A 57,671-nucleotide genomic window follows, 5' to 3' on the forward strand; every position below is an offset into this window, starting at 1 on the left:
CTTTGTTATCGCAGGGATTGCTGAAAGGAAATAACCTTACCAGTTTCATTAACCGCAGTGTTGAGCTGATGGGAGGGAAGAAGAGCAGCATTATTGTGGAAGCGTAACTCTCAATAATATCGAATATCGAATGTTAAATGTCGAATGTAGAAGTGAAAACCACTTCAGCATTCGACATTCTTCTTTATTATTCTAAAATTCATAATATCAAATGTTGAATGAAAAATGTCGAATATCGAAGTAAAAGCCACTTCGACATTCGACATTCAACATTTATTATTCAATATTTATTTCTTACTTCCAGCCTCCTCCGAGCGTACGGTACAGTTCTACCATAGCGTTTAACTGATCGCGTTCAATGCTGCTGAGGTTTAATTCGGCCTGCAATAAATTGCTTTGGGCAGTGATCACTTCGAGGTAAGTAGCCAGGCCGCTTTTAAATAACAATTCGGCATTGCGAATGGCCCCTTGTAACGTAGTTACCTGGTTATTGCTGATTTCGTTTTGCGATTTCAACTTATCTAATTTTACCAGGGCATTGCTTACTTCGCCAATGGCAGTGATAGCCGACTGACGGAAGGTGATCGCTGCTTCGTCGCGTTGCACTTTGGCCACTTCGAGCTGGGTTTTTAAAGCCCGACGCTGAAAGATGGGCTGAGCAAGGCCTGCAGCGCCTGTTGCAAACAGCGATGCCGGCATACTGAACCATTCGCTTGCCTTAAAGGCATTTAACCCGCCACTGGCTGTAATGCTTAAAGTGGGATACATGCTGGCCTCCGCCACACCAATTCTTGCATTGGCTGCTACCAGTGCCATTTCATTGGCGCGTACATCGGGCCGGCGGCTTACCATAGCAGCAGGTATGCCGGTAGGCAAATTATCCCATACTTTATAATTGTTCAACTGCATATTTCGGGTAATAGTGCCCGGTAAATCGCCGCTCAAAATATGAATGGTATTTTCCTGAATGGATATCTGCTGTTCAAGAGTCGGAATCAGTAAAGCAGCAGTTTGCCGCTGTGCTTCGGCCTGTTGAATGGCCAGCTCGGTAACCAAACCTGCCTGTTTTTGTAATGTAGTGATCTGAACAATGGTATCGCCCAGGCTTACATTACGGCGCGCGATGGCCATTTGTGCATCGAGCATCAGTAAATTATAAAAGCTGGTGGCTATGTCAGATACGAGGGCTGTTTGTACTACTCTCGACGACTCGTACGATTGTTGCAACTGAGCGCCTGCAACCTCTCTTTGCCTGCGCAGTTTGCCCCAGATGTCGATTTCCCAATTAAGGCCGGCATTCAATGAATAGTCTTCAATATGATCTTTGCCCAGAAAGTTTTTTAAACTTAATCCGTTCAAACTGTTCTTTGAAGGGAAGGTGCTTGATGCTGTTGCATTAGCAGTAATCGAAGGCGCCCAGTTTATTTTTGCCTGTTTGGCATAGGCCCGGGCTTCTTCAACCCGCTTCATGGCCAGTTGTATATCGAAACTGTTTTGCAATGCATGCGCTATTAATGACTGAAGGGTAGGATCGGAAAAAAACTTTTTCCATTCCATATCTGCCACACTGCTATCTGAGGGTGCTGTGTTGGCAAACTGTGCAGGAACTGAAACGTCGGGCCGCTGGTAATCTTTACCCATGCGGCACGCTGCCATCAGCGTTATCAGTACCAGGGATGAATAAATAGTGATATTTCTTCTTAGCATTTATCCTTTATTTAGGTTATCTAAACTTTTTGATACCGCAGGTCATTCGCCAGTCGGCGGATGACCCGCGGTACTTATTTTTATTCGCTTAGTTTGATCTCTCTTAAACCGGGTCGTCCTGTTACTTTTTCCTGCAGGTATTGGAATATTACAAACAGAACAGGTATGATGAATATACCGAGTAACACACCGGTAAGCATACCGCCAATTGCGCTCACACCAATGGAGTGATTGCCGAGCGCAGAAGCACCGGTTGTAAATACCAATGGCAACAAACCCACGATGAATGCAAATGAAGTCATCAAAATGGGGCGAAGCCTGAGCCTTGATGCTTCCAGTGCCGCATCGATCAGGGCCATCCCGTTTCTTCGGCGCTGAACGGCATATTCAACAATCAGGATCGCATTCTTGGCCAGCAAACCTACCAGCATGATCAAACCGATCTGCACATAAATGTTATTATCGATGCCGGCAAAGCCAATGAATGCAAACACCCCTAATATTCCGGTAGGAACTGTTAATATAACTGCGAGTGGCAGAATATAACTTTCATATTGTGCAGCCAGCAGGAAGTAAACGAACAATACGCTCAGCAAAAAGATAAAGGCCTGCTGGTTTCCTGTTTTAATTTCTTCCCTGGTTACGCCTGTCCATTCATACGAATATCCCCTCGGCAATACCTGTTTGGCAGTTTCTTCAATTGCCTTAATGGCATCACCGGTACTGTAACCTGGTTTAGGCGTACCGTTGATGGTAACCGCATTGAACAGGTTGTTGCGGGTAACGGTTTCGGGTCCGTATACCCGTTTGAGCGTTACCAGCGTTTTGGCCGGCACCATTTCGCCCCGGTTGTTTTTAACATAAATGCCTTCCAGAGAGTTGATATCCGCACGATAGGATACATCGGCCTGAGCCATTACGCGGTAGTATTTTCCAAACCGGTTGAAGTCGGTCACAAAACTACTTCCGTAATAGATCTGCATTGTTTGCATCAGCTCACTGAGCGAAACACCTAATTGTTTTGCTTTTGTATAATCTACTTCAATCGTATACTGTGGATTGCCTGCGGCAAAAGTGGTAAAGGCAAATGCGATCTCTTTCCGTTGCATCAGGGCGCCGATGAATTGCCAGGCGGTACCACCCAGTTTATCGAGCGGACCGTTGGTGCGGTCCTGCAGCATGAATTCAAAACCACTCACGTTACCAAAGCCCTGTACGGTAGGGAAGTTGAAGAAGAAGGCGTTGGCGCCTTTTACCTGGCTTACCTTTCCGATAAGACCGCCTGCTATCTGATCAGGATTTTTAACCGCCCCTCTGTCTTTATAATCCTTCAACCGCATAAAGCCTGCTGCATAGGGTGATGCATTCGCATTACTGATGAAGTTCAAGCCATCGATAACATACAGGTGATTGTAAGCAGGGTCCTGTTTAATGATGCTGTCTATTTGGATGGTTGCCTGATGTGTACGCTCTAACGAACTACCGGGAGGCGTATTCACTGCAAACAGTACAAAGCCCTGATCTTCTGTTGGGATAAATCCAGTGGGCGCTTTTTTCATCAGGATAAATGCACTGCCGGCGATAATTATCAGGGCGGTCAGCGCGATCCATTTGCGCCGCACTAAAAATTTCAAACTGCGTATATACCTGTCTGTCATCCCATTGAAACCTGCATTGAAGCCGGCATAGAAGCGTTGTACAAATCCTTTTTTATGGCTTTGCTCACCTTCTCCGGCATGCGGGTTCTTCAGGAACAGGGCGCATAAGGCAGGGCTCAGCGTAAGCGCGTTCACGGCCGATATAAGGATGGCAATAGCCAGCGTAAAGGCAAACTGTCTGTAAAACACACCGGCGGGGCCCTGCATAAATCCTACAGGTATGAACACCGCCGCCATTACCAGTGTGATAGATATGATAGCGCCGGATATTTCGCTCATCGACTGAACGGTTGCTACCCGGGCCGACAGGTTCGTTCGTTCCATCTTCGAGTGCACGGCTTCCACCACTACAATCGCATCATCTACCACCACACCAATTGCCAGCACTAATGCGAACAGGGTAAGCAGGTTGATGGTAAAACCAAACAGCTGCATAAAGAAGAAGGTACCAATGATAGCCACCGGAACAGCTATAGCAGGAATTAAAGTTGAACGGAAGTCCTGCAGGAAAAGGAACACTACCAAAAACACCAGTACGAAGGCGATCACCAGGGTTTCCCGCACCTGATCGATAGAGGCGTCGAGGAACTCCTTGGAGTTGTACATGATAGTGGTTTTGAGGCCTTTCGGAAGTGTTTTCTCAAAATCTTTCAACTGGCGCTCAACTTCGGTCAATATATCGTTGGCATTAGAGCCTGCGGTCTGAAACACGGCAAAGCCCGATACAGGGGTTCCATCCATCCGGGCGTTGGTTGAATAAGTATATGATCCGAATTCAACACGGGCTACATCTTTTAAACGCAGCATTGAACCATCGGCGTTTGCCTTGATGATCATGTTCTCATATTCTTCACCCTGGTTCATCTTACCCTTGTATTTCAGTACATACTCAAATACTTCGGGGCTGTTTTGTCCTAAACGTCCGGGAGCGGCTTCGAGGTTTTGATCTTTGATGGCACTCAATACATCCTGGGGCGACAGGTTATTGGCCGATAAGCGATCGGGCTTAAGCCAGATACGCATTGAATAATCCTTGGTACCAAATACCAGGGCCTGTCCCACACCAGGCACACGCTGCACGCCGGGTATCAGGTTGATCTTGATATAATTTTCAAGGAACAGCTCATCATATTTTTCTTTGTTGTCGCTCGAAAGCGCCACGAACATGATGATACTGTTTTGTACTTTTTGTGTAGAAATACCTGCCTGAACAACTTCTGTAGGCACCTGGCTGATCGCTTTTGATACGCGGTTCTGCACGTTCACAGAAGCGATATCGGGATTGGTGCCCTGTTTGAAATATACGGTCAGGGTCATACTGCCGTCGTTACTGGAGTTGGAGGTCATATAGGTCATATTCTCCACACCATTGATGGCTTCTTCCAGCGGAGTGGCAACGGAGCGCGCTACTACTTCGGCATTGGCACCGGGGTAGAGGGCAGTTACCTGAACGCTGGGTGGTGCAATATCAGGAAACAGGGTAACAGGCAGCGTATACAACGACAGCCCACCTAACAAAAGCAGAATGATCGACACTACAGTTGATAGGACCGGTCTTTCAATAAATCTTTTTAACATGGAAGAATAATTTGAATTTGTATTCTGATGTCTGAAGGCTGAGGTCGGGAGTCTGAAGTCAGAAAATCGGTTCTATAAGAGACAAAAATCCCCTATAGTCAGAGTAATATCTTCTGACTTCTGACTTTTGACTTCTGACTTCGACTATAAAGGTTTCACTTTCAGCAAACTGTCGGCACTGATTGGCTGAGGCACTATCACCGCGCCATCCTGCAGGCTGCCGGCTCCTGAAAAAACAATCTTGTCACCGGCTTTTATGCCATCCTTTACAAAATAGTAATTGGATGTTTTGCCCGAAACGGTGATCGGCTTGCTGGCAACTTTGTTGCTATCGCCCAAAGCAAATACAAACACTTTGTCCTGCACTTCGAAGGTTGATTCGATCGGTACCACCAGCGCATCGTTAAACAGTTGCGGTATACGCACCTTTCCGGTATTGCCGGTACGAAGTATACCGCCCGGGTTGGGGAAAGTAGCCCTGAATGTAATGGCTCCGGTTGTTTTATCGAACTGCCCTTCGATGGTGCTGATCTTTCCTTTTGCCTGATATATACTATTGTCGGCCAGCGCCAGTTCAACCGAAGGAACCTGTTTTATTTTTTCCTCGATAGTGTTACCGGCAAACTGGTTTTTAAAAGTGATAAAGTCAGGCTCGCTCAATGAAAAGTAAGCATACATTTCACTGATATCGGAAAGTATAGTGAGGGCATCGTTTTTGCTAACGAGGCTTCCTGTTTTAAAAGGAATTCGTCCGATATAACCACTGGCCGTAGCTTTCACTAAGGTGTAACCGATGTTTATCTGTGCGTTGGCTACAGCGGCTTTGGCCTGTTCGGCCGAAGCTACAGCGGCATCGTAAGCGGCTTTGGCTGTTTTAAGCTGTACATCCGAGATCACGTTGTGTTCTACAAGCGGCGTTAAACGATCAACTTCCACCTGTGCTTTTGACACGTTAGCCTGTGCGGCGAGCAGGCTCGATTTCGCATTGTTCAGCGCCTCGTTATAAGTGCGTGCGTCGATCCTGAACAAAGGCTGACCTGCTTTTACATAGGCGCCTTCATCTACATAAATTTTTTCAAGATAGCCTTCCACCTGGGGTCTTATTTCTACGTTCACTTTTCCTTCCAGTGAAGCAGGATATTCACGAAAGGTTGTGGCTGTTTGGGTGGTAACAGATAATACCGGTAACGACATAGCCTGCTGGTGCATTTCGGGAGTGGCCGAACTGTTACTGCAGCTATACAAGGTCGTTGCCAAACCGATTCCTGTTAAAAGTTTAAGCAAATTGTAACTGATTTCTACGTTATATAAAGGTTTCATCATACATGGTTTAAATGACATAGAATAAATCGTTGCTGGCAAGCTAATCGTACTACATCGAAGCTTCGGTATGCAGTGCCGTTTTCAGCGCAGGTTCAGATGTATAGCAGTATTCCCTTTTCAGTTGGCGGCGGTACGGAGGTCCAGGCTTCCGGAGATGAAAATTATAATTTAGTGATTTTGAGATTTCGGGATTTTGTGATTGTAAAGACGGTTCAACCCGAAGAAATCGCAAAATCTCTAAATCCAAAAATCAGCAATTTGTAATAAGGAGTTTCAATCAATTATGGGTTCCTTAATGTGCCATGCTGCTGGTAATTGCTAAACTTTTAATATGTGACCTGCCTTTTACTAATGATCATGTAAAAGTAATGACGTTTCAGGGCTCAAAAATTTACCTTATCGGGGGATTAATTGTACTTTTCACGGATTTGCCTCTGGAACAGGGCAGGGGTGTTGCCGGTATGTTTTTTAAAAAAGCGGTTGAAATAGGCATCATCTTCAAAATTCAGGCGGCCGGCTATTTCTTTTACCGAATGCTCGCCCCAGAATAACAGGCGTTTGGCTTCGAGTATTCTTCTTTCATCGATAATTTGTTTTGCCGTTTTACCGGTTACCGCTTTAATAAGGTCATTTAAATGACCGGGTGTAACATATAGCATATCGGCGTATTGCATTACCTGGGTAGCGTTTACAAAGTTTTCATCAATAAGTGATTTAAACTGACGCACTATGCGGTTTTGTGAGTAGTCCATGTGCACCACATTATCATTTTTACAATTTACCAAACGGCCTGCGCAAATGATAAATGCGTTTAACAGGTTTTTCAAAATAAGTCCTTTTTGTGGTTTATTATCCTGAAACTCAAGGTTCATAAGATCGATGTACACCGAAATTTCCCTGTGCTGATCGGGATTTAATATTGGCAGTACTACCTGGCTGAACATACATTCCCAGCAGGCAAGTACTCCCTGTGTTTCGGTAAGCAAAAATTCTTTATTGAACGAAATATGCGTCATTTTATAGTAAGAATTACCGGTTTGCTGATGCACCTGGTCAGGTGCCAGCATTAACAAAGCGGGTGCTTTTATGGTAAATCTTTCGAAGTCGGTATAATGCGCTACTTCACCTTCCTGCAGGAAACTGATCTTATAATCGGTATGCCTGTGAGGAATGGCCATATAAGAAGGTACCGAATTGCCTTCTGTTCTTTTTATTATAAAATTGGTGCCCGGTATGCAGGCGGCCATATCATATACAGGAATCTGAGCTTGGTTATTTTTCATAAAATCACATTAGGTAACCGTGATAATATTAACGCAATAAGCGAATAGTAAAAATATTATATTAATGGCAAAGTCATAATGCCCAACATATTATTCTACTATAAAATTTTAAACGGTAAACAATTGGGTTGGGTGGTTTGTTTCAACGCACGATGCGGTAGTCAATGAACTAACAGGTGTTAGAACAATTGTTATTAATGATTTGTTCACTAACCGGCTATTCAAAGGGTGGGGGAGTGTCTGTTCCTTTATTAATTTTCTTCTGCCAGCCTGAAATCAATAACGCGTAACTGCAAGTGTTTTTCGTTATTCCATTCGTTTTCATCGAGGGTAAACACTACGTCGACCGGTTTTTTTGATTCAAGCAGATGAAATTTTTGAGCCATACCAAAGCCTATTCCGTTAAAGAGAATATTATCCTGCCTGAGTGAAAATTTTATATGTTGCTCCTTTACTATACGTGAATAACCTGAGTCCATTACTTTTTTTACCACAAACAAAGGTCTCATGTTTTCAGGACCAAACGGTTCCATTTGGTGTATGATGTTGTAAAATGCTTGTTTCAGGTCTTTAAATGCTACTTCAGCATCAATAATTATTTCGGGTATCAGCAATTCGGGTGTAATAGTTGCAGCAACAACTTCTTCGAACCGTTCGCGAAATGCTTCTACTTTAGAAGGTTCAAGCGTCATGCCGGCCGCATAAAAATGACCGCCATATCCTAACAGCAGATCTTTACATTGATGAATTGCTTCGTATACATTAAATCCGGCAACGCTTCGTGCCGAACCGGCAACATATTCGCCTGATTGGGTAAGAACAATGGTGGGCCGGTAATAATAATCTATAAGGCGTGAAGCTACAATACCAACCACTCCTTTATGCCAGTGCGATTGAAATACAACGGTTGATTTTCGATTTAGTAAAAGATCATTGCCTTCAATAATGGCCAATGCTTCTTCTGTAATATTTTTATCAGCCTCTTTGCGGTCGCTGTTGTCGGAATGCAGCATTTCGGCATATTGAAGTGCCTCCTGCCGGGTATTGGCAATGAACATTTGCACGGCTTTGCGTGCATCATCCATACGCCCTGCTGCATTTACGCGGGGAGCGATCATAAATACGAGGCTGTTGATGTGCAATTCTTTTTGTACCCCGCTTAATTGTTTCAATGCCATGATACCATAATTGGGATTATCATTGGCTTTCTTTAAACCGTAAAAGGCGAGTATGCGGTTTTCGCCGGTTATCGGTACAATATCGGCTGCAATGGCGGTAGCTACCAGGTCGAGGTATTCGAACATAGCTGCATCATCTAATTGCAGTTGCTGTCCAAGTGCCGTTATCAGTTTGAAACCTACGCCGCATCCGCATAATTCTTTAAATGGGTATTCGCAATCTTTTTGCTTGGGATTTAAAATGGCTACGGCAGGTGGCAATATCTCATCGGGCATATGGTGGTCGCATACAATGAAATCGATGCCCAGTTCGTGGGCATATTGAATCAGATCAACTGATTTTATGCCGCAGTCGAGAGAAACTATAAGTGTAAATCCATTTTCATATGCAAAGTCGATCCCTTTTTTAGATATGCCATAGCCTTCGCGATAGCGGTGGGGTATGTAGAAGTCGATTTTTTCCGGAATATAAATTTTTTGCAGAAAGCGGAACATGCATGATACAGCAGTGGTTCCGTCAACATCGTAGTCGCCGAATACCAGTATTTTTTCCTGCCTGTCGAAAGCAGTTACAATGCGGTCAACTGCTTTGCTCATATCCTTCATCAGCCATGGATCGTGAAGTTCCGATAACTGGGGGCGAAAGAATTGTTTCGCTTTATCAAAATCGTCGATATAACGTTGTGTAAGAATTTTACAAAGAACAGGATGTACTTTGAGGTTGGCATACAATTGCCGCACTTTATCTTCATCAGCCGTTAGTATGTTCCATCTTTTTTGTTGCATAATTGTAGTACAAATCTCAAATGCCGAATCTCATGATCCAAAAATCAAATCTCCATTGGGAGGCAATTGGTTTCACCCGTGGCGAATTATTTATTGCCCAATAGTCTGTTTAATATTTTCTATCGGTGGTGTAGCGCACCAGTTCTTCCAAACCGTTGCGAATTTCGATATTATCAAATTCGTGTAAGATAGCCAGGGCTTCATCTCTGAAGCTAAACATTTTTTTCTCGGTATAGCTAATGCCGCCTGTTTCTTTTACAATATTGATTACTTCCTGAACCTTTTCGGGTATTTTATTTTGATTTTTGATAATGTAAATCAGTTTGCGGCGGGTGGCGGGATCGGTATGTTTTAATGTATAGATAAGGGGCAGGGTAAGTTTTTTCTCCCGTATGTCGTTGCCGGTGGGTTTACCAATAGCCTCGCTTCCATAATCGAACAGGTCGTCCTTTATCTGAAAGGCCATGCCTACTTTTTCACCAAATACACGCATTTTTTCGGTAATGGTTTCATCCTGAGTAGTTGACCAGGCGCCTGAAGCGCAGGCCGAGGCGAGCAGGGAAGCTGTTTTGCCTTTAATGATCTCGAAGTAAGTGGCTTCTTCAAAGTTGAGCGACCGTGATTTTTCCATTTGCAGTAATTCGCCTTCGCTCATCTGGCGGATAGCGTTGGATAACAGCTGCAGTATGCGGAAATCGTTGTGATCTAACGATAACAGCATACCTTTTGCCAGCAGATAATCGCCAACCAAAACCGATACCTTGCTTTTCCACAAGGCATATGTGGAGAAAAATCCACGTCGTTCAAGGGATTCATCTACCACGTCATCGTGTACAAGGGTGGCTGAATGTAGTAGTTCTACGAGGGAGGCAGCGCGGTAGGTTGTATCGTTTACGGGGCCGCAAAGCCTGGCAGAAAGAAGCACAAACATGGGCCTTAATTGCTTGCCTTTTCGGTTCACGATAAACCGCATAATCCTGTCCAGTAGCGGAACCTGGCTCTTTACCGCATTATGAAATTGCTTTTCAAATTCGGGTAATTCTTCTCGTAATATTGCTAGTGATAATTTCATGCGGTAAATAAGAAGGGCAAATTACTGATTTTAATGTTTCACGCAGGAGGCATTTAATTTGCTCTGTCATCATCTTAGTGTGTGAAAAACAGCAAGATAATGCACATTGTGTTGGGGAAAAAAATTTGGTAGTTAGCTGTCAATTAATATTTTTGCACAGATTCTGAGTTCAGGTTACTTAATCCTTCACATAAAATTTAGTTATGGCAAGCAAAAAGTACGTAAGTTTCTTAAGCTTATTGCTCCTGGGATCTGTTGTTGCCCACGCACAATTGGGTGGCACGTATGATGTACAGGATTCTTCTGTTATTCCTTCTAAAAGATTGCCCCAGCACACCGAGTTCATGGCAAACAACTATCCTTATCCTGCAAAACCCCGTAACCAATGGGAAATCGGATTGCAGGTAGGCGCTTTCGGCGTTTCAGGAGATGTTCGTAACCGTTTCCCCGGTATTGGCGCTGCATTACATGCGCGTAAAGCTCTGGGATATGTTTTCTCGTTAAGAGGCCAGGTTGGTTATGGAACTACCAAAGGGTTGAACTTTCAGCCTTCAAGCAACTACACAAAAAATGATGCATGGTCCAAAAACGGATATGCACCAGGTGGCCATGTGTTTTATAATTACAAAACCAGTGTTATTGATCTGAGTCTGCAAGGTGTGGTAACATTGAGTAACATTCGTTTTCATAAAGCAAAAAGCAGCTTCAACGTATACGCTTTTGCCGGTTTAGGCGGAATGATCTATAATACCAAGATCGACGCTTTAAAAGGCGATGGAACTACTTACGCTGCAGATTTTAATGCTATATATAATAAGTATGCTGCCACAGCTGATGGTTTCGGTTACAAAAACAGAAAAGATATTAAGAAAGATCTGAAAAATGTGCTTGATGGTAAATATGAAACCACTGCTCAAACAGATAACAGCCAGCCTAAATTATTCAAAAAGCCGTTCCGTCCTATTGCTAACATAGGTGCCGGTGTACAATTTAAGTTGAGCAAAAAACTTAGCCTCGCTGTTGAAGATAAACTTACTATACCAAAAACCGACCTGTTAGACGGTCAGCAATGGCAGGAAAATGATAACATCGTTCCTCAAAATGCTACTGCTCAATCAAGAGATTTCGATACATACAACTTCCTGTCTGTAGGAATTAACGTTGCTATAGGTGGTAAAGCTGTTGAACCTTTATGGTGGCTGAATCCTTTGGATTATGCTTACAACGAAATCAACAAACCCCGCCACATGAAGCTCCCCAAACCTGTTTTGGATGATGCTGATGGCGATGGTGTAACTGACCAATTCGATCAGGAACCCAACACACCTGCCGGTGCTCCGGTTGATACACATGGTGTAAGCCGTGATACTGATGGTGACGGTGTACCTGATTACAAGGATAAAGAACTGATTACTCCAACACAATGTCAGCCTGTTGATGCTGATGGTATCGGTAAATGTCCTCCTCCTGCTTGTTGCGATTCTCTTGCTAAAATCATTGCAGAAGGTGGCGTTGGAGCCGGCAAATGCAAAATCGGTGATTTACCAAGCGTTACTTTCAAGCCAAAATCAATCACTTTGAGCAACGATGCAAAAGCTCTGTTGTCGAGCGCTGCTCAAAAAATTAAAAATAACCCCGACTGTAAAATAGCTGTAATCGGTTACTGCTCTTCAAGCAAAGCCGAACAACAGTTAAGCTGGGATCGCGTGAATGCCGTTATCAGCTACTTAGTTGATAAAGAAGGTATTAACCAGGATCGTTTCATCTTCAAATATGGTGAAATGGGTGGCGATTGCAATACAGTTGATCTGCGCGATGGTACCGGCGAAGAAGGACCTACTACAGTTCCTGCTCCGCACCCGAACCTACGCCGTGGCAGATAATCAGTACTTTAGCTTAATTGCTTTAACTAATAGTATAACCTTCCCCCGTTTTGCCGGGGGAAGGTTTTTATATTTATCTTAACGCCCTGTATTTGGGTGCCACATCCTTTCCTTTCATATTTGCAGGAAAACCGTAACTTTGCACACTTTTATGCGTTCAGCTTTACTAATTGCAATAATTGCCCTAAGCGTAGCTTCCTGCTCCAAATTTTCGAAGGTGCAGAAAAGCACTGACTATGATTATAAATTGCGGATGGCAGAGAAGTATTATGTTGCCAAGAAGTATAACTATGCCCAGCAGTTGTACGAAGAGCTTTTTCCCTTAATGAAAGGGCAACCTCAGTTTGAAGATCTTTTTTATAAATACGCGTATTGTTCTTATTACCTGCACGACTGGCTACAGGCCGAAAACCTTTTCAAACAGTTTGTTGAGGTATTTCCAAACAGCCCCAAAGCCGAAGAAATGGAGTATATGAGGGCCTATACTTATTACCGGCAGTCGCCCAAAGCTGAGTTGGACCAAACCAACACACAGAAAACCATTGGGTTAATGCAAACATTCATCAATACGCATCCCAATTCGGCAAAAAATAAAGAGGCTACCGATCTTATCGACAAATGCCGCGAGAAAATGGAAGTGAAGGAATATATGAGCGCTGCATTATATTATAATATGGGGCATTACAGGGCTGCAGCCATTGCCTATGGCAGCCTTATGAACGATTTTCCCGATTCGCACAAAAGCGATGAATATAAATTACAGGTTATCAAATCTTATTATTTATTTGCCGTTAATAGTATCGAGGAAAAAAAGATGGCAAGATTTGAACAGGTGATTACCGAGTGCAACGATTTTATTGACCGCTTCCCCGAAAGCAGTCTTAAAAAGGAAGTGGAGCATTATCAGACATTATCAAAAAACAACATTAAAGCCAACAATAATGAGCAAATTACGAAGACAAATTAGCGCCAACACCGCTAATACAGCCGAAACCAAGGATCTGAACGCCATTAAAGGTAAAACCGGCAATGTGTATGAATCAATTGCCATTATTGCCAAAAGGGCTAACCAGATCAATATTTCTTTAAAAGAGGAATTGCATAATAAACTCGAAGAGTTCGCCAGCCATACCGATAGTCTGGAAGAGATTCATGAGAATAAAGAACAGATCGAAATATCAAGAGCTTATGAGCGGATGCCCAACCCATCGTTGCTGGCAACCCAGGAATTCCTCGACGATAAGATTTATTATCGCAAAAATGAAGATGACTTATTTAGTTAACTTTATTTTACGATAAAATGTATAGGAAGCGACATGTTTTTGAACTGTCGCTTTTTACTTTTATGGATGTAAGCGTGCCACGGTTCCCCTGGCATCGCAAACAAACCGTGGCACACTTTCTAAGCCAAAAAGAACTAATTTTAATCAATTATGTTCCAGGATAAAAAAATATTGCTGGCCGTAACCGGAAGTATAGCCGCCTATAAATCCATTTTACTGGTTCGTTTGCTGGTAAAGGCAGGCGCTGAGGTAAAGGTGGTAATGACGCCCGCAGCACGTGATTTTGTTTCCACACTTACCCTGGCAACACTGTCCAAAAACGCAGTGATCACCGAACTGGTCAGCAACGAATCCTGGTCGAACCATGTACAGCTCGGGCGTTGGGCCGACGTTATGGTTGTTGCCCCGTTAAGCTGTAATACACTCGCCAAAATGGCTAATGGCCTTTGCGATAATATGCTGCTTGCCACCTGGTTATCGGCTACCTGCCCGGTTGTGGCTGCGCCGGCTATGGATGAAGATATGTGGCATCACCCCGCTACCAGTCAAAATCTGCAAAAGCTCGAATCGTTTGGAACCCGCATCATTCCCGTTGATAAAGGTGAACTGGCCAGCGGTTTATTTGGTGATGGCCGTATGGCAGAACCCGAAGCCATCATGCAATTTCTTTCAGATAATTTTTTTTCAACAAAAGACCTGACCGGTAAAAAGGCCCTCGTAACCGCCGGACCAACTTACGAACCCATTGATCCTGTTCGATTTATAGGCAATCATTCTTCAGGTAAAATGGGGCTCGCTATTGCTGAGGAACTGGCTAAACGGGGAGCAGAAGTTCATCTGGTTCTGGGTCCTTCGTCATTAAAAACCAACCTGCAGGGAATATATGTTCATAAAGTGCAAACTGCCGAACAGATGTATCAGACCTGTATAAAAGAATTTCCAGGCGCTCACATTGCTGTGATGAGCGCCGCCGTGGCAGATTACACTCCGGTTGAAACGGCTTCGGAAAAAATTAAAAAAACAAGCGGTACCCTCACTATTGAGCTTACCAAAACAAAGGATATTTTAAAAAGTCTGGGCGAATTAAAACAAAACGGCCAGTTGCTGGCAGGCTTTGCCCTTGAAACAGCCAATGAACGGCAATATGCACTTGATAAGCTGAAATCGAAAAACGCCGATCTGATCGTATTGAACTCGCTGAACGATGAAGGGGCCGGTTTTGGATATGATACCAATAAGGTTACTATTTTTGAAAAAAGCGGTAACGAGATTTCGTACGACCGCAAGCCAAAACAACAAGTGGCTAAAGATATCGTTGATAGAATTGTAAACCTGCTATATGTTGTGTAGAAAGCTCATATCGATATTATTTTTTATGGTAACTGTGCCGGTTATGCTTACTGCACAGGAATTAAAAGCGCATGTTACCATCAATACCAGCCGTTTGGGCACCCCGGCCGATAAAAAGGCCTTTCAAACCTGCCAGAATGCATTGAATAATTTTTTAAATAATCGTAAGTGGACAGGCGAAACTTTTCAACCCAATGAAAAGATCGTTTGTAACTTTTTGCTGAACATCAGCGAAGCACAGGCAGGAAATGTGTATAAGGCTACACTAACAGTGCAGGCCGCCCGACCCATTTATAATACCAGCTACGAATCGCCCCTGATCAATTGGATGGACGAAGCGATCTTGTTTAAATATGTGGAATACCAGCCGATTGAATTTAATCAAAACAGGGTATCAGGCTCAGATCCGCTGGTTTCAAATCTTACAGCTATTCTGGCCTACTATGTTTATGTGATCATGGGGCTTGATTTTGATTCGTTTTCGCTGCGCGGAGGCGATCCATACTATCAGCGGGCTATGAATATTGTGAACAATGCACCCGAGGGAAGGGATATAACAGGCTGGAAGGCTTTCGACGGTTTGCGTAACCGGTATTGGCTCACTGAAAATTTAACCAACAACCGGTATAACCTGATACACGATGCCATTTACAGCTATTACCGCCTGGGCCTTGATTATATGTATGAAAATGAAACCGAAGGCCGAAGCGCAATGCTCAATTCGCTTAGCTTAATTAATACGCTTAATAACGATATTCCCAATACAATGATCGTTGCCTTCTTTTTCCAGGGTAAATCGCCCGAACTGGTGAGGGTTTTTAAAAAAGCGACTCCCGAAGACAAACAAAAAGCCAGGGAAATTTTGCAAAAGATCGATATCTCCAATGCCAATACGTATAAACAGGAATTAAAATGATGCGGCTATTTCTATTGTGTTTAAGTGTTTTTGTTATCAGTTTGGTTAGCTGTACCGATAAAGATAAGATCCCATCCGGCGTATTATCGAAAAACAAAATGATACAGGTGATTTGGGATATGATGCAGGCAGAAAGGTATTCGGCAACTTTTTTAAAGGATTCCACAAAAAATATCAAAGCTGAAACTTTTAAATTATACGCTCAGGTATTTGCTATACATGGTATTACAAAAGATCAGTTTGTAAAAAGTTATAAGTTTTATATGAGCCGGCCCGATATTGCACGGGTGATGTTTGATTCACTGGCTTCAAAAGCCAACCGCCAACGCGAAGATCTTTACAAGCCAAAACCGCAACCCGGCGGTCTGCCGTCAGCCGCGCAGTCTGCAAATACAAAAAAGCCAGACAGCACTAAACCGGTTCACCCAATGCCTGGCCAGCCGATACCGCTGCCCATGCCTCCCCAACTGAACAAGCCGAAAACACAACCAAAGCGTTTGCCTTTAAAACATCTGAAACGAGATTCCCTTATGAAGTTGAAGTTGGTACAGTAATTCAACAGGTTGGTACAATAATTCAACCTTGTTTTGGCTGGATGAAAGGTTGTTTCTTATTTTTATCAATAAATTGCTTGCTATATATGCAAAAAATTGTTGCCAATGCGGATGAGGCCATCACCGACATCCGTGATAATGCTACTATTATGTTAGGTGGGTTTGGCCTATGCGGCATACCCGAAAATTGCATAGCTGCGCTGGTACGCAAAGGCGTAAAAAATCTCACCTGTATCTCCAACAATGCCGGGATTGATGATTTTGGGCTGGGAATGCTGCTAAAAACCCGCCAGATAAAAAAAATGATGAGCTCCTACGTAGGCGAAAACGCCGAATTTGAACGCCAGTTGTTACAGGGCGAGCTCGAAGTTGACCTCATACCCCAGGGCACCCTTGCCACACGCATACAGATGGCCGGTATGGGCATTCCGGCTTTTTATACACCGGCAGGTTACGGAACCGAAATAGCCGAAGGAAAGGAAGTGCGTGAGTTTAATAATAAAATGTACCTGATGGAGTATGCGCTGCATGCCGATTTTTCAATTGTAAAAGCGTGGAAAGGCGACAGCTATGGTAATCTGGTATTTCGTAAAACCACCCGCAATTTTTCAACATCTATCGCCAAAGCAGGTACTATAACCATTGCCGAAGTAGAACAGCTTGTAAAACCCGGTGAACTTGATCCCGACCACATTCATGTTGCCGGAATATATGTACATCGCATATTCCAGGGGGCGAATTATGAAAAGCGAATAGAAAGAAGAACGGTGCGGATGAATGGAAATGAGAAATAAGGAATTTGGAACAGAGAAATGAAAAAGGGAAAAATGCAGATCCGTTTTTGCGGAGATAATCTGCAACCTGAAACTTGTAACCTGAAACTTTAAAAACATGGCTTTAGATAAATACGGCATCGCACAACGCATTGCACAGGAATTACGCGACGGTATGTACGTAAACCTGGGAATTGGCATTCCTACACTGGTAGCGAATTATATTCCCGATGGTATGCTCATTATGCTGCAGTCTGAAAACGGCATACTGGGCATGGGCCCTTATCCTGCCGAGGCAGAAATAGATGCCGATCTGATCAATGCAGGAAAGGAAACCGTTACGCTTTTGCCCGGCGGGGCGTTTTTCGACAGTGCCGAAAGCTTTGGCATGATCAGGGCCGGCAAGGTTGATTTAACCGTATTGGGCGCCATGGAGGTATCGGAAAACGGAGATATTGCCAACTGGAAAATACCCGGTAAAATGGTAAAGGGCATGGGAGGCGCCATGGACCTTGTAGCCAGCGCTAAAAATATTATTGTGGCCATGATGCATACTAACCCCAAAGGCGAATCAAAATTATTACCCAACTGTACATTGCCGTTAACAGGCGTTAAATGTGTAAAACGGATAGTCTCTGATCTGGCTGTGCTCGATGTGTTGCCCGAAGGGGGCTTTAAGCTGATTGAACGGGCGCCAGGCGTAACCGTTGATGAAATACAAAATAAAACCCTGGGCAAACTGCTTATTGAAGGCGACATTCCCGAGATGCGTTTGTAGTGAGTTCGGCACTTGCCAGCGGCCCGCCTACCTGACATTAAATTATGAACCAACGAAAGATTTACCTATTTTTATTGCATATTTGTTTCGTTTAAAACAGGAAGTATGCATTCTGCAATGCCCATAACCCAAATCTGTTTTTATCACCCCTGAATCAACTAATTTACTGACCCGTTCTTACTATTCCCTTACTATTCTCTTACTATTGATATGCTGTAACCCAAGCGCAGGTATATTGTAGGTATACCTGAAATATACATAGTGTATACATGAAGCAACATACCACAAAGAAAAAATGTTGTTCACATGGTAGGCTATAGCATTGCCGGCTTGCTACTTATTGCTTCTTACCTTCCTTTTGTTGCAATGGTTATTCCTACCGAAAACAAGATCAACCGGAACATATCGGCCAGTAATAAAACCAGGTCTTTTTCATTTTGTATCTGTTGCGATATGTTTGAATCGTACCCTGCTATTGATTCCATAAAGACTACCATGCCATAAAAGGCCATCAGGCCTCCTGCAATCCAGAATCCCTGCTCATTCAGCAGCACTATTTGCCTGTTATTGATAAGCTGAAACAAAATGATCAGGGCTATTATTACCAGAATAACAGCCTGAACCAGGCCGATTGTTGAGCTCCAGGTAGCGATGCCCTTCAGCGAGTAAATAGTAATAACCACCGACAGAAATGAAACCAGGAACATATTCATGATTTCCTTACCCCGGGCGGCAGGCATCAGCAGCTTAAACAGGTAAAATGAAAGGGTGAATTGTGCTAACCTGAACCCGGTTTGCAGCAGAACAGAACCGGGTTGTATAAAAGTAAGAGAAAGGTGTTGCAGGAAGTTGAATAGGCAAAGAACGGTCAGTACGTTAAGTATAGCCGTAGCAGCTACTTTACGAACAAATACAATGCAAAGGGGTAATAACGACAGCAGCATTACCACCAGTGACAGGGCAATAAATATACTTCCACCGGTTTTTACCATGGTCAAATAGTTCGGGGGCAAACCGGTTTTTCACAGGGCTTTTGATTGTTTTTAAAGCGGTAAGTAAGGGTAACAACATAATGCCGGCGTTTTTTGCATTAAACAAATAAAATAGTAACTGTTATTTGTCTGATTGCCGGGAGTTTAATCAATCAGGTTATTCTTAACTGCAAAGAAAACGAGGCCGGCCGTATTTTTTGCACCAAAGCGTTCCATTAAACGATCTTTGATAGCTTCAACTGTACGCGGACTCACTTCTAATTTCTGTGCAATTTCATGGGCGGTAAACTCCATGCAAATATATTTGATCACATCCCGTTCGCGGTCGCTGAGGGTGATTTCGCTGTTCAGGCTGGGCACCACTTTAACCCGGGCATGTGACTTTTTCAGTAATATTCTGTTCACAAAATTGTTCAGGTAATACCCTTTACTCATCACTTCCATAATAGCCTTTTTGATTTCTGAAGGGTCGGCGCTTTTCAGCAGGTAGCCGTTGGCCCCTATTTCCATCATATGGCTCACAAACCTTTCATCTTCATACATGGTAAGAGCTATTACATGAATGTTCGGATATTGGCGGGCTATAACCTTGGTGGTTTCAATGCCATCTTTTAAGGGCATTCGTAAATCCATCAAAATTACATCGGGTTGCTCAGGAGCTGTTGGCAAATTATCCAGCAGTTCCTGACCGTTTTCAGCTTCGAGTACGAATTTAATGTTAGTATAAGGCCTTAACGACAATATTACTCCTTTCCGGAATATTTTGTGGTCATCAGCTATAGCCACTTTTATTGGTCCCATCTTGTTTATGATATTGGCAAAACTAAATTACTAAAAATCTTCAGTGTTTAGGAATTTGGGGATTATTGCATCAAATCATTAGTGAAAACACTTAGTTTGATGATGGTCGGGTTCTTTGCCACATCACAAATATGAACCAGTTATTTTATTTCAGTTATTGCTATCGGTTCTTCCTCCAATCGTGGAATTTCGATAGTAACCTTATAGTATGTTTGCGATATATCTTTTTCGAAATAAATACGTCCGTGCAATAATTTCAAACGACTTTGAATATTCTTCAGACCAAGTCCCACATTACTTTTATTTAGTTTATCAAAATCGGCCTGGGTAATACCCCGGCCGTCGTGATGGAGGCGAATATACAATTTATTACCACTCAGGTTTTGAGTGAGGTGAATAAAACTGGCGTTGCTGTGTTTCAGTATGTTATTTACCAACTCCTGTATCACTCTGAAAATGATCAGTTCCTGATCGGGGTGCAGCCGTTCGCGGTAATCGTGAAAACGGCAACTGGCGTTCATGCTGCCCGAACCGCTTATTTTTTGGAACAGATCGTTGACTGCCGATTCAAGTCCGAAATTTTTAAGGGTAGGGGGCATCAGGCTATGCGAAATATTGCGAATAAGCTGAATGGTATCGTCGATAATTTGCTTGGCGTTGTAAATGCTTTGAAGCTGGGTGGTTTTATCGAGGTTAACGAGATTTTCGTTAAGGTATAAGCGGGCAGTGGCCAGCAGAGGCCCGGCGTCGTCGTGTAAGTCGGCGGCAATGCGCTGGCGTTCTTCTTCCTGCAACCGGATCGACGCATTCAGCAACATCTTTTGCTGTTCCTGCTCCATGTGCTGTAGCTGCATCTGGTACCGGATCACCTTGCGCTGGTGAAAAATGATGAAGACAATCAAGCCAATGGTTAGCACCAGCATACCGATGGTACCGAAAAATAGTACCAGTGAAACCGGAGTACCTGGGTTATGGGCTTGAAGGAGTATCATTTATAAATGGGTTAGGGCATGCAATTTTAAAAATGTTTTTTCAGGTAACTTTCAAAACCATTAAAATTGCCTGAACCGTATTCGTCTGTTTTCTTTTTAATAAGTAAGCCTATTGAAAAAACAATGTTTTTCAATAGTAAAAATGAATTGTTGATTATAAAATAACTCTCATGAAATGAGGGATCTACAAAATAAGATTCAGCATAAATAAAAAGGAAGAAAGTTCCGGTATAATAAATTAATAAACTCGACACTATCCAGAATTTGTCCAATGTATATATGAATAATACTCTTGGGTTTTTTATTTGCTCAAAGAGATAAGATAGTGAATAACCTATTATTAATATTGCTTCAATTGCGGAAGGTCCTGAATCAAAAGAATTTTTAAAAGACGCTAAATAATCATAAACTGCATACGATAGTAAAATCAGATATGTAATTATGATTGACTTTTTGATTGACTTAGACGATATGTTCTTATAAAAGAATGAGGCAATAAAGGAATATCCGATAATTGTAAATAAGCGGTAAAGAACGTAAATATTAAATCCCAGGATTTTGTACCATCCATTTATAATAATCAGGTTTGAAGAGAATGAATACAGATTAAAAAAAAATAATACCCACAATCCCTTATCTCTGTATTTAGAAAATGCAAAGATAAAAGTGACTGTGGGTAAAATATCTGAGTAAATTGATAAATAATCAAATATTACCTTCAATATTCATAATTTAATCACAATATAGAAAGTAATATTAAAAGAAAAAAGAAGTTTGAAACTCAGACCCTTATTCAAAAAGCCACCACCAGCCTTCCTGATCAGCAGGAGTAACTTTGTCTCCAACAATTCCATCCTGCTGGGCAAAATTTCCTTCAATATCAATTGATTTGTAGGAAATCATTGGCGATCCGTTGTTGTCAAGTCCAACATAAACGAGGGTTTTTTCGCCTTTTTCATTGATGGCATTGTGAAATTGAATACCTGCACATCCGGGTTGAGCCAGAATTTGGTTAATGATGTCTTTTCCGATAATGAACGATTTCACATCTGTCGGATGAGCCTGATGAAAATCCTTAATCATTTGAACTCCCGATTCATGGGTGATTTCTTCGCCAATAGCCGCAACGTTACGTTTAGTGAGAGTTTGAGTTGTCATCATAGTAGTAAGTTTTTAGAGGTTGTAAATAGTGGGTTCCGAGTGTTAAGAAACCTCCAAAAAAAAAGATATACAATGGGTTGCGAGCAACCGTAAATGCTGTAATTTTGCTGCAAACGCTTTACAGGCGCACGTTTCAGGGAGTTTTACGAAGAAGTATTACGATAAAAAATGGGGGATTTTTTCTTTCTGTTTGCCGTATTTTTACTATAGTAAAGTTTCCTTTCGCCTATAGTAATAAGCCGATTATTCACAATTGTGGATAAGTGTAATTGCTTAAAAATGCATAAGTAGTAGGCGGATTTTAAAAACGGGGCGCAGGTGAGCCGCAGGACTTGTAAAGAGTTTTCTTTTCTTACTTACCAGCTGGCTGAATATGCGAATAACTTGTAAAATCAGGCATTAACAATATAATGTTTCGAAGGGTATGATTTCGCTTTGCGTATAAGGTGATGGCCTGGAAGAATTGATTAAAAGAAGAAGTTGACTGATATTGGATTTGACATGCGGTTTTCATAAGATCGTTGGAAATTCATTTTAGGACGGTAATCAGGACATTGGATGTTTTAAGGTTGCCATCCGTACCAATCAACTTCTGAAACAAAAATAAGCGGACGCCCGCCGGTTCGCAATAGCGGATTTGCTCTTTTTTAATTGTTCGGGAATTACCGGTAAACACGTAAAAATGCACCGGTGGAAATAGGTATAATTTCGATTGATCGTGGTAAACAAACGTCTGCAAATTACCGGGAATCCGTTTTTTATACGAAATTGCTGAAAAGGTTAAGGCCCCGACTTACTGATCCCGGGAATGGGGATAACGGTGGGGTATAGCGTATAAGAAACTGAATAACTTATAACCCATTAATAAGCCAACCTTACCCATTATGAGCACTGAACTGGTTATCAAAGTAGCACTTGCCGACGATCATAAGATATTTCGCGACGGCATTAAAATGGCTCTGAAAGGAAAAGAATATCTGAAGATCCTTTGGGAGGCAGAAGATGGTAAAGATCTGATGCATAAAATGCAGATCAAAAAGCCCGACGTTTTACTGATGGACATCCGTATGCCTGAAGTTGACGGCGTTAATGCCATTGGCATTTTACGCAAAGAATACAGTGACGTTAAGATTGTGGTGCTCACCATGTACGACGAACAGGAGATGATTACCAAAATGATGGAAATGGGCGCCAATGCCTATCTAACAAAAACATCTGATCCCGAGGAAATTTATCAGGCAATTCTCGCATGCATGAATGATGACTTCTACTTTAATGATCTTGTTAATAAAGCCGTTCTGTCGAAATTACAAACTAAAAAACAGGTGCGGCAGTTTTACCCCAATCCCATAAAGTTTACCGAAAAAGAAATTCGCATACTCAAACTGCTGGCAGCCGATAAAACTACCGAAGAAATATCCAAAGAAGTTTTTTTAAGCCCCCGCACTATTGAAACCATCCGGCAAAATATGAAATCGAAAGTTGGTGCCAAAACAATAGCAGGCCTCATCATGTACGGCATGCGCAATAAACTCATCGATTAATATCGAATACTGAATGTTGAATTTTAAATGTCGAAGTGTTGAATGCGGCTGTTGGTATTGTACTTCTACATTCAACATTCAAAATTTGTTATTCAATATTTCAAAAAGTAACCAACCCATGTCGTATCGCATACATGGCCAATCCAACACGACTCTTTACATTAAGGCGACCAAATAACTGATCACGCAGCGCATCTACAGCGCGCGGACTCAGGTTCATTGCTCCGGCTATTTCTTTATAGGTTAATTCTGTACAGCTCAATTTCAGAAACTGCAGTTCCTGTTCGTTCAGCAGATTTTTCTTTTGCGTGATATCTTCTATTGTATTTCGGAACAGATTAACCAGCTTACCGGTTACACTATGCGAATAGTAATATCCTGATTCAACAACCGACCTGATCGCAAATTTCAATTCATCGGGATGAACATCTTTTTTCAAAAATCCTTTTACGCCTGCCTGCAACAACCTGATAAGTGTTACATCGGTATCGTACATGGTCAACATTAGAACATGTATTTGCGGATAATTTTTTTGCAACCAGGCCGAGGTTTCATATCCATCAAGCACTGGCATATTTAAATCGAGTATGAGAACATCGGGAATCAGGTTCGTTTTTATCTTTTCGAGAGTTTCCTGTCCGTTCGATGCCGTAAAAAGTACTTTACAGTTGTCAAATGTATTGATCAGTGAAGCCAAAGCATCGCGTAACAGAATATGATCATCGGCCAATGCTACTTTTATATAGGATTCGGGTTTGCTCATGTGTTGTTATAATTGAAAAACTTTTATTGATCCAAATTGTTTTAGTACGGAATCTTCATACTAACAGTTGTACCCTTTCCCGGTATGCTGTTCACCTGGCAAGTGCCATTAATAAATGCTGCGCGTTTAACAATATTCATTAAGCCGGTACCCTTGCCTTTTTGAGTTGCCTGTGAATCGTGTATAAAACCTTTTCCATTGTCGGCAATTTCAATTTCAACAAAATGGCTTTGATAATTCAGCACAACATGAATCAACGTAGCCTGCGCGTGTTTCATGCAATTATTCAGTACCTCCTGCATGATCCTGAAAATTACCAGCTCTTTTTGTGTTTGCATGTAAACGGCTGAGCCGGTAATCTCGTACCGGATATCAAAAATACCTAACTTTTGAATTTTATTTATTTCCAGTTCAAGCGCTTTCAGCAAACCGTTTTCCTCAATAAAACCGGTGTGCAACGCTTTGGAAATATAGCTCAGATCATCAATGGCCCGTGTAATTAAATTTATTGAACCGGTCACTTTTTCCTGCTTATTCGATTCAATTTTCCAATCAATGGTATTCAGGTTCAGTTTTGCCAGTGTAAGCGACAGGCCGATGTTGTCGTGAATTTCGCGGGAAATATTTTGAAAGGTTTGTTCCTGAATTTCAAGCTGGGTGGTTAAAAGGGTTTTTTCAAAATCAGATTTCAATATCTCAAGCCCTTTTTGATACGAAATATGCCGGCGTTGATACAAAAATAAAATGAGCACGATAAAGGCTATCAGTACCAGAATGAAAAGAGTGGTAACTATAATAAAGATTATTATGGTGTGTCTCTCTTCGGGCATAAATAGGCTTTGGCGATTAATAGAAACATGATACTGTAAGCGATAAAGTTAATTAAATATAGATTTACCTCTTTCAAGAATCCCTTTTTGGTGAATATAAAGTCTTTCAAAAGGAATAAAGGAAGTGTACAGGCAAAATAAATTACTATCCCCATTGATATCCAAAAAGAAGGTAATTCCCAAAGCTTGTTGACTGTAGGCCATTTAAACAATTCAAAGAAGAAAAAGAAGACAGGGATTAAGATGCAAAAGCCCTGGAAAACATATAAATCCATGGGTATATCAATAAAGTTGCTTACCCTAAACCAATAAAAAGAAACGGCTATACAATAAACTATCTTGATAGTATTTAAAATTTTTTTAAATGATTTAGACTTTAAAGTATTTAGAAAAAAACTATAGGTTAAAAAGAATTCAGCGATCAGAAAAATATTGGTGGTAGAATATATTACACTGTTTTGAGTTTTCACACTGAGCTGACAATTAATAATGACATAGAAAATTGTCATTTGTATAAGTGATGATAGGGGATATAAATAAAATATCCTAAGGGTATGAAATCTGTTCCTGTTAAAATAGCCGGTTATGGTAGCAACACAACTGCATGCCATCATAAATATTTGTGCAATATATGTTGGTATTGGATTGCTCATGAATTATTAAATAATGATTTTCTGAAAATGTGGTTGTAATATTTTGGTTAGGGTGTGCCTCTCTTCGGGCATAAATAGGCTTTGGCGATTAATAGGAAAAATATGCCATAACAAATGAAATTAATGGAATACAAATTTGCTTCCGTTAGGAGCCCTTCTTTATTATAGGCAAAATCTTTAAAAAGAAATATCGGTAAGGTGCAGGAAAAATAAAATACGACTCCCAGTGAAATCCAAAATGAATATGTTTTTAGCAAATCAGAGACAACCGGTCTTTTAAAAAGCTCAAAAAAATAGTACAATGCAGGGGCCAGAATAAGTATAGCCTGTGCCACAAAAATATGGGTTGACCAACTGAAAAAAACTTTATTTAAAACCCAGTCTGCTATTAATATGATTATATAAACTACGCTTATCACCCGCATACCTTGTTTTATTGATTTGGATAATAATACCTTTTGAAAGAAATTATAAATCAATAGGAATTCAATAAGCAGAAAAATATTAGTTGTTGCGGTAATAATATGGGCAGAGCTTTCTTTGTTAATGAGGCTACGATTAACGTCAGCAATTGTAGCAAATGAAGATTGTGAAAAGGATGCGAATGGATAAAAATAGAATATATTAAGTGCGGCAAATTTGTTTTTAAGTTTAAAACCTATACATAGTGCTATAAGGCCGCAAATCAAACTAAAAAGTAATGTAGCGCCGTAATAGGATAAATAAAATTTCATATTTTGTCAATGTGTGTAGTAGCTGAGCCGGGTACTTACAGTTTTTTGTTTTTTATTACACAACAGCGAAATAATAAAAAGTATGAACAAAATGCAATAGGCAGCGTAGTTTATTGAATACAAAATGTATTCTTTAATGAAAAATTTGTAAAGAAGAAAAACCGGAATATTAAGGCTGCTAAGGAATGCAATTCCGGTAATGATCCAAAAAAATGGTTCGTGCAGCAGGTTTTTCTCGGGGGGCGTGGTAAAAAGATTGTAGAAATAATAAAAGGAAGGTATTAATAATAAAATGCTTGCAGTTACTGACAAATAGCCTCCAAATAACTTGGTGTTAGCGTTCGGCGCAAGGAAAAATAAACTTATCAAAGCGGTTGTTATACAGAATATTTTCCCGGTAATCTTAATTATATTTTTGACCCGTTTTTGCGAAAACTGGTAATAAAAAATGGTGTAAAAGATTATCAGTTCAATAAGAATAAAAATTATTACCGACCAGTCGCTCACCAGGTATATAATTTCAGTGTCGTGAATTAATTTTTTATTAGCGAATAAAAGAAAAAAAAACAGGCAGTCCTGTAATAAAGAGGCTATGCCATAAATGATAAATAGCCTGGTCCACTTTTCATTTGACCTATTTCGGAAAGCTACAATCAGAAAAATTATATTTAATAAAATCATTAATGGCCATGTATACAGCGATTTTTCGAAGGTACGTACCAGGCTATTAATATCCAGAATAATCAGTCGCATGTGCAAGGATTCAGTTGGTTGCCAAGCTATACTGTTTTGGCCGAACGGCAAGGTGAAAAAACACAGAAGATTGTGTGATTTTCCTCTTGCTGGGGAAGAATTGATAGTATTTCTTATACTAAACCGGATGCCAGCCTTCTATTTTCTCTGCCACCTGCCTCAATTTTTCCTGGCTCTTTCCCTTTCCTCATCAACTTTCCTCAGCGTTTCAAAAAAATTAACGAGGTCCTTGTCGAGCGCAGCGATCTGCTCGAATAAAGGGTTGTGCACCTCAATAAAGGCATTGCGCACATCACAAAGCTCATCGTCTAATTTGTATAGTTCTGAAAAAGTGCCGCGAAAATTATCGAAGTCTGCATCCAAACTTACCGTATCAATTTCCATTTGAGCATAATTCCTGATGATGGGCGAAAAATAAGTGGCTTCAAATTCATCGAACTGTTGCTCCAGTTTTTCAAGCAGCTGTATCATATTGGTATGGTCGTCTTCGGCCGCCTTTAAACCCTGAATATAATCAGTGTAAGAGTGTTGAAAAATATTCAGTTGCGCAAACAACGGTTGTGTATCGTAACCTACCCGGTCTTCTTCGGGTACTGCTTCAATTTCAATTTCTGACAGATGTTTCCCTTCTTCAAAATATTGTAGCATAGGCGCAACCAGCATATATTCACTTTGCAGGATATTAAAATCGGTACGGCATTGCTGCTGAAGGGGTTGGGCCGATTTGTAATATTCAAGTAATCGGGTCATTAATTGTTTAAACGCGTACGATTCATTGTGCAGCAACGTATATTTTTCAATGGCCTCCTGTTCAAAGGCACTAAGAGGTGCTTCACTGTTATATTCCAATAATATGGTGCGAAACGGATGGTTAATAATGGTGGGTTTCATATAAGCCTGGGTTAAGGTAATGGTAAAATATGGCCTATAAAATTACTAATTTAATCAGTGTATTGCTGCCCGAAACAGCTAAAATTCCGAATTGCCCAACTGATAATAATAACGAATATGATCACGATCATTTTACGGTTTTATTGTTTCTTTTTACTTTCATTGTATTAAACGGCATTATCATGAAAAAAAGAGTTGCGCTGATCATACTCGTTCTGCTGGTGGTTATTCAGTTTATACGGCCTGCACGTAACCTGTCGACTGCTACGTCGCCCAATGATATTACGCAGATGTATGTGGTTCCGGAACCGGTAAAAGCGCTGCTGAACAAAGCCTGCAACGACTGTCACAGCAATAACACCTTGTATCCCTGGTATACCAATGTTCAACCCGTGGGTTGGTGGTTGCAGCACCATGTTAACGAGGGAAAAGACGAATTGAATTTTTCTGAATTTGGTGCTTACCCGGCCAAACGTCAGTATCATAAGCTTGAGGAATTTGTCAAACAGGTTAAAGATGATGAAATGCCATTGAACAGCTACCTGTGGGTGCATACCGATGCCAAACTTTCCGACGCCGACAAACAGTTGCTCATCAATTGGGCGAATGACCTGAGAAAGGAAATTGCAGCGAAAAACGGACTGTAATAATAGCTGCATGTTACCTGTTGCCGGTTACCAGTTACCTGTTGCCGGTAACCTGCTTTCAGTTACCAGTGATAGATAAAAGGGCAGATTTTTACATTACAGACCAAACTTTGTAACCTGAAACCTGAAACCTTAACCTTGTAACCCGTAGCCTGAAACCTGTGACCCGAAATTGCTACCTTTGCCGCCGATGGTAGCGCCTGTTTCATATAAATTGTTTGAGCAACAGCTTTGGTTATCAGCTCACCGATGTGTTTTTTGGGAAGAAGCAAAAACTTTAATCGTTTCGGACCTGCATTTTGGAAAAACAGGTCATTTTCGAAAAGCCGGCATTGCGGTGCCGCAGGCCGTTTATAAAGAAGACCTGCAGCGGTTGGTGCAATTGCTGCAATATTTTCAACCTAAACAGCTGGTAGTGGTAGGCGATCTTTTTCACAGCCATGAAAACCGCGAACTGGAATTGTTCCGCAAATGGCGACACGATTTTCCTGCTTTACATATTCATCTCGTTAAAGGCAATCACGATATTTTACACGATAACTGGTACAGGCAATGCGATATTCATATTACAGAGGAGGAGTTACACATGGATTGCTTTCGCTTTCGCCACGATTTGAATGAACTAACCACCGGCCGTGGGCATTATTTTTTTTCAGGGCATATTCATCCTGGTGTGCGTATTAAAGGCCCTGCCAAACAATCGCTCAGTTTTCCCTGTTTTTATTTTGCCGCCAATTTTTGCGTGCTGCCTGCTTTCAGCCGGTTTACCGGTATTGCACTGGTTGAGCCTGCCGAAAACGAAAATGTATTTGCTATTGTTAATAACCATATTGTGCAATTGCAATGAGTGCAAGCCCTCTGTTAAAAATTGCTTTTGATCCTGTTTATGCGCATCCTTTGCCGGCCGGTCACCGGTTCCCCATGTTGAAATATGAACTGATCCCCGAACAATTATTATACGAAGGCGCCATCTCTGCCGGTAATTTATTCACACCCTTGCCCTGCCCCGATGAAGTGGTATTATGGACCCACGAACAGAGTTACGTAAACCGGTTACATCAACAAACATTATCGGCCCGCGAGCAAAGGCATATCGGTTTTCCGCAATCGCCGCAACTTACCCGCAGGGAGTTTGTTATTACACAGGGTACTATCGATTGCTGTATGTATGCCTTTGAATATGGTGTAGCCCTGAATGTGGCAGGCGGCACGCATCATGCTTTTGCCAACAGGGGCGAGGGGTTTTGTTTGCTGAACGACTTTGCCGTGGCTGCGAATTATCTGCTTAAAAAAAATCTCGCGCAAAAAATTCTTATTGTTGATCTGGATGTTCACCAGGGAAACGGAACGGCCAGTTTGTTTGAACATGAACCGCGTGTATTCACTTTCAGCATGCACGGAGCCCATAATTATCCTTTTCATAAAGAAAAAAGCGATCTGGATATCGGGTTGGCCGATGGTACGGAAGATGATTTGTATTTGAGTTTACTGCAAAGCAATTTGCAAACATTAATCGGCCAGCTGCATCCCGATTTTGTTTTTTATTTATCCGGGGTAGATATTCTGGCTACCGATAAATTCGGCAAACTCAAAATCAGCATGGAAGGTTGTAAGCAGCGCGATGAAATGGTTTTTTCGCAGTTAAAACAAAAAGGCATTCCCTGTGCCGTAGCCATGGGCGGGGGGTATTCGCCCGATATCAAAACTATTGTTGACGCACATTGTAACACATTCAGGTTAGCGAAAGACATTTATGGTTTGTTCTGATAGTCCTGTGCGAAGCCGAAGGACTAATTTCTCAACTGCTGATAATTCAAAAAGTAAATAAACCGAACGGTAAATTCATTGCCATGCGGCGTATTGAATAATTGCTGTGCGTTATATGTATAGTTTTTGTAGGATACTCCATCAATATAATATTCATAATCTTTTCCCAACCAGTTCTTCCAGCCTATAATTAACCGGCTGCCTAACCGAAAATCCCAGGTATAAAATACGTCCAGGTTAAAGGCATTGTAGTTTACGTTGTAGTCAGACGGTTTAAGATCGGTTCTTTCTGTCCAGTATCCATCGGGATGAATATTATATAAATTGGTGTTCAGTAAGCGGTTCCAGAAATGACGGGCCCTGAAAGTGAGGTTCATACGGTATGCAAAATTGTACACACCGCTTACAACAGATGTTACATCGGCGTATTGGCGGCGCGCCAGTATGGGCGCCCGGGTAGCAGCGTCGCGTACAAAAGCATATCCCCATTGACCGTTATCGTATTGTCGCCTATAGTTAACATCCAGCAAAAAACGGTCGCTGAACCGGTATCGAATGCCTGCCTGAATGGCATAATAGGGATCATTAGGCAATGGTCCTTCGGCCCCGCCAACAAACAGGGTACCACTTAATCGTTTGCGGTTGTCGGTACCAGCATCTATAAATAACGAATAATAGGGTGAACGCTTAAGGGGTTGCCGGGGTGTTTGCAACAGGCTCGAAGGCGTTTGCATTTCAAAAAAATCGTTATACCAGCGGGGAGCAATATCCGCACTGATGTTCAGGTCCCAGAAATTCCTTAACAACCAGGAAGAAGATGCTTCGAAAGAGTTTTTTTGATATAAGAACGGTTTAAAAAGATAGTCTTGTTTTACTGAAACTTTATAACTCTGATTTAAAAATGCCGGAGTGGCCTGGTATATGTTATAGCTTACAGAAGCGGAATTGGAAAAAGCATTGGGTGACAATAAATAGCCGAGATCGTTTGGATCGTATTGGGCCGACTTAAGATCACTGATCAGCGAAAACTGCAGGTTGCCGCTTACTTTGCCTGCCTCAAAATAGTTTGCAAAGCCATTGTACCGTCCGGTATTTTGATACACGGTACTGTAACGGGGGCGAAGAATAATTCCGTATTTATTATGTTTATCGTACAGGGCAATATCAAGGGCACTTACATTGGCATCGCGTTTATTGCCATTGCGCCACACATTGGTGTTGGTAAATGTTATGTATGACCGGTTTTTCAATGCCTGGTCAAGCACAATAATGTTATAATTGGTTAAGGGCTCTGTGATAACTGTTGAGTCGGCGCCGGTGGTGCGATTGCGCAAAGTTGCTTTTACGTTTTCGGTCACAGCGTTAAAAATTCCAATACCAAGCTTGCTGCTGGTACGTCCCGAAAATTTAACGGCATTATATAGCCGCGTTACTGATGGGTTTTTTATCAGCTGGTATCCGTCGAGGTCGCCGGAGCTTAACAGGTTCTGCAGCGAATCGTATTTTTCAGGCACTTTACCTATGCGACGCGAATAAAAGATGCCGGCCTTGTTAAACAGTTCGGTGCCCTCTGTAAAAAATTGTCGATTTTCACGAAACCTGACCTCAAACGGGCTGATATTATTTACCACATTGTCAGAGATCACCTGTCCGAAATCGGGTATCAGCGTGGCATCGAGTGTAAAGCTTTCATTAACGCCGTATTTAACATCCATTCCCCCGCTTTTTAATGTTTCGTATTTGCCGGGTTGGTTTAATTGCGGCGTTTGCCGGTAACCTGCGCTTACGTAGGGTGAAAAGCTCAGCCGCAAAGGCGGCACCAGGTTGTTTAATCCCGATATATCGCCAAACTGGTTGGCAAATCCGCTCACGGCAGGGTTCACCGGGTTCCAGAAAGAAGTTTCATTAAACCGCCGGCTGAACCGCATGAACTGAATACCCCATATTTGTTCGGGTTTGCGGGTAAAGCGAAGAGAAAAAAACGGAATACGCATTTCAACCACCCAGCCATCGGGACGAACACTCACCCGGCTATCCCAAACGGCATCCCAGCTTACATCGCCATACGTACCTTCTTCGGCCTTGTAATTAGCGCTTACCCGGGCGTCGGTTTGCACATTACGGGCAGTAACAAGGAACTGGTAAGCATTCTGCCGGTCGTGGTATGTATCGAGAAATACCGAAAAATAGTCAACATTCGCCTTAAGCAAATTGTCGCGTGTGGTAAACTGGCGGCGTATTTCGGCCGGATCATCGTACAAATAAGCGCCTATATAAACAGAGGAATTATCATATACAATCCGTACTTCAGTTTTAAGAGAAGCCGGTTTGCCGTACACAGGTGTATTGGTCACAAAATCAACTGCAACCGGCGCGTTTTGCCAGGCAGCATCATCCAGCGAGCCATCGATTCGGGGAGCAAAAGTTACTTTTACGGCCTGCGTAATTTTTTGTTGCGCCTGAAGCCCGGTAGTAGTTAGCAATGATAATATTATAATGAGGCTTCTAAGCATAAAGCATCATAAGGGCGGCAAAAATACCTGAATTTATATATAGAAAAAGGATCATGTTGTAGTTCATCGTCAAAATCTCTGGTTTGCGTTATCTGAACATGGTTGCGGACTTGTTTTCTGCATTCATGTGTATGCATGTGCATCCGGGTCATCCCGTCAAAACGGGGCATCCCTTCCTGATCTACTATAAGGTTTGAAGTGCGCAGGTGGCTCAGTAAAATAAACCAATGAAGCCGGTGAATGGACAAGTATTTACAAATTACAGTTAAGCATAAGCTGTGTGTTACAACGCCTGTCTTTTATATTACCTGATCAAGGGTTACAAGACAAGTATTATATACAAAAAGCTGCTTTCCAGCGAATGGTAACGACCATCACGGTGCATTTTGCAATTTGCAATTTTACAGGTAAGGTTGCCGGCTTTACCTGGTAAATAAGCCGGCAATGATGTTGTTAATGAGGGTAATACTGTGTGATTATTAGCCAGTGATATTTAGCTACATATGAAAAAAGTATGCGATCTGCCACGGGTTGGCTGATTGTTCCCGTACTACATCTTATTACTTAGTTCATTTTCTTTTTTAAATTACTAACCTGCTCCTGCAGCGTACTAACTACATTGGCCAGCTGATTTACATCCCAATGTGGCTGTGTATTTGCTTTACCGATGATCATCATGGCCTTCCATACTTCCAGAATATCTTCGGCACTCATCTGGTAAGGCTGGTAAGTGGGATTATCACTAATGAGGGTGTATTTATTTTTGGTGCGGTTGTTTTTCATCATCCGCTTGTACACAATGCCTTCATGGCGTGATACCACTATATAAGTGAAGTTATTTTTAACATCGTTGATATCTTCAATCTTTTCTCCCACTATGATAGAGCCGCTTTGGGTGGGCAACATGGAATCTCCTACAATTTCAAATGCGCGATAATGACCCGGCGCCAGCATGGGAAGGGTGAAGGTATTCAGTTCATCAATAAATTCAGGATCGGCATAGCCTGCCAGATAACCGGCAGCTGCTTTAACCGGCACAAACTGAATATCATTTGTTCCGGCAGCCAGTTTTTGTGCGCGGCGTTTGGCGAGATAGTTGCCTTTGTTATCGGAGAGGTCTTTTAAAAATAAGTCATCAAGCGTTAGCTTAAACAGATCGCCTACTATTTCCAGTACATCAATTCTGGGGTCAGCCCGCTCTTCTTCATAGGCGCCCAGCAGCGATCGTTTAATACCTAGTTTGGTGGCAAATTCTTCCTGTGTCCATCCACGCAGCTTGCGCAGATATTTCAGATTTTGACCGGCCATTGACATAGACTAATAAGTTTAGCGCTAAAATACTAATTATTTTGTCATATACCATAAAAAAATTTTTATGGCCAGCTATTTTGTTGTAGCAAATACATGTTAATGGCAGCTAAAGGATGATTGTTAAAAAAGATTTCATTGCAAAAAAAAGTAACCAATTGTATTTAATTGTAAATTGGTAAACGGGTGGTAATAACAACTACAATGTATTAATCCAATTCACTTCTGATCATAATATCATTCCACCCGGTTTCAACATTAGTAAGGTCATCAGGCAAATGCCGGTTTGTATGGATCATCAGCAATGGTAATCTGTTTAACCTGTTCCCCTTGTATAACAAATGCTGTACTGCATAAACCTTTTCTGAATCATTTCAAATAACGAGCTATAAGTGTTGGCCCGGGTATCACAACTCAGGTAAACACCATGTTGACATAAACCAGGTAACCAATTTTATAATTTCCAAAAATTGCCATTATGGAACAAACAATTGCGCAAGGCGAAAAAATTGCCCTCACCAAAGAGCCCACCCCCGATAAGATTATGCAAATAGGAATGGGTTTCTGGCCATCCAAAGCACTGCTTACAGCTGTAAAGCTTAAACTGTTCACCCTACTTGCCGAAGGGCCAAAAACAGGGGCGCAAGTTAAGGAACAACTGAAACTCGAAACTACACAGCGGCATGTTTACGACCTGCTCGATGTGCTGGTGTCGCTCGATCTGTTGAAACGCGAAGGATTAACCGATAATGCCGTTTACAGCAATGCGGTTGAAACAGATATTTTTCTCGATAAAAACAAACCTACCTATATGGGCGGAATACTTGAAATGGCTAACAACCGCGCTTACAATTTCTGGGGCGATCTGGAAGAAGCGCTGTACACGGGGCTTCCGCAAAATGAAATCAAAAAGGGTAATATGCAATTCTTTCCTGAATTGTTTAAAGACCCCGCAAAGCTGCAGGAGTTTATGGATGCAATGAGCGGAATACAAATGGGCAATTTTATGATGCTCGTAAGTAAATTCGACTTTGGCCGATTCGATACACTGGCCGATATTGGCGGGGCCGATGCCACTTTATCGATACAAATATGCAATCGCTTCCCGAACATTCGTTGCATCAATTTCGATTTGTCTGCAGTAGCACCAGTGGCTGCCAAAAAAATCAATCAGTTTAATTTAAGCGATCGTATAGAGGTAGTGAGTGGCGATTTTATTACCGACATGCTGCCAAAGGCCAGTGTAATTACGATGGGGAATATACTTCATGGTGTCGATGACGAAGGAAAACAAATGCTGTTTGATAAAGTGTATGAAGCCCTGCCCGAAGGCGGCGTATTTATTGCCATTGAAAATATCATCGATAATGACCGCCGTGTGAACACATTCGGACTGCTGATGAGTTTGAATATGCTGATCGAAAACGGAAATGCCTTTGATTATACGATGAACGATTTTGAACAATGGGCCCAGCAAGCCGGATTTAAGAAAACAGAACTTATTTCCCTTGCCGGGCCGGCGAGTGCTGCTATAGCCTATAAGTAATAAGTTTTAAGTAATAAGTTGTAAGTAGTAAGCAGTAAGCAGGAAGTGGGAGAGTAACAAGTGGTGATGTGTAAGTGAATGAATAATAAGTGGTAAGTAAAAGTGGGCCTGGCCGGCTACTTATTACTTACCACTTACTACGTATTACTCTTTCAATAAAATTTGGAGCATATTGGGTGGCCATACTATCTTTGCACATGGCAACAAACAATAGTGCTCCTCAGCGAAAATCTCCTAAGTCAAATAAGTTTTTTGGTGAAGGTTTAACATTCGACGACGTTTTACTGGTTCCCGCCTACTCACAGGTTTTGCCCCGGGACGTAAACATCCGCACCTTTCTTACCAAAAATATTCAGTTAAATATACCCATGTTATCGGCCGCTATGGACACGGTAACAGAAGCTAATCTGGCCATTGCCCTGGCCCGTGAAGGCGGTTTGGGCATCCTGCACAAAAACATGAGCATTGAAAAGCAGGTAAGTATGGTACGAAAAGTAAAACGTACCGAAAGCGGATTGATCCTTGACCCCATTACCTTAAATGAGGATGCAACTATTGGCGATGCCCAGCGGCTGATGAAAGAAAACCGGATCGGCGGTATTCCTATTGTTGACAGCAATAAAAAACTGGTAGGTATTTTAACCAATCGCGACCTGCGTTTTCAATCTGATTACAAACGCATAGTAAGCGAGGTGATGACAAAAGAAAATCTGATCACCGCTCCTGAAGGAACCGATCTGAAAAAAGCTGAAAAGATCCTACAACAATATAAAATTGAAAAGTTACCGGTTGTTAAAAAAGACGGTACCTTATTTGGCCTGATCACCTACAGAGATATTCTGCAGGTTCAAAGCTTTCCCAATGCCGTAAAAGATTCATACGGCCGTTTACTGGTTGGCGCAGCACTGGGCATCACCCGCGATTTGCTCGATCGTGCGGCAGCCCTGAAACAAATAGGTGTTGATGTGGTTTGTTTAGATAGCGCTCATGGCCACAGTAAAGGCGTGCTCGATGCATTGAAAACACTGAAAAAGAACTTTAAAAAATTACAGGTTATAGCCGGCAATATAGGAACCGCCGCAGGGGCAAAAGCCCTTACCGATGCAGGCGCCGATGCCGTTAAAGTTGGTATCGGTCCAGGTTCTATTTGTACTACACGTATCGTTGCAGGCGCAGGTATTCCGCAGGTCACTGCTATTATGGAAGCCGCTTCTGTTTTGCATAAACTGGGCATTCCCTTAATTGCCGACGGTGGTATTCGCTATACCGGCGATATGGTTAAAGCGCTGGCTGCGGGTGCCAATATAGTTATGATGGGAAGTGTGTTTGCCGGTACCGAAGAAAGTCCTGGTGATACCATTATTTACGAAGGAAGAAAATTCAAACAATACCGTGGTATGGGATCGCTGGGTGCTATGAGCCAGGGAAGCGGCGACCGCTATTTTCAGGATGTTGAAGATGATATTAAAAAATATGTACCCGAAGGTATTGAAGGCCGGGTGGCATTTAAAGGAAATTTAAGCGAAATAGTTTATCAATATGTGGGCGGATTAAGAGCGGGCATGGGCTATTGTGGTGCAAAAGATATTAAAGGATTGCAGCAGGCGCAGTTTGTTCGCATTACCAATGCCGGTATGAAAGAAAGCCACGCACACGATATAGAAATTACAAGAGAAGCACCGAATTATAGCAGGTAAAATTGTTACAGGTTACAGGTTACTGGTTACAGGGGATCCACGTTTTGGTTGTATTATGTTGTTTGGAATCCCTGCAACATGTAACTTGTAACCTGAAACCTGAAAATGTACCTTGATATTTAAATTCATTCCTGATGAAGTTGCTCCGGTTACTACTATTTCTATTCATTCTTCACATTTCACTTTTTACAGCCGGTCAACCCGATTCCTGCCGATTACGCATCAGTTTACTTACCTGCACTCCGGGCTCAGCGTTGTATTCCACATTCGGACATACTGCTTTACGTGTAACCGACAGCGCCCGTGGTTTCGATATCGTATACAATTATGGTACTTTCGACGACCGTGATCCGAACTTTTACGTAAAGTTTACCAAAGGCATCATGCGATATGCGCTTTCTGCCTATTCATACCAGGATTTTTTGTATGAATACAGCCTCGAAAAGCGCGGTGTTATTGAGCAAAACCTGCAATTGACCTGTGCCGAAAAGCAACGTCTGTTTATGGCGCTGCAGGAAAATGCGCTGGAACAAAACCGTTACTATAATTATTATTTTCATACCGATAACTGCACCTCCCGCGCACGGGATATGGTGGTGCAAAAAACCGGTGCAAAAATAATTTTAAATAATATTTTACCTGCTGAACCGCCTACCTACCGGCAACTTATTCATACCTACCTGAACAAAGCCGGCCAATACTGGAGCAAACTGGGAATTGATGTGCTATTGGGCAATAATCTCGATGAAAAGGTAACCAATGAACAGGCCATGTTTTTGCCCGATTACCTGATGATGGGTTTCGACAGCGCCGTTGTTAACCAGCATGTACTGGTGAGCGAAAAGAAAATAGTGCTTCCGGCAGTGGAGGTGCCTCAGTCATCATCGTGGTTTACGCCGTTTGTTTTTTTTACGTTGTTTTTTGTGATTGTTACCCTGTTATCGTTCAAAAAAAGCAAATGGGCACAACGTACCTTAAATATACTCGACAGCCTGTTTTTTTTATTTACCGGTTTTATTGGAGTGCTTATTGTAACGCTCTGGGCCATACGTGTTGATACCGTTTGCCGCGATAACTTCAATTTGTGGTGGGCCCTGCCAACCCATTTTCCGGTAGCTTTTGTTGTTTATATGAACAAAAAATGGCTGCAACAATATTTTCGCATAGTGCTGGCACTGGCTTTGTTATTTGTATTGTGCTGGTGGCTGCTTCCTCAGCAGTTCAATGCAACTGTAGCGCCCATACTGGGTATTATAATTGTGCGTAGCTTTTTCAGAGGCAATCTCACGCTGAAGCAATTGGCAAAAGACAAAAAGCAATTCGCTAATAAGTAATAGGCAAAGCATAACAACTGTTGCCGGTTTCCAGTTGCCGGGTTTCCCGGAAACCAGGAACCGGTAACCAATAGAACTTTCGTAAATTGAGCCATGGCAAAAGAGAACAATATCCTGATTAATGATCAGCCTGTATTTTATCGTGTTGAAGGAGAGGGGCAACCCGTGGTACTGTTGCATGGTTTTGCCGAAGACGGTACCGTTTGGGAAAATCAGATTGAATATCTTAAAACAAAATTTCAACTGATCATACCCGATTTGCCGGGCAGCGGCAAATCGATCGGCAGCGAACAACTGGCCATGGGCAATGTACAGGTTATCGGTGCGCCACAGGCAGGCGATGGATGGGATAACTTCGGGCAACAATGGTCAATGGAGTACTTTGCCGAATGTATGGGCGCTATTCTGGATCAGGAAAACATTGCCGAAACAATCATGATAGGCCATAGCATGGGCGGTTATGTTACGCTGGCGTTTGCCGATAAATACCCCAACCGGTTGAAGTCGTTTGGATTATTTCACTCCTCAGCTTATGCCGATAGTGAAGAAAAAGTTGCCGCCCGCCGGCGTGGTATTGAGTTTATTAAACAATATGGCCCGGTTAAATTTTTAGAACAATCCATTCCCAATCTTTTCTCATCAGCATTTAAAAAGAAGGACCCCGCCACAATACAGAAAATACTTACCCGTTTTACCAACTTTACGGCGCAATCGCTCGTAAATTACTACGAAGCCATGATTCGGCGCCCCGACCGTACACATGTATTGAAAAATTTCCCCCGGCCCATTCAATTTATTTTAGGAAAATACGACACGGCAGTGCCGTTTGAGCAGGGGCTGCAACAATGTTATATGCCCGGATTGTCTTATATTCATATACTTGAACATGCTGCTCACATGGGAATGTGGGAAGATCCGTCCCGGAGTAATGCTTTTATTGAAGATTTTTTATTGCATGGTAAAATTGACTAACGAATACTGTGCTATATACCAGCTGACTGATGAGAAGAGCCCTGGCGATAGTTGTTTTTTTGTGTGGAACAATCCAATCCCTGTTTGCTGAGCATATTAAGGGAGGGGAAATGTTTTATGAATATCTGGGGCCTTCCGGTAGCAATAATTCGCAGTACCGGGTAACTTTAAAACTGTACATCGATTGTAATGCAAACAGTCCCGGGCAACTGGATACCGAAATAAGACTTACGGTTTTTGATAAAAGCAATAATGCACAGGTAGGCGTTTTTAATGCCGGTACTACCGGCGATCAGTTCCTGCGTTTCGATCCCGCTTCGAATCCCTGTATCAGTAATCCGCCTACAGATGTTTGCTACCGCGTGCGATCCTTTAGCACTATCATTGTTTTACCCATCAATAGCAGCGGTTATGTAATTTCATATCAGCGTTGTTGCCGCATCGATAACATTGTTAATCTTGTTCCGCGCAGTAATTCAGTGGGTGCTACTTATTTGTGCGAAATTCCGGGAACCAACACATTACCCGATGCCTACAAAAATTCCAGTCCGCGTTTTTTGCCCAACGATGCCACTGCCATTTGCCGCAGCAGTAATTTTACGCTGAGCTTTGCCGCTACTGAACCCGATGGAACCGATAACCTGGTTTATACTTTTTGCAGTGGTTTTAAAGGCGCATCTACCAATGATCCCAATCCGCAATCTTCAGCATCGCCGCCTTACATAGGGTTAAGCTATCAATCGCCCTTTGGTGGAAATGCACCTCTGGGCGGACAGGTGACCATCGATTCAAAAACCGGACTTATTTCGGGCATCGCTCCGGCAACCACGGGGCAATATGTAATTACCGTTTGTGCTTATGAATACCGGCAGGGCGTATTGATCAATATTCATCGTAAAGATGTTCACGTAAAAGTGTCGGATTGTATTCCGCTCGAAGCCGTTTTAAAACCGGATTACTCCTATTGCGACGATTTTCTGGTAAACTTCAAAAACGAGCAGGCCAATCCATCGGGCTCGGTATACACCTGGGATTTCGGCGATGGTACGCCGCCTGATACAACTAACGATCTTGAAGGCCGTGTGCAACACCAGTATGCCGATACAGGAACTTATAAGGTTAAACTAAAAGTGGTGCTGGCAGGGCAGTGTGAAGACGAAACAGTAACGCTGGCAAAAGTATATCCCGGCTTTTATCCCGGCTTTAAAGTGCAGGGCACCTGTGTACTGTTGCCGCTGCAGTTTATTGATCAGACCACCTCAAAATATGGCAAACCCAATAAGTGGACTTGGGACTTTGGTGACGAAACAACTACTACAGATGTTTCGACCCTACAAAACCCCAGCTGGAAGTACAGTACAACCGGTTTAAAAACAGTAACGCTTACGGTAGAAAGCGATAAAGGCTGTGTTGCTACCATAACGGGCACGGCTGATGTAAGAGATAAGCCTCCGATTGCAATGGCTTTTAAAGATACCCTCATTTGCAGTATTGACAGTTTGCGGCTGAATGCGTCGGGCAATGGCGTGTTTTCATGGGCGCCCCTGTACAATATTCGCGATGAAAATACGCCAACTCCTGAAGTATGGCCAAAGATTACTACTACCTATGAAGTAACATTAAATGAAAACGGCTGCGTTAATAAAGATAATGTTCGCGTTCGCGTGGTTGATTTTGTTACGCTGGATGCAGGCGCCGACAGTACGATTTGTTTAACCGATACTATACAACTACATCCACAAACCGATGGATTGAAGTTTGAATGGACGGCTAGCTTACCGGGATACATAAATGATCCGAATGTTAAGCAGCCACTGGTAGGACCAACCGCTACCACTACCTATCATGTTGTGGCGCATATCGGAAAATGCAGTGCGCAGGACGATGTTACCATTCGAACCATTCCTTACCCTGTTGCAAGGGCCGGCGCCGATACGTTGATCTGCTACGATGATACCGCCAGTTTGCATGCCGGTATGGTTGGTTACCGGTTTACCTGGAGCCCGGTAAGTACACTAAGTGATCCCAACAGTTTGAGCACGCTGGCCTGGCCCAAACGAACAACTTCCTATGTTTTAAGTGTGTGGGATACGCTCGGCTGTCCGAAACCAGGTCGGGATACTGTAATAGTAAATGTAAAAAATGAGATCATTGCATTTGCAGGTAACGATACCAATATTGTTGTTGGTCAGCCGCTGCAATTAAATGGGAGGGGAGCCGATTTATATGAATGGCAACCGCCCTTGCATCTCAATCGCAATGATGTGGCGAACCCGATCGCCATGCTCGATGATAATTTTTCGTACCAGTTGAAGGCTTATACCGCCGAAGGTTGTTACGACCTCGATACCATCAATATAAAAGTATTTAAAACACTTCCTGATATCTTTGTTCCCAATGCCTTTCGACCCGGTAGCAACCGCAATAATTTGTTACGGCCAATTCCGGTAGGCATTGCCAAACTTGATTATTTCTGCGTATTTAACCGGTGGGGACAAATGGTATTTCAAACCTATAATCCCGAAATAGGGTGGAATGGCTCGGTGGCAGGCAAACCACAGGATACCGGCACTTTTGTTTGGATGGCACGTGGAACGGATTATACCGGCAAAGTGGTGATGCGAAAGGGATTTGCTGTATTGTTAAGGTAAGTTAACCAGTTAACAGGTTAACAAGTTAACTGGTTAACCGGTCAACTGATTAACTTGTTTGCAGATTTCATCTTACTTTGCGTTCTCAATACTCACCATTCATGAAAACAGTATTCATCACCGGAGCTACATCGGGGTTTGGTAAGGCTATGGCCGAAAAATTTGCATCCAATAATTATAATGTGATCATTACCGGCCGCCGGGCCGAGCGCCTCGAAAACCTGAAGCATGAACTGATTGCAAAATTCAATGTTCAAGTGCACCCGCTTGTATTTGATGTATGCGACCGTGAGGCTGTTTTTAATGCAATAGAACAATTGCCTGTTAGCTGGAAAACAGTTGATATTCTGATCAATAATGCCGGACTGGCGTTAGGAAGAGATCTTTTTGAAGATGCCGATTTGAACGACTGGGAAACCATGATCGATACTAACGTAAAAGGGGTGATGTATGTAACAAAAGCCCTTTTGCCCTACATGATCGAAAGAAAGCAGGGACATATTATCAACATCGGATCCATTGCCGGCAAGGAAGTATACGAAAGAGGAAATGGATACTGTGCATCAAAATACGCGCTCGACGCCCTTTCGCAATCGATGCGGGTCGACCTGCTGAAACATAAAATTAAAGTTACTGCCATTCACCCCGGAGCGGCCGAAACCGAATTTTCGATGGTCCGTTTCAAGGGCAATACCACTGCTGCTGATAAAATGTACGAAGGTTATCAACCACTTACAGCTACCGATGTGGCCGAAGTGGTTTACTTTACCACCACAGTGCCTCCGCATGTTTGTATTAACGACCTCAATTTAACCTGTCTGGCGCAGGCCAACTCTTTCTACTTGCATAAGTAGTTTTTTTCTTTTCCAAAGTTCATAGCTTTCACAAAGGTTAAATTTTGGAAAACTATTCGGCAGGGCGAAAATCTGGATAACTTTTTGCCAACATATTTCGATTTTAAATAATTGGAATGTGAAAAGGTATAGGAGTACAGGTAAGCCCTTAAATCGCTGGTATATAATGTATTTAGTTAATGCGATAAGTGTTAAATCCACTTGCATAAACCGATACTTTGTGTACTTTTATAATCGCGACGTATTCCAAAATCCTGCTTAAAGCCAAATTTCTATGTGCAAATCCCTATGCGCATGCCTGACCGCATGCATTTTATCACTATGCACCCTATCCTTGCGTGCACAGAACGACGTAATCAAACTTCAGAGTTGCGAAGGCAATCCCTATCAGCAAACAGTTGACAGTTTAAAGAAAGCCTATTCATCGCAGGGTTTTGTGTTATTGCGCGAAGCTTCGGTTAGTATGGAAAGCGAATACGAAATGCCCGTTGTATTGCCCATGCAGGCCGGCACCGTTTACCAGTTTGTTTTTATCGGTGATCCCACTTCAAAATTGTATGAGGTACGCATGTATGACTGGAACGAACGTCAGGTTGTTTACAAAAAAAATCAATGGGGCGATGTAGATGGCAATATCATCAGTTACACTTATGTTCCTCAGTTCACCGAATACCACATGATTAAACCGGTGCAGGTAAACAAGCAAAAAAAGAAATTGTGCGGTTATGTAATGCTGCTGAAAAAGCCTGAGCCAACGGCACAGCGATAAATTTATGGTTAAATAGCCGGAAGCCTGTTATTCAATAATTATTTTTTCAATTTCAGCGCCAACTTTTAATAAACTGAGATTTTGAAAAGCGGCCATTAATTGGGAATGCCCATCCTCAAATGGTTTTCCATGAAAGTCCATAATGCCCAAAACCTTATTCTCACCATTGGATGCCGTTTTCCCGGTTTCATTTGTAAATTCAGATATATAGGTTTCAGTAATGCATTCATGAAAAACATCCTGAATTTCCCTGACAGCTATTTCATCAATTTGATCTTTAAAGCAAACAGTTACTCTTAAATCGGGATATAACGTATAGTCATACTCAACATCAAATATCAGATTGTACTTTTCTTTATCAATAGTTTTCCCGGGCTTAATGTGTTCCAGAAATTCATCTCTTTCAAAATCCTTACACCATCCAAATTCGATATTTGATTTATCAAAGAAAGTTGCGTTGGTTGCATCAGGCAAATTGTCGGGATTGGCAGTTTTCCACCAGGCAGTTATTGTTGTAGACAAAGAATTGGGAGCTATTACATCAACCAATCCAAAAGCATAGCCATCCTGTATTATAGTTCGCATTTCGGTCATCCCAACATACAAACAAAATTTATTGTTATCAGGCACTCCAAGCGCTAAATAAAAATTTTCAGCTAATTGGTCAGCCATTTCTTTTTGAAAGGCTGTTGAAAATTTTGCAGCCTCGCCGCAAAACGTTGCCCATCCATGATTTTTCCATTCCATAGTAACTGTCAAAAATTAGAATCCATAAATTTATGAGATATCCTCCAAACAAATATGCCACGCCTTTAAAGACGTGGCATATTTACATTTTATTAAACTTCTTACTGCGCTAACGAAATCCTTATCTGTATACCCGCCCTTGTAGTGGTAATGGGCGGAGAGGTAGATATCTTCGGTTCAACACGCCTTTGTTCAAAATATAATTTCAGGTTAACCCGGTTGCTGATCACATAATCAACGGTTGGGTTAATGGTGATAACTTTTTGTCCGTTCGTGGGCAATGCCTGGTCCTGGTCTAACCGGCTGTTGGCAGTAATATCATCACGCAATCCAACATCGAGCCTGAAGCTGGCATCGTTTTGCAGCGGCTTGCCGCGGAATTTTATCCATGAAAACGCTCCGCGTTTTCGGAACCCGGCGCCGATCGTAAACTCGGTTGAGCGCGATTCACTTACCTGGAAGTCGATCAAACTCAAACTAACCGTTCTTGATTTTTTATATTCAAAACGGGCAGTCAGGTTGTTGGTAAACTGCATATCCATATCAATTAACGGAACAAACTGTTCGGTGATTGATATATTGGGCACCAGGAAGTAAGGAATATAGTTGTGCGAAGCAGTGTCGATAAAGCTTGGGAACCCTAAGTTAAACGAGTCGCGGAATAACAGGGCCGATGAAAAGCTGTTCATACTCAGCGTACTGTTATAACCATGCGAAATGGTAAAGTTGGTGAATATCTTTTCCATGCCCTTGATACGGGTTAATCCGTTGTAGGTAAGATGCCAGTTGGGTTTTGGCAATATACCCGAGAATGGGTTAGAACGGATATTCGGGTTGTTTTGTTTGATCAGCGCAACCTTAGTGGGATCTTTACCGGTATAAGCTGCAATGAACGCAGGCAACAATACATCCTGCGCATAGCGGCTGTATCCGTTATAATATCCGTCGCTCAGGAACTGCTGATTGGGGTCGAGTTTTTGCCAGTAGGCGTTTTGCTCGGCCAGCCGTTTTGATAATACAAGGCGGTAGTCCTGGAACTTCTGGAAGGTGGCCGATACTTCGTTGTTTTTTACAGGGCTGAACATTGTTTTCAATGCTATATAGCTTACGCTGAAACTACCCGATGTATACGGGTTCAGCCGGGCAAAATGAAGACCGGTACCGGTGGTGTCTTTGTACAGCTCGCTGTACATTTTACCAAAGGTTTTATCGAAAGTTATGTCGATGGTTAAATCGCGTATGGGTATTAACGTGGCCGTGATATTCAACCGTTGCTGATAATCCTGCCGGTTCTGATAGTTGAAATTCGAATCGGCGCTAAGCCATCCTTTCGAGGCCATCATGTTCACGAAATTGGTATCGGGCTGACGGCCGAAAATAAATCCTAATCCGGGAGCCATCGATTTAAAGTTCATACCCAATGCACGGGTGCTGTCGGTATAACCGTAAATGGTTGCACTGGCATTTTCTGAATACTGAACGCTTACTCTTTTAAGCATAGTAAGAAAGCGACCGGCGAATTTTACCCCGCCGCCTAATTCAAGCGGTGCGTTCTTATCGCGTTTCTTCTTTTTACCGGTTGTATCGGTTTTATTATCTGCACCAGGCACCGGTGGCGGCTTAGGCTGTGCATCTTCTTCAAAAGCGCGTAGCAACCTCGACTTCGCATACAACCGTGTAAAATCAAATTCGGCTGTGAGGTTTTTCTGCTGGCTGTTCGATAACGTGTTACCAAATTCACGTGCCAATAAAGAAGCGGCCAGCCAGTCGTAGGTAGCGGTATAGCCTGCCCGAACGGTTGTCCAGTCGAGGAAGGGCAATTTGCTGGTAGGTAAAGTATACGAGAAAGTAGCTTTCTGGTTGTACTGAATGGTACGACCGCCTTTCCAGAAATTATCCCACATGCGTTTTTTCTTCGACTCATCCAAGCGGCCGCTGTCTTCATCAACCCAGGCACGGTTCAGTGCCGTAAAGTCGAGGTTCAGCGAACGGGTGAAATCCCAACGCAGGTTATACGTACGGTCAAATGTGAAGAACTTGTCGTAGGTTTCAGGTATCAGGCCCTTTGGTGTACCCACGCTGCGTGGCCGGTATGTACCGAACTGGCGGTTGATATCGGCCCTGAACCCTAACAGGGTAGGCATGGGGTTTATATTGAAGTCTTTCAATGCCGCATACCAGGGCGATTTTGATTTGATGATGCCTTTGGCCGGCTCCCAGTATTTGGGTGTGGATGTATAATTGTATCCCAAACCGGCGCGGTGGCGAACTACTTCATTGCTTTCGATCAGCGGGTTGTGCTGTTCTTCTTTATAATACGAATAGCTTACATCGATGTTCTCAATGCTCCAGATGTGTTGCTTTTTACCACTAATATTGTTCTTTTTAACATTGGTAAAGTTTAGTGTTTTAATGGTCTTTACATCAATTGCGTCTTTGCGTATAGAGTCTTTGGCACTGCCCGATGCGGCGTTGAGCTTATCTTTCAATTTTATATCCAGGTCGTACGGATCGTATTCGGGCGTTGTTATTGTTTGTGAATAGCTGGCATACACGGGAATGCTCATACCGGCTTTTTTGGGCAGTAGTTTGCCAAGTTCAAGATTGGTAGCCACATCGAGCTGGGTAAAGCTTTCGCGTGACCGTTCGTTTACCCGTTGTTCAAGAGTTCCCCAGCCGGCGCTGCGTGCACTACCTGAAACGTACAGGGTACCCAGGTCGGCCAGCTTGATATCTACACGGCCCATGGCTGCCCAGGCGCCATGTTCATCGAGGCCCGATAACCGTAGTTCGTTAAACCACACCTCTGTACAGGCGTCTGTGTGGTTGCGGTTTTCAACACCAATGAAAAATACACGGATCTCACCGAGGTTGGGGTTACCCAAAATTGCATACTGTTTACCGTCTCCTTCGGTTTCCTGGTAATATTTATAGGTTTGGCCGTTATTATTACGCGATACTTTCAGTTTGGTAAGGCGGTCTAACGCCAGATCGAGTTCGTTTTTGGCAGGCCATATTAATGCATCATCACCCGTTCCCCATGGCGTCATTTTGAGGGGAATTTTCATTTCATAAAAATTGCTGATGAGGTCGTTACCCAAACGAATAACCGCATACAACTCATCGTCTTTGATGTCGGTGCTGCTTTTTACCGACTCGGCATGTATGTACATCTGCAACTGCTTGTACTGACGCAGGTCGAGGTTCATGGTTTTGAACACGCCTCTTGCATCGCCTTTCAACAGGTTGCATATCTGCAGGCTTAATGATTGTTCGTTCTGCAACAGGTTTACGTTGTTGTTGCTCAACTGTTGCTGACGAATTACACCGGGCGGGGTTTTATAATTAACGGGGTATCGCGAGCTGTTTTCCTCAACATTCACCGCCAGCTGTTTTACAGTAGTGGGAGTGTTGGCCGGAATGGGATTGTACTGACTGGCCGTATCGAGCAGGTAGTTGAACTGACGCCACTGGTTACGCACCAGTTCCAGTTTGGCAAAACGCAGTACCACCGAATCTTCAAAACCGGTAAGGTACATACGAATAAAACGAATGCTCTTAAAGTCGGGGATGTTACCCACTTTTTGCTGGTATTCCCTGATGGGGATACGGAACAGGTACCATGTTTCAGCTGCGCTGCTGCTAGGTTTAACCAGTATACTGTCGGTAATGTAGTTTGAACCTACATGCATATTGGTTTTCTTCAGCTCAACCCGGTACTGAAAATACTCTTCCAGTTCGTTCAGGGTATTGTCGCGGTTGAATTCTTCCTGATCGGGATATAAAGTAAAAGCGCTTACAAATTTATCGCCGCTGCCGGCAACGGGTGAGTTGCCCTGCGGGTTGTTGATATTTTTATAACGGGCCAGAATACCGTCGTTCGACCCGAACCGGGCATTACGATAGTTGATATAATCGTCGGTCGACGGGTCACTCAATGCTTTTTGATAAGCGTTGCCGCCAATGCTTTGCAGCTGGTTTAAATAATCCTGGAACTTCACGCGTTCGTCATCATCTGTTAAGCCATCAAAACCCGCATCCTGAAGCGGCCTGTCGCTTGGGTCGTTACTGAAAGCCTGGGTAACCTGAATGGGGTTGGCAGGCACTTTACCCCAACGGGTGGCGGTATCTTCGAGGGCTTTTGTTGTAGCGCCGCTGATACCGTTCTCGAAAAAGCGTTTACCATCTTTCAGTACATCTTCTGATATATTACCGAGGTTAAAATACAATTCACCACCGCTGCTGCCGGGGTTTAAAATGTATGGGTCCTGCAACCAGAATTCAATAAACTCCACATTACCGGTTTCAAAGTCAACCTGGTCGATGCCGCGCATTATACCACCCCAGCGTTTTTGGGGATTCAGTAATTTACCATTGGGGTCTATGCTGCCCGTTCGGGCATCATAGTTATATGGACCTCTTTCGGTTGGATAGAACGACATGTCGAATGTTACCAGACTACCCTGGCCCAGATCGGGTGTACGTTGCGGGAAGATATCTTTTACGTTCACCGAACGAACACGCGGGTCGTTCAACAGGCTTTTATTGATGGGGTTATCGGGACTTGTTTTATCCTGCAGCACCGGTTCAATGTTATACCAGGCCAGTTTGGCGCGGTTGTAACCATATGGCAGCGAGTCGCGGCCGTCGGCTTCGGGGAACAGGCCATTACCGGCCGGAGTACTGGAAAGGCCCCAGCTCACCAACGGAAAACGCAGGTCGATGGCGTTGCGTGAACCTTCAAAATCATCGATGAATACCTGGCTGCTGCTGCCTTTACCGATTTGCGGCGGGTGGCCGGGTTTCAGGTAGGCGGCTTCGCCATAAGCCGTAACGGTACTCATTTCGGTTGTATGGTAAAAAGGCAGTTTATCCAACATGCGGGTGATGCGCGGGGCCTGCGTGGTATAATTGAAATCTACCCCGTACATCGTATTGCGAATCGGGTCTTCGTTATAACTGGTTTTGGTGAAGAAGGGGCGTTCGCCCAGTCTTACCAGTGAAGCGCCGATAGTCAATGATTCGCGGGCGGTTTGTTTGGCCATATAATCGAGCCGCAATCCCATAAAGTTGCGCTGTTGTATGCCGTAGCCTGCATTGTTTTCGAACTGAACACTCACGGGCACACCGGCATTTAAAATGGCCTGGTTGATGATTTTAACCGTACCGAGGTTATAATCCACTACATAATCAACGTTTTCGCTAAGAATTCGCCCACCGGCCGAAACGCTAACCGAACCTTGCGGTACGTTAAAGGCGCCCAGCGAAATTTCGGAAGTGCTTTGTCCTTTGGCGTAACCGCTGATGATATACCGGTCGAGGTTGGCGTAGGTTTTTGCTATTTCCTTAATCGTATCGTATAACGGCAGGTACAGGTATTTGGCCTTGATATCTGTGGAACTGCCCTGAAAGGCTACCGAATCGAGATCGTGCCCGAATGGTTCAAGGAACGGAAAAATTATACGGGCCTGTTGCGATAAGATGGTAAATCCTTCGAGGTAATCGAAAACCCCGTCGGGTAAAGGATCGTTCCGGGCATTTAGCCGGTCGAGGTTCAGCAGGGAAATCAGCGGAACGCCGGGTTTGGCGCCTTCGGGCAAAAAGCGTTTTTGACCGAGGCTCGGTTCTTCATACAGTACATTCAGCTTAAAGTCGGCAGGTTGTACACCGGAGAGGTAACTTCCGTCTTTTGTTTTCAGCGAATACACGTTTTTCATCATCAGATCCCACAGCGGCAGGTTGGTTCTTTGCGAAGTGGCTTTTAGCAACTTCAGGAACAATACTTTTTGCGTACCGGCCACTTTGTTGGTGGTATCGGGTGTAACATCCTGCGAAAATTCACCCACCTGGTATATTTTGCCGTTGTAGCTGTACTGGAAAGCAACGCCCAGCACTTCATCTGACTGCAAAGGCTGGTTTAGCGACAAAAACCCCACCTGGGGGTTAAAGAAATAATCGCTTGTATTTAGTTTGCGGGCAAATGTTTTTTCGAAGTCCTGCACCGGCCGTAAACCCAGGCTACTGAGTTTGGAGGTGATGAACGAAGAACTGCGGCTATTGGGGTCGTTTGCTAATCTGCTGTACAGGTCGTTGGCGTTGTTATTGGGTAATGCGTTACCACCCAAACTGTGAACATTCGGGTTCCATGGGTTTGTTTCACCAAGGTCCATCAAGCCTACCACGTCGCGGGTTTCGGTGGTTGAACCGTTACGGTTGGTAACCCATACTTCCATGCGCATGATCTGTACCTGGGAAGTTACCACCGGCAGCTTCGACATGGCCTTGTTGAAATTGTTCCTGAAGTATTGAGCCAGCAGAAAGTGCCGGTTCTCTTCGTAGTCATCGGCCTTGAATTCGAAATAGGTGCTGGCCGATCCGCCCTGTAACCCAAGCGATTGCTTTTGCGAACGTTGGTTGGCCAATACCCCGGTGATGTACAACTTACCAAATTGCAGCTGTGTTTTTATACCAAACAGCTGTTGGGCGCCGGGTATCAGCGATCCTTTTGAAGAAAAAGAAATGTTACCCGCCTCAATTTTTTTAATGATTTCGTCGTCGGTACCGGTATAATCGAGTTTTAGCTGATTGTCGAAGTCGAAGTTGGCCTGGGTGTTATAGCTGATGGGCAATTTCAGTTTATCGCCGATGTTGCCGATTACGCTCAGGTTGGCGTTCATGTCGAAATCAAAACCACCGTTACGGCGGGCTCTTTCGGGAAGCGCCGGGTTTTTGATGTTCTGACCCTGATAACCGGCCAGGATATTCACTTCACCCTGCGGCCTGATTTCAATTTTACCGTTACCGAAAATGCGGTTAAACAAATTATCGGTAACAGACATCTTAGGTTTGAGCATTTTTCGGTTAAGCCCGCTTAAGATGTTCGACCGTTTTTTAAAATAATCAGTTTCCTGTTTACGGGCCTGCAACTGCATGAACTCTTCAAAGGTGAGATAGGTAGGTTTGCGATAATAGAAATCGCCTATCTTTTCAATGATGTAGTACTGCTTTGTTTTAGGATCGTAAATTATCGAGTCGTGGATGTTAGCAGGGTCGTTCAAATCGAACGACTTTCTTTGAGGAAATGTAAATTTATCACCCCGCCGGTCGTGCAGGGGGTACTTTAGGGTGTCAATGCTTTGCGGTTTGGAAGTGTCCTGCCAGGGAGCATTAAAAGCCATGGCGGCAGAACTCAACCCAACGCAAGCAGTCAACAGAATACAAATCCGGCTGCTGTTATAAAATGTACGCAACAATCTTCTCAAGAGAAATTAGTTAGGTAGAGTTCGGTCCCGATAGGCTTACATGATTTTTAATGCTTTCTTAATAATTTCTTCAACTGCATTAAGAGTAGGTTCGGCATTCATAACTCGCTGAACGGCCTGTTCGCCGGCAGCTCTTGCAATTCCCAATGCAATCAAGGCATTTAACGCATCTGACTCCAACGTATTGTTAATCAGTGGAGAAATATTTAGGCCTGGCTTGCCTTTGCTCAGTTTATCTCTCAGTTCGAGTACAATACGCTCTGCAGATTTTTTCCCTATACCTTTAATGGCTTCCAGCTGTTTGGTGTTACCCTGAACAATAGCGCGTGATAGTTCATCGGGTTTCATCGAAGACAGCATCATGCGGGCAGTTGCTGCACCCACACCCGATATGCTTATCAGTTGCAAAAACAGTTCTTTTTCGGCCACTTCAAAAAAGCCATACAGCGTATGTGCATCTTCTTTAATGTGCAGGTGCGTATATAGCAGCCCTTTATCTAACGCCTGAATATGCGAGTATGTGTGCAGACTGATTTGTAATTCGTACCCCACGCCGCTGGCCTCAATATGAACAACAGCCGGAGATTTATAAACAAACTGTCCTCTTACAAATGCGATCATGTTACGAAAATAGGGAATTTCGGTTTGTGGTTTGAAGTTTGTAGTTTGTTGTTAGAGCGCACTTTAAATAATTTTGCTGTATAATTTTAGCAGCTGTTTATATCCTTCCCCTCACATCTGTCAGCTTCAAACGGCCTTCAGCTATTTCATGACAATCTGTGTATTTTAGACCCAAAGAAGCGCAGGCCCAAATTTCAAACATAGAAACTGCCTTCAACAAAAATGCAGCCGGTTTTCATTGAAAATTTGAGTGCTTAGCCCAAAAAATCACAAACCCCGTCTGCCCCGGGTCATTTGAGCGGGCACAAACTCCAAACCACAAACTATCAACAGTTCCTTATCTTTGCCCGCTTATTTACTGAAATTTGCTTTCAAATTAGTTCAATATCAAACCGTTTAAAAGTAGCATGGCGCAAAAAATTAATGCTGCCGTCACGGCTGTTGGCGGCTACGTTCCTGATGACAAACTGACCAATTTTGATTTGGAAAAGATAGTTGATACCACCGACGAATGGATCCGCACCCGTACCGGTATAGAAGAAAGAAGAATTCTGAAAGGCCAGAAGGGCACTTCTGATATGATTGTGCCTGCGGTTCAACAGCTTTTAAAGAAAAGAGGCATCGATCCCCTTGAAATTGATGCAGTAGTGATAGGGACGGTTACTCCCGATATGATGTTCCCTTCAACCGCCAACCTGGTATGCCACAAAGCCGGGCTTAAGAATGCCTGGGGTTTTGATATGCTGGCTGCCTGCAGCGGTTTTTTATACGCATTAACTACCGGCGCCAGCTTAATTGAAAGTGGCCGCTGTAAAAAAGTGATCGTGGCCGGAGGGGATAAAATGAGCTCGATTGTAGATTACAGCGACCGCACCACCTGTATTATTTTCGGCGATGGGGCAGGGGCTGTGCTGCTCGAAGCCAATACCGAAGGATACGGTGTGCTTGATAGCATTTTAAGAAGCGATGGCGGCGGCTGTCAGCATCTGCATATGAAAGCTGGTGGTTCCTTACGTCCTGCTTCGGCCGAAACCATTGCCAACAAAGAACATTACATTTATCAGGAAGGACAGCCGGTATTTAAGGCAGCCGTAAAAGGAATGGCCGATGTAAGTGCCGAACTGCTCGAAAGAAATAAACTCACCGGTGAAGACATTGCCTGGCTGGTTCCTCACCAGGCCAATAAACGCATCATCGACGCTACTGCCGACCGCATGGGCCTCAGCTACGACAAAGTGATGCTAAACATTCAGCGGTATGGCAATACCACTGCCGGAACGATTCCCCTTTGTTTGTACGATTGGGAAAGCCAGCTGAAAAAAGGCGATAATATTGTGCTGGCGGCTTTCGGTGGCGGCTTTACCTGGGGCGCTACGTTGTTGAAGTGGGGGTATTAATTTGCCAATGTGCTAATTGGCTAATTTGCTAATTTTCGAATAAAATATAGTTTGAGCTTTTTATAGAAAGGTGGGTCTCCTTTTGGGAGGAGGCCCGCCTTTGACGTTTATAAAAGTCTTTTTCATGCGGCCGTTCAGTTCAAACATGATGGTAACATTTCATTTATGAGATTGTACGAAGTAACCATGAGGTTGAAGGTGTATGTATGAAGTTGCACAAAGTAACCATGAAGTTGAACGGTGTATGTATGAAGTTGTACAAAGCAACCATGAGATTGAACGGTGCATGTATGAAATTGTACAAAGTAACCATGAGATTGAACCGTTTATGTATGAAGTTGCACNCGGTGTATGTATGAAGTTGTACGAAGTAACCATGAGGTTGAACGGTGCATGTATGAAATTGTACAAAGTAACCATGAAGTTGAACGGTTCATGTATGAAATTGTACAAAGTAACCATGAAGTTGAACGGTTCATGTATGAGATCGCTCGGTTCAACCATGAGATTGATCCGTTCATGGTTATTTGGCTATAAAAAAAGAAAACCCACCGGTTGGTGAGCTACTTTGTTATTTTTGAATTGAATCTTAGATTTAGTAGTTCTTCTGAAGGCAATCCATGTTTCTCCAACCACTCTTTCGATTCCTGAGCTTTTTTTATAAAGAAAGGATCATTTCCATGCTCAGGCATATCAGGGTTAATTGTATACCAGATATTTGTGCCAGCCACCCTATATTTTTTATTTTTCCGCTTAGGTAACATATTTACCTCAGATTTATGTTCCATAAATTTACAATTTATTTGCGAAAGACCATAAAAGCCTCATAGTTAAAATTTTTTACAAATAGCTCCCAGTCATTCTTTTGGGTGTACCCTAAAACATATAATAACCGGTCAATTTCTGTCCAATTTGAAACTATTCCGATTTGATATAGACGGGTTCTTGCCGGAGTGCTTCCCTTTGCGTATACCAAAGCATCAGGAAAATGTTCGGTAAAAATCAGGACTGTTTTCGCAACAGTAGCCAATATTTTATCTCTATCGTGATTATTGGTGATAACAAGATCATCTATTTGATTCTCCAGATGATCCCAGTCACCAAAACCAAGATTATAATAAGTTGTTCCAAAAGCCTTTTGAGGAGTATAACGAACAACTTTTTTTACTCTTCCTTTTGGCCCTTCACTATAAAATTGATATTCAAGAAAGTTTTCGTAGGTATCAAAATTATATTCCTGTACACTCATTTCTGTTACATATATGCGAATAAATTTACAGAATCATATTTTGTTAAGGGTAAAATAAACTGTTGATTTTGATCAATTTATGTGAGTGTGACTTTGGTGCATTCTGAAAGATAAAATTGATTGATCAAAATCAATTTCCAATTACCCCTGTTCCTCCCGATGCCCTAACTTCGATTTTCGACATTTTTCATTTGATATTCGATATTTTTAAAGCATGGCAAAAAAACAATTTCCGTTCTCGGGCTTTACCTCTCTGGCAATTCATGCAGGTCATGAACCCGATCCAAACTATGCCCACCTGGTACCCATTTATGCCTCCAGCACCTTTGTATACGATACCGCCGAACAGGGCATGCGGCGTTTTAGCGGACAGGAAGAAGGCTATATTTATTCGCGCTGGGGTAACCCCACCGCTACTGAGGCCGAAAAAAAGATCGCTGCCATGGAATGTTTTGGCGTGGCCGATGCTGCCGGTAACCCCCTGCAGGTAAAAGGGTTGTTGCATGCTTCGGGTATGGCGGCGGTAAGCACTTTGTTTTTATCGACCCTCAAAACCGGCGACAAAATATTATCGCATTACTCATTATATGGCGGCTCGCAGGAAATGATGGATAAAATACTGCCTGGTTTAGGTATCGAAGCGGTTATTGCCGACCTGCGCGATTTGAACAAAGCAGAAGAAGCGCTGAAAGCCGATCCGCAGATAAAAATGGTGTACCTCGAAACGCCAGCCAACCCCACCATTCAATGCGTTGATATTGAAGAGCTGGCTGCACTGGCCCGTAAATACGGCAAAATAGTGGCCTGCGATAACACCTTTGCCACTCCTTATTTGCAACAACCCTTCAGGTATGGTGTAGATTTTATCATTCACTCTACTACCAAATTCCTGAACGGCCATGGCACTGCGGTAGGCGGCATTTTACTGGGCCGCGATATTGAGTTTATGAACACCCGTGCCACCAAAACTATCCGTTTGCTCGGGGGCAATAGTAATCCGTTCGATGCCTTTTTGCTCATCAATGGTATGCGTACTCTCGAAGTACGTATGGAGCGCCATTGCCATAATGCTACCGAAATTGCTAACTTTCTCGATGGCCACCCCGCCGTTGCAAACGTAAATTATAACGGACTGCCATCGCACCCCGATTATTATGTGTCGGCTAAGCAGATGCGTTATCCCGGCGCCATAATGAGCATTGAACTGAAGGGCGGACTGCCGGCCGGCATTCAGATGATGGACAAGCTGAAAATGTGCACAAGAACCGTTTCGCTGGGTACCTGCGATACGCTGCTGTGCCATCCGGCCTCGATGACGCACTATGGCGTGCCGAAAGAACAACGTGAGCAATACGGTATAACAGACGGGCTCATACGCATGAGCATAGGAATGGAAAATGTGCAGGATATACTCATCGATCTTGAACAGGCGCTGAAATGAGTTACAGGTTACAGGATGCAGGTTACAGGGGCTTTAATTCAGTCATCCCTTGTATCATGTAACCTGAAACCTGCAACTGATGCCCGGTACTGATAACTGGCAACTTTGTAATTTGTAACTTCCAACATATGAAACGTTTCCACTGGGTTTGGCCTGTATGCCTGCTGATGGGCTGCAAATTGAGCCCCGAAAACAAATACGCTATCATCATTCGCAATGGAATGATCTACGATGGCAATGGCAAAATGCCTTACAAGGCAGATATTGCCATTAATGCCGATACCATTGCTTTTATCGGCGATTTAAGCGATGCGCATGCAAAAGAAGTGATTGATGCCAAAGGAATGGCGGTAGCGCCCGGGTTTATAAATATGCTCAGCTGGGCCAATGAATCGCTGATACAGGATGGCCGTTCGCAAAGCGACATCAGGCAGGGTGTTACCCTTGAAGTAATGGGCGAAGGCGAAAGCATGGGGCCGCTTACACCAGCTATGAAAAAAGACATGGAGCAGGGGCAATCGGCCATAAAATATAAAGTAAGCTGGACGACCTTAGGCGAATACCTGAACTTTTTACAGCAGAAAGGCATCTCGTGCAATGTAGCTTCTTTTGTAGGAGCCACTACAGTTCGCCGTTATGTGGTGGGTGAAGATAACCGCG

45 protein-coding genes (2 of these 45 cut by a window edge) are annotated in these 57,671 nt (G+C 43.0%); 23 read left to right on the forward strand and 22 right to left on the reverse strand.

Annotated elements, in window-relative coordinates:
* Positions 1-107, forward strand: partial view of a molecular chaperone HtpG gene (gene htpG, locus AC59IL_RS34760; RefSeq protein ID WP_496556859.1) — the final stretch only. It extends 1,762 nt beyond the left edge of the window; only the last 107 of its 1,869 coding nucleotides appear in the window; the start codon falls outside the window, past its left edge; the stop codon is at positions 105-107.
* A 187-nt stretch (positions 108-294) separates the two neighbouring features.
* Here htpG and AC59IL_RS34765 read toward each other — a convergent pair whose 3' ends face one another.
* The 6 genes from AC59IL_RS34765 to AC59IL_RS34790 form a co-directional block, all read right to left on the reverse strand.
* Positions 295-1,707: an efflux transporter outer membrane subunit gene (locus AC59IL_RS34765; RefSeq protein WP_496556860.1), complete on the reverse strand. Its 1,413-nt coding sequence runs from the start codon at positions 1,705-1,707 to the stop codon at positions 295-297.
* A gap of 80 nt (positions 1,708-1,787) precedes the next feature.
* Positions 1,788-4,943 carry an efflux RND transporter permease subunit gene (locus AC59IL_RS34770; RefSeq protein ID WP_496556861.1) on the reverse strand — a complete coding sequence of 1,052 codons (3,156 nt, stop codon included), beginning with the start codon at positions 4,941-4,943 and terminating at the stop codon, positions 1,788-1,790.
* A gap of 144 nt (positions 4,944-5,087) precedes the next feature.
* Positions 5,088-6,266, reverse strand: a complete 1,179-nt coding sequence (locus tag AC59IL_RS34775) for an efflux RND transporter periplasmic adaptor subunit (RefSeq protein WP_496556862.1) — start codon at positions 6,264-6,266, stop codon at positions 5,088-5,090.
* 407 nt (positions 6,267-6,673) lie between these two features.
* Entirely contained in the window at positions 6,674-7,549 is an 876-nt protein-coding gene (locus AC59IL_RS34780; RefSeq protein WP_496556863.1) for a helix-turn-helix domain-containing protein, read from the reverse strand.
* Between the two features lie 251 nt (positions 7,550-7,800).
* Positions 7,801-9,513: a single-stranded-DNA-specific exonuclease RecJ gene (gene recJ / locus AC59IL_RS34785; RefSeq protein ID WP_496556864.1), complete on the reverse strand. Its 1,713-nt coding sequence runs from the start codon at positions 9,511-9,513 to the stop codon at positions 7,801-7,803.
* Between the two features lie 109 nt (positions 9,514-9,622).
* Complete coding sequence (locus AC59IL_RS34790) at positions 9,623-10,585, reverse strand: polyprenyl synthetase family protein (protein WP_496556865.1); 963 nt, start codon at positions 10,583-10,585, stop codon at positions 9,623-9,625.
* A 203-nt stretch (positions 10,586-10,788) separates the two neighbouring features.
* Between AC59IL_RS34790 and AC59IL_RS34795 the strand changes: the two genes are divergently transcribed.
* The 8 genes from AC59IL_RS34795 to AC59IL_RS34830 all read left to right on the forward strand — a co-directional run bounded on the left by AC59IL_RS34795 (position 10,789) and on the right by AC59IL_RS34830 (position 18,122).
* Entirely contained in the window at positions 10,789-12,468 is a 1,680-nt protein-coding gene (locus AC59IL_RS34795) for an OmpA family protein (protein WP_496556866.1), read from the forward strand.
* A 151-nt stretch (positions 12,469-12,619) separates the two neighbouring features.
* Entirely contained in the window at positions 12,620-13,435 is an 816-nt protein-coding gene (locus AC59IL_RS34800) for an outer membrane protein assembly factor BamD (RefSeq protein ID WP_496556867.1), read from the forward strand.
* Positions 13,410-13,751, forward strand: a complete 342-nt coding sequence (locus AC59IL_RS34805) for a DNA-directed RNA polymerase subunit omega (protein WP_081149787.1) — start codon at positions 13,410-13,412, stop codon at positions 13,749-13,751. Before AC59IL_RS34800 ends, AC59IL_RS34805 begins: the two co-directional genes overlap by 26 nt.
* 150 nt (positions 13,752-13,901) lie before the next feature.
* On the forward strand, positions 13,902-15,101 hold the full coding sequence (gene coaBC / locus AC59IL_RS34810; protein WP_496556868.1) for a bifunctional phosphopantothenoylcysteine decarboxylase/phosphopantothenate--cysteine ligase CoaBC: 1,200 nt from the start codon (positions 13,902-13,904) through the stop codon (positions 15,099-15,101).
* Positions 15,091-16,017: a type IX secretion system protein PorD gene (porD, locus tag AC59IL_RS34815; RefSeq protein WP_496556869.1), complete on the forward strand. Its 927-nt coding sequence runs from the start codon at positions 15,091-15,093 to the stop codon at positions 16,015-16,017. The genes coaBC and porD overlap by 11 nt, the downstream gene beginning before the upstream one ends.
* Complete coding sequence (locus AC59IL_RS34820) at positions 16,014-16,571, forward strand: DUF4296 domain-containing protein (RefSeq protein WP_496556870.1); 558 nt, start codon at positions 16,014-16,016, stop codon at positions 16,569-16,571. The genes porD and AC59IL_RS34820 overlap by 4 nt, the downstream gene beginning before the upstream one ends.
* A gap of 86 nt (positions 16,572-16,657) precedes the next feature.
* On the forward strand, positions 16,658-17,365 hold the full coding sequence (locus AC59IL_RS34825) for a CoA transferase subunit A (protein WP_496556871.1): 708 nt from the start codon (positions 16,658-16,660) through the stop codon (positions 17,363-17,365).
* Positions 17,366-17,462: 97 nt separating this feature from the next.
* Positions 17,463-18,122 carry a 3-oxoacid CoA-transferase subunit B gene (locus AC59IL_RS34830; protein WP_496556872.1) on the forward strand — a complete coding sequence of 220 codons (660 nt, stop codon included), beginning with the start codon at positions 17,463-17,465 and terminating at the stop codon, positions 18,120-18,122.
* Between the two features lie 347 nt (positions 18,123-18,469).
* Here AC59IL_RS34830 and AC59IL_RS34835 read toward each other — a convergent pair whose 3' ends face one another.
* The 5 genes from AC59IL_RS34835 to AC59IL_RS34855 all read right to left on the reverse strand — a co-directional run bounded on the left by AC59IL_RS34835 (position 18,470) and on the right by AC59IL_RS34855 (position 22,068).
* Complete coding sequence (locus tag AC59IL_RS34835; protein ID WP_496556873.1) at positions 18,470-19,114, reverse strand: hypothetical protein; 645 nt, start codon at positions 19,112-19,114, stop codon at positions 18,470-18,472.
* A 144-nt stretch (positions 19,115-19,258) separates the two neighbouring features.
* Positions 19,259-19,915 (reverse strand): response regulator transcription factor, encoded by a 657-nt coding sequence (locus AC59IL_RS34840; protein ID WP_014221254.1) that lies wholly within the window; start codon positions 19,913-19,915, stop codon positions 19,259-19,261.
* Between the two features lie 140 nt (positions 19,916-20,055).
* Positions 20,056-20,907 (reverse strand): sensor histidine kinase, encoded by an 852-nt coding sequence (locus AC59IL_RS34845; protein WP_496556874.1) that lies wholly within the window; start codon positions 20,905-20,907, stop codon positions 20,056-20,058.
* A gap of 26 nt (positions 20,908-20,933) precedes the next feature.
* The gene (locus AC59IL_RS34850; RefSeq protein ID WP_496556875.1) at positions 20,934-21,629 is read right to left on the reverse strand and encodes a hypothetical protein; all 696 of its coding nucleotides are present in this window, start codon (positions 21,627-21,629) and stop codon (positions 20,934-20,936) included.
* Positions 21,630-21,696: 67 nt separating this feature from the next.
* Positions 21,697-22,068, reverse strand: coding sequence for a hypothetical protein (locus AC59IL_RS34855; RefSeq protein ID WP_496556876.1), 372 nt, complete (start codon positions 22,066-22,068; stop codon positions 21,697-21,699).
* 884 nt (positions 22,069-22,952) lie between these two features.
* Between AC59IL_RS34855 and AC59IL_RS34860 the strand changes: the two genes are divergently transcribed.
* Entirely contained in the window at positions 22,953-23,612 is a 660-nt protein-coding gene (locus tag AC59IL_RS34860; protein WP_496556877.1) for a response regulator, read from the forward strand.
* A 100-nt stretch (positions 23,613-23,712) separates the two neighbouring features.
* Here the strand turns inward: AC59IL_RS34860 and AC59IL_RS34865 are convergent, their stop codons facing one another.
* The 4 genes from AC59IL_RS34865 to AC59IL_RS34880 all read right to left on the reverse strand — a co-directional run bounded on the left by AC59IL_RS34865 (position 23,713) and on the right by AC59IL_RS34880 (position 28,236).
* On the reverse strand, positions 23,713-24,375 hold the full coding sequence (locus AC59IL_RS34865) for a response regulator (protein ID WP_496556878.1): 663 nt from the start codon (positions 24,373-24,375) through the stop codon (positions 23,713-23,715).
* Positions 24,376-24,416: 41 nt separating this feature from the next.
* Positions 24,417-25,205 (reverse strand): sensor histidine kinase, encoded by a 789-nt coding sequence (locus AC59IL_RS34870; RefSeq protein WP_496556879.1) that lies wholly within the window; start codon positions 25,203-25,205, stop codon positions 24,417-24,419.
* Positions 25,206-25,905: 700 nt separating this feature from the next.
* On the reverse strand, positions 25,906-26,592 hold the full coding sequence (locus AC59IL_RS34875; RefSeq protein WP_496556880.1) for a hypothetical protein: 687 nt from the start codon (positions 26,590-26,592) through the stop codon (positions 25,906-25,908).
* Between the two features lie 912 nt (positions 26,593-27,504).
* Positions 27,505-28,236 carry a hypothetical protein gene (locus AC59IL_RS34880; RefSeq protein ID WP_496556881.1) on the reverse strand — a complete coding sequence of 244 codons (732 nt, stop codon included), beginning with the start codon at positions 28,234-28,236 and terminating at the stop codon, positions 27,505-27,507.
* 29 nt (positions 28,237-28,265) lie between these two features.
* Here AC59IL_RS34880 and AC59IL_RS34885 point away from each other — a divergent pair, with 29 nt between their 5' ends.
* The 3 genes from AC59IL_RS34885 to AC59IL_RS34895 all read left to right on the forward strand — a co-directional run bounded on the left by AC59IL_RS34885 (position 28,266) and on the right by AC59IL_RS34895 (position 30,650).
* Positions 28,266-28,883, forward strand: coding sequence for a heme-binding domain-containing protein (locus AC59IL_RS34885; protein ID WP_496556882.1), 618 nt, complete (start codon positions 28,266-28,268; stop codon positions 28,881-28,883).
* A gap of 190 nt (positions 28,884-29,073) precedes the next feature.
* A complete protein-coding gene (gene pdeM, locus AC59IL_RS34890; protein WP_496556916.1) occupies positions 29,074-29,730 on the forward strand; it encodes a ligase-associated DNA damage response endonuclease PdeM in 657 nt (218 codons plus the stop codon).
* Positions 29,727-30,650 carry a histone deacetylase family protein gene (locus tag AC59IL_RS34895; RefSeq protein WP_496556883.1) on the forward strand — a complete coding sequence of 308 codons (924 nt, stop codon included), beginning with the start codon at positions 29,727-29,729 and terminating at the stop codon, positions 30,648-30,650. The genes pdeM and AC59IL_RS34895 overlap by 4 nt, the downstream gene beginning before the upstream one ends.
* A 23-nt stretch (positions 30,651-30,673) precedes the next feature.
* Here AC59IL_RS34895 and AC59IL_RS34900 read toward each other — a convergent pair whose 3' ends face one another.
* Complete coding sequence (locus AC59IL_RS34900; protein WP_496556884.1) at positions 30,674-33,163, reverse strand: DUF5916 domain-containing protein; 2,490 nt, start codon at positions 33,161-33,163, stop codon at positions 30,674-30,676.
* Positions 33,164-33,727: 564 nt separating this feature from the next.
* The gene (locus tag AC59IL_RS34905; protein ID WP_496556885.1) at positions 33,728-34,477 is read right to left on the reverse strand and encodes an XRE family transcriptional regulator; all 750 of its coding nucleotides are present in this window, start codon (positions 34,475-34,477) and stop codon (positions 33,728-33,730) included.
* A gap of 472 nt (positions 34,478-34,949) precedes the next feature.
* Here AC59IL_RS34905 and AC59IL_RS34910 point away from each other — a divergent pair, with 472 nt between their 5' ends.
* The 7 genes from AC59IL_RS34910 (at position 34,950) to AC59IL_RS34940 (ending at position 44,294) form a co-directional block, all read left to right on the forward strand.
* Positions 34,950-36,017, forward strand: coding sequence for a methyltransferase (locus AC59IL_RS34910; RefSeq protein ID WP_496556886.1), 1,068 nt, complete (start codon positions 34,950-34,952; stop codon positions 36,015-36,017).
* A gap of 197 nt (positions 36,018-36,214) precedes the next feature.
* Positions 36,215-37,714 carry an IMP dehydrogenase gene (gene guaB / locus AC59IL_RS34915; protein WP_496556887.1) on the forward strand — a complete coding sequence of 500 codons (1,500 nt, stop codon included), beginning with the start codon at positions 36,215-36,217 and terminating at the stop codon, positions 37,712-37,714.
* A gap of 134 nt (positions 37,715-37,848) precedes the next feature.
* A complete protein-coding gene (locus AC59IL_RS34920; RefSeq protein ID WP_496556888.1) occupies positions 37,849-39,048 on the forward strand; it encodes an Lnb N-terminal periplasmic domain-containing protein in 1,200 nt (399 codons plus the stop codon).
* A gap of 93 nt (positions 39,049-39,141) precedes the next feature.
* Positions 39,142-40,020, forward strand: a complete 879-nt coding sequence (locus tag AC59IL_RS34925) for an alpha/beta fold hydrolase (RefSeq protein ID WP_496556889.1) — start codon at positions 39,142-39,144, stop codon at positions 40,018-40,020.
* A gap of 29 nt (positions 40,021-40,049) precedes the next feature.
* Positions 40,050-42,671, forward strand: a complete 2,622-nt coding sequence (locus tag AC59IL_RS34930) for a PKD domain-containing protein (RefSeq protein WP_496556890.1) — start codon at positions 40,050-40,052, stop codon at positions 42,669-42,671.
* 101 nt (positions 42,672-42,772) lie between these two features.
* A complete protein-coding gene (locus tag AC59IL_RS34935; protein ID WP_496556891.1) occupies positions 42,773-43,525 on the forward strand; it encodes an SDR family NAD(P)-dependent oxidoreductase in 753 nt (250 codons plus the stop codon).
* Positions 43,526-43,859: 334 nt separating this feature from the next.
* A complete protein-coding gene (locus AC59IL_RS34940; protein WP_496556892.1) occupies positions 43,860-44,294 on the forward strand; it encodes a hypothetical protein in 435 nt (144 codons plus the stop codon).
* Positions 44,295-44,321: 27 nt separating this feature from the next.
* On the opposite strand, the gene AC59IL_RS34945 is transcribed toward AC59IL_RS34940, so the two are convergent.
* The 3 genes from AC59IL_RS34945 to ruvA form a co-directional block, all read right to left on the reverse strand.
* Positions 44,322-45,041 carry a hypothetical protein gene (locus AC59IL_RS34945; RefSeq protein ID WP_496556893.1) on the reverse strand — a complete coding sequence of 240 codons (720 nt, stop codon included), beginning with the start codon at positions 45,039-45,041 and terminating at the stop codon, positions 44,322-44,324.
* Positions 45,042-45,142: 101 nt separating this feature from the next.
* Positions 45,143-52,303, reverse strand: a complete 7,161-nt coding sequence (gene sov / locus AC59IL_RS34950; RefSeq protein WP_496556894.1) for a T9SS outer membrane translocon Sov/SprA — start codon at positions 52,301-52,303, stop codon at positions 45,143-45,145.
* A 36-nt stretch (positions 52,304-52,339) separates the two neighbouring features.
* Positions 52,340-52,924, reverse strand: coding sequence for a Holliday junction branch migration protein RuvA (ruvA, locus tag AC59IL_RS34955; RefSeq protein ID WP_496556895.1), 585 nt, complete (start codon positions 52,922-52,924; stop codon positions 52,340-52,342).
* A 407-nt stretch (positions 52,925-53,331) separates the two neighbouring features.
* Here ruvA and AC59IL_RS34960 point away from each other — a divergent pair, with 407 nt between their 5' ends.
* Entirely contained in the window at positions 53,332-54,321 is a 990-nt protein-coding gene (locus AC59IL_RS34960; protein ID WP_496556896.1) for a beta-ketoacyl-ACP synthase III, read from the forward strand.
* A 563-nt stretch (positions 54,322-54,884) separates the two neighbouring features.
* On the opposite strand, the gene AC59IL_RS34965 is transcribed toward AC59IL_RS34960, so the two are convergent.
* Positions 54,885-55,109 carry a hypothetical protein gene (locus tag AC59IL_RS34965; protein ID WP_496556897.1) on the reverse strand — a complete coding sequence of 75 codons (225 nt, stop codon included), beginning with the start codon at positions 55,107-55,109 and terminating at the stop codon, positions 54,885-54,887.
* A gap of 11 nt (positions 55,110-55,120) precedes the next feature.
* Positions 55,121-55,570 carry a DUF6934 family protein gene (locus tag AC59IL_RS34970; protein ID WP_496556898.1) on the reverse strand — a complete coding sequence of 150 codons (450 nt, stop codon included), beginning with the start codon at positions 55,568-55,570 and terminating at the stop codon, positions 55,121-55,123.
* Between the two features lie 214 nt (positions 55,571-55,784).
* On the opposite strand from AC59IL_RS34970, the gene AC59IL_RS34975 reads away from it, so the two are divergent.
* On the forward strand, positions 55,785-57,011 hold the full coding sequence (locus AC59IL_RS34975; protein ID WP_496556899.1) for a trans-sulfuration enzyme family protein: 1,227 nt from the start codon (positions 55,785-55,787) through the stop codon (positions 57,009-57,011).
* A gap of 128 nt (positions 57,012-57,139) precedes the next feature.
* Positions 57,140-57,671, forward strand: the beginning of a protein-coding gene (locus tag AC59IL_RS34980; protein ID WP_496556900.1) for an N-acyl-D-amino-acid deacylase family protein. Its footprint extends 1,148 nt past the window's final position; 532 of the gene's 1,680 nt are visible here — the first part of the coding sequence; the start codon lies at positions 57,140-57,142; the stop codon falls past the right edge of the window.

The sequence above is a fragment of the Niastella sp. sgz303648 genome (genome assembly GCF_059587045.1).

Excerpts from the sequence above, each read along its gene's own strand:
- AC59IL_RS34805 (WP_081149787.1), top strand. The coding sequence starts at position 13,410 with ATGAGCAAATTACGAAGACAAATTAGCGCCAACACCGCTAATACAGCC.
- AC59IL_RS34960 (WP_496556896.1), top strand. The coding sequence starts at position 53,332 with ATGGCGCAAAAAATTAATGCTGCCGTCACGGCTGTTGGCGGCTACGTT.
- AC59IL_RS34910 (WP_496556886.1), top strand. The coding sequence starts at position 34,950 with ATGGAACAAACAATTGCGCAAGGCGAAAAAATTGCCCTCACCAAAGAG.
- AC59IL_RS34820 (WP_496556870.1), top strand. The coding sequence starts at position 16,014 with ATGATGCGGCTATTTCTATTGTGTTTAAGTGTTTTTGTTATCAGTTTG.
- AC59IL_RS34770 (WP_496556861.1), bottom strand. The coding sequence starts at position 4,943 with ATGTTAAAAAGATTTATTGAAAGACCGGTCCTATCAACTGTAGTGTCG.
- AC59IL_RS34975 (WP_496556899.1), top strand. The coding sequence starts at position 55,785 with ATGGCAAAAAAACAATTTCCGTTCTCGGGCTTTACCTCTCTGGCAATT.
- AC59IL_RS34855 (WP_496556876.1), bottom strand. The coding sequence starts at position 22,068 with ATGATGACAACTCAAACTCTCACTAAACGTAACGTTGCGGCTATTGGC.
- AC59IL_RS34825 (WP_496556871.1), top strand. The coding sequence starts at position 16,658 with ATGCAAAAAATTGTTGCCAATGCGGATGAGGCCATCACCGACATCCGT.
- AC59IL_RS34840 (WP_014221254.1), bottom strand. The coding sequence starts at position 19,915 with ATGGGACCAATAAAAGTGGCTATAGCTGATGACCACAAAATATTCCGG.
- AC59IL_RS34935 (WP_496556891.1), top strand. The coding sequence starts at position 42,773 with ATGAAAACAGTATTCATCACCGGAGCTACATCGGGGTTTGGTAAGGCT.
- AC59IL_RS34900 (WP_496556884.1), bottom strand. The coding sequence starts at position 33,163 with ATGCTTAGAAGCCTCATTATAATATTATCATTGCTAACTACTACCGGG.
- AC59IL_RS34895 (WP_496556883.1), top strand. The coding sequence starts at position 29,727 with ATGAGTGCAAGCCCTCTGTTAAAAATTGCTTTTGATCCTGTTTATGCG.
- AC59IL_RS34775 (WP_496556862.1), bottom strand. The coding sequence starts at position 6,266 with ATGATGAAACCTTTATATAACGTAGAAATCAGTTACAATTTGCTTAAA.
- AC59IL_RS34880 (WP_496556881.1), bottom strand. The coding sequence starts at position 28,236 with ATGAAACCCACCATTATTAACCATCCGTTTCGCACCATATTATTGGAA.
- coaBC (WP_496556868.1), top strand. The coding sequence starts at position 13,902 with ATGTTCCAGGATAAAAAAATATTGCTGGCCGTAACCGGAAGTATAGCC.
- AC59IL_RS34875 (WP_496556880.1), bottom strand. The coding sequence starts at position 26,592 with ATGAAATTTTATTTATCCTATTACGGCGCTACATTACTTTTTAGTTTG.
- AC59IL_RS34870 (WP_496556879.1), bottom strand. The coding sequence starts at position 25,205 with ATGCCCGAAGAGAGACACACCATAATAATCTTTATTATAGTTACCACT.
- AC59IL_RS34790 (WP_496556865.1), bottom strand. The coding sequence starts at position 10,585 with ATGAAATTATCACTAGCAATATTACGAGAAGAATTACCCGAATTTGAA.
- AC59IL_RS34970 (WP_496556898.1), bottom strand. The coding sequence starts at position 55,570 with ATGAGTGTACAGGAATATAATTTTGATACCTACGAAAACTTTCTTGAA.
- AC59IL_RS34800 (WP_496556867.1), top strand. The coding sequence starts at position 12,620 with ATGCGTTCAGCTTTACTAATTGCAATAATTGCCCTAAGCGTAGCTTCC.
- AC59IL_RS34765 (WP_496556860.1), bottom strand. The coding sequence starts at position 1,707 with ATGCTAAGAAGAAATATCACTATTTATTCATCCCTGGTACTGATAACG.
- AC59IL_RS34920 (WP_496556888.1), top strand. The coding sequence starts at position 37,849 with ATGAAGTTGCTCCGGTTACTACTATTTCTATTCATTCTTCACATTTCA.
- AC59IL_RS34835 (WP_496556873.1), bottom strand. The coding sequence starts at position 19,114 with ATGGTAAAAACCGGTGGAAGTATATTTATTGCCCTGTCACTGGTGGTA.
- AC59IL_RS34860 (WP_496556877.1), top strand. The coding sequence starts at position 22,953 with ATGAGCACTGAACTGGTTATCAAAGTAGCACTTGCCGACGATCATAAG.
- pdeM (WP_496556916.1), top strand. The coding sequence starts at position 29,074 with ATGGTAGCGCCTGTTTCATATAAATTGTTTGAGCAACAGCTTTGGTTA.
- porD (WP_496556869.1), top strand. The coding sequence starts at position 15,091 with ATGTTGTGTAGAAAGCTCATATCGATATTATTTTTTATGGTAACTGTG.
- AC59IL_RS34885 (WP_496556882.1), top strand. The coding sequence starts at position 28,266 with ATGGCCTATAAAATTACTAATTTAATCAGTGTATTGCTGCCCGAAACA.
- recJ (WP_496556864.1), bottom strand. The coding sequence starts at position 9,513 with ATGCAACAAAAAAGATGGAACATACTAACGGCTGATGAAGATAAAGTG.
- guaB (WP_496556887.1), top strand. The coding sequence starts at position 36,215 with ATGGCAACAAACAATAGTGCTCCTCAGCGAAAATCTCCTAAGTCAAAT.
- AC59IL_RS34795 (WP_496556866.1), top strand. The coding sequence starts at position 10,789 with ATGGCAAGCAAAAAGTACGTAAGTTTCTTAAGCTTATTGCTCCTGGGA.
- AC59IL_RS34905 (WP_496556885.1), bottom strand. The coding sequence starts at position 34,477 with ATGTCAATGGCCGGTCAAAATCTGAAATATCTGCGCAAGCTGCGTGGA.
- ruvA (WP_496556895.1), bottom strand. The coding sequence starts at position 52,924 with ATGATCGCATTTGTAAGAGGACAGTTTGTTTATAAATCTCCGGCTGTT.
- AC59IL_RS34925 (WP_496556889.1), top strand. The coding sequence starts at position 39,142 with ATGGCAAAAGAGAACAATATCCTGATTAATGATCAGCCTGTATTTTAT.
- AC59IL_RS34830 (WP_496556872.1), top strand. The coding sequence starts at position 17,463 with ATGGCTTTAGATAAATACGGCATCGCACAACGCATTGCACAGGAATTA.
- AC59IL_RS34780 (WP_496556863.1), bottom strand. The coding sequence starts at position 7,549 with ATGAAAAATAACCAAGCTCAGATTCCTGTATATGATATGGCCGCCTGC.
- AC59IL_RS34865 (WP_496556878.1), bottom strand. The coding sequence starts at position 24,375 with ATGAGCAAACCCGAATCCTATATAAAAGTAGCATTGGCCGATGATCAT.
- AC59IL_RS34930 (WP_496556890.1), top strand. The coding sequence starts at position 40,050 with ATGAGAAGAGCCCTGGCGATAGTTGTTTTTTTGTGTGGAACAATCCAA.
- AC59IL_RS34945 (WP_496556893.1), bottom strand. The coding sequence starts at position 45,041 with ATGGAATGGAAAAATCATGGATGGGCAACGTTTTGCGGCGAGGCTGCA.
- AC59IL_RS34965 (WP_496556897.1), bottom strand. The coding sequence starts at position 55,109 with ATGGAACATAAATCTGAGGTAAATATGTTACCTAAGCGGAAAAATAAA.
- AC59IL_RS34845 (WP_496556874.1), bottom strand. The coding sequence starts at position 20,907 with ATGATACTCCTTCAAGCCCATAACCCAGGTACTCCGGTTTCACTGGTA.